The organism is Aerococcus sp. 150760013-2, from assembly GCF_053627715.1.
The window spans coordinates 1-57671 of the sequence record NZ_JBSEYI010000013.1 but is presented as its reverse complement, the minus strand read 5'-3'; the positions used below and the strand labels follow the sequence as shown (position 1 = coordinate 57671).

Below are 57671 nucleotides of genomic sequence, written 5' to 3'. Positions count from 1 at the left end.
TATTTGGTAGAGGCATACCGACCATTGGACCCATGGATATAATTAGTAAAGGGATTGTAAATATAATGGATATCCCAAAACGATTTGAAAGTTGCTTCATTCTTTTTTCTTTTTTCTCACGCTTCTCTGCTCGTGAATTATCTTGAGTCTCAGTTGTTTCTAATACGGCTGCATAACCACTATTGGATACAGCACCAGTCACATCAGATACTGAAATTGCTGACGGGTTATAAGAAACTTGCATTTTTTCTGTCGCTAAATTGACGGAAGCTTTATCTACGCCCGACAACTTTCCGACAGCTTTTTCAATTGTCTGTGCACAGGATGCACAGGTCATACCTTCAATTGCAAAGGTTTGCGTCGTTCCTTCTTGGGCAATCAGTTCATACCCTGAATTATCCACTGCTTTTTGTAGATTTTCTACCGAAAAAGTTGGTTCATCGTACTCTATACTTAACTTCTCTGTTGCTAGGTTCACGGAAGCCTGTGTGACCCCACGTACCTTTTTTGCCGCTTTTTCTACTGTCTGCGCACAAGACGCACAGGTCATACCTTCTATGGCAAACGATTTATTCTCCAAATTTTTTCGCTCCTTATTCTCCATGATGATGTAAATGGCAATCGCATTGCCCTTCTATACACTGACAATCCACTTCTTCTACTGCGAAAGATTTTTTCATCTCTAATATTTCTTCTAGTCGCTGGATATCATCGAAGCTTAAGACATGATCTTCAATGATACTCCCTACTACATTCCCGACATTCTTTCGACAAATACGATCGAAAATATCGTTTGTAAAACTTCTTACCGCTTCTTTCTCTTCGATATTTGCCGAATAAATATATTTTCTACCTTCTTGTTCTGTATTCAGTGCGCCTTTTTCCACGAGTCGACCTAAGAGCGTTTTGGTTGTCGCTTGTTTCCAGTCCATTTTTTCTTTCAATATGGAGATGACGTCTTTACTAGTCACTCGACCATTCGCCCAGACTACACGCATAACTTCCCATTCAGCATCTGTGATATGAGGGTTAACTACTATTGTACTCATTCTCTTTCCCTCCTTATTGTCTACATGAGTAAACGTAAATGTTTGAGATAAGTTTACTACTGTAAACTATTCTTGTCAAGTCTTTTTTAAATAAATGTAACCAGCTTGTTAATAAATAAATGTAACCAGCTATTATTGCCTTTGTTTTCCTATCTTTACCCAATACTAATTATAAGGTTACCATTGATTTACTTTTATTGATTTTAGAATTCCTTATTTTTAAAATTATATTTTCTAAATATGATGAACACTATTGAGCAATTTAATTGTTTATCGTATTTAGGAAATCAAGAATTGAGAAAAAGCGGAAAAATAGAAAAAAACCTATACACACGGCAGTTATCATAGACTTCTTGTGTATAGGGATCTTTTTACTTCATAAATTTATTGAATGTTTATTCTTCTCCGTTTTCTTCTATATCTTCAATTAATTGTTCCATCTCAGCAATTTCTTCTTCTTGTGCTTGTATAATTTCTTCGCTTAATTGCTGTACTCGTGAATCTGTGAGATTGGCATTTTCACTAGTCATAATAGCGGTAGAGTGGTGTGGAATCATGGCTCTCATCCAAGCAGTATCGTCTACGCCAACTTGGTTTTGAATAAGCCCAAACGATCCCAGCACGAGTAAGACTGAAAGCCCCATTATAACGGTGTTTAATTTTTTATTGTCATACATTTTCCACATAAAACCCATCATAATGATAGCCATGACTGCGCCCATCAAAATAGCCATATAAACACGGGTTTGACTCAAGTAAATGTGCGCAAATTCATTGACATTCACAAACATTAGAAAGTACATAATGACTGTTGAAGTTAAAATCATGAGGGCAAATTTTAGGTATTTATTCATAAGTATCCGTCCTTTTTTAGTATTTCTTAAACTTTAAGTTTGGTAGGTATTTTAATGTACCACTAGTGATTATTGAGCTAATTCTTCTTCAACAAACCATTTATGATTACGAACAACTGCTCCGCCATCTGTTGGTTGGTAATCCACCATATAAACATTCGTAGTTACAGCGTCATCAATTATTGCAGTTGCTCCTTCCATACCTTCCATATGGTTGGCTTCTAATGTCACTTCTTCTCCAGGTTCAAATGCGCCTTTGGTTGACTCAGAAATTTCTTCGTGGATAACCCAGCGATGATTTTCCTCTCGTTCTCCACCATTGGTTGGATTGAAAGAAACTTCATAAGCCGTCGTAGCAAATACGCCAGAAACAGTTGCTTCGGCACCTTCCATTCCAGGCATATGACCGCGCTGAAGAATAACAGTTTCTCCTACTTCGTACATCGGATTTTCAGCTTCTTCCAAGCCTTCTGTAATTTCTCCCGACTCATCATGCTTCATATCTCCCATATTATCCATATCTCCCATATTATCCATATCTCTTGTTTTTTTGGACTCGCTAATTATCTGGTTCTCATAGCTATCTTCTAATGATGGTTGATTTTCAAGTGTATAGTTAGCAAATATTAAATCAGCGTTTTTAATATTAAATGCTTCAGTTAAATCGTCTACTGAAAAATTAGTACTTTGAGAAATCGCCCAGAGAGTATCTCCCCAAACCACTTCGTAATTTTGAAGTTCTTCTAATGTATCGTATTGGGAAACATCTGCTTGTACTTCTTCTACTGTACGCGCTCTCCAAAATTGGCTTGAGTCTTGTACTTCTTCCCCTAATTCTTCTTCTATTAGCCATTTATGATTTTCAACAGTATCGCCTGTTTCTGTATCCGTGTACGTGACCATATAAACAGTGGTGTCTTCTACCGAATCAATAGTTGCGGTCACCCCTTGCATACCGGGCATATGGGAAGCTTCTAGAACGACTTCGTCACCTGCTTGGTAAGGCTCGTCTTGGGCATTTTCAACTTCCTCGTGTACAACCCATTTGTGATTGGCGACTTCCTCTCCTGTTTTGGTATCGTTATAGGTGATTTCATAGGCAATTGAATCAAAGGCGCCTACAACCTCACCTGTAGCTCCCATCATTCCTGGCATGTGATCGGTTTGAATCGTTACTTCGCTTCCTTCTGGATAAGTTGGATTTTCTGCTTCTGCCAATCCTTCTGGAATTTCCCCAGATTCATCATGTTCCATACCTTCGTGGCCTGTTTGAGATTTATCCGTTGTTTCGCTAGCCACCGTTTTCGAGCCAGTTTGAGCAGCATTATCTGCATCATCAAGTGTATTCGCGCCTACCTTATTCACTAGTGGATAAGAACTTAATAATGCTACAGATAAAAGACTACTTATAATTGTTTTTTTCATACGATTTCTCTCCTTTTGGTGATACCACCTTTGTCTACAAATGTAGTTGAATGAACTTACATATAGTTTATAATTACCCCTTATCATTGTCAAACACTTTGATTTTTATCAATTACAAATGAAGACTTATCGTTGTTTTTATTATCTCATCAATATTTAAAAAGCGATTCCATAATAAACACGTAGATTAATTTAGAAACCAAAGACAACAAATTATCCCTTAGATCACCTATAAATCCCTTATTAATGCCCACTAATTTTAATTGTTTTTAAAGTGCTTCTTTTACAAGTTCAGTCAAGCCCATATCTTTCGTTAAGATTTATGTTGCAACCTATAGTTATAAGAAATGAATATGGCAAAAAGTGATTAGGTAATGTTTATTAATCCATGATCATTAGTCTTAAGTTATGAAACAAAATATGTAAAATATTCTAAAAAATTAAGTTTATTATTAGAAAAATTAAACAGTCAAAAGATTGTTTGTTGGTTGAGCTATTAAAATTTAGTAATTATACAAATAATAAAGAATGTTTTCCAACAAAATACAATATATAGTTTTATTTTTGTTTGTAAACACAACATATAGTACTATAATACATATGTAGGGAATTCCTTCGCCAAAAGTGTTCCTACATATAGAATAAAGAGAGGAGATAATAGTCATGACTAAAATGTATAATCCCGGAGAAGATAACAAACCTGCTGGGAAGTATAAGGAAGTTGGGCCTAGAGGAGGAAACGTAAAAGATCCTCGGGTCGTTAACATTGATAAGGGCGATCGATTGCCGCCAACCTCTGAATCCGGAAATAATTGGAAAAAAATAAATTAATTCAAAGTAGTTAATAAGAACTTTATTTATATATAGTTTGGAGGTTAAAAAATGTGGAATAGAAATCAATATTCCGGTCCAGGTGGTGGATTATACACTGGACCAGGTGGCGGTTTGTATACTGGACCTGGCGGTGGACTATACACTGGGCCAGGTGGCGGTTTGTATACAGGTCCAGGAGGCGGAGCTTACAACGGCCCAACGCCTTACACCAGTAACATTCCACCCTGGCCAATATTTGTAAAAGAATTAGAAAAACGAGGACTTACTAGACAGGCTGAAATGATCAGAAGAAGCATTAAAGTTTAAAAAATCATCATTTTAATAGTAATAAACAAGGTTACTTGCATTATTTTGTAAGTAACCTTGTTTATATTTAAAAATATAAAAATTAGTACAAGGTCACTCTCTTAATTTTCCTTTCCTTGAAGAGCAATTTGCACCCTCAGTCATTGGGATATACTTTTCCGGACATTCTTTTTGTATTTACACTTTTTAAGCCCTTAAGCTATCGGTCGAAATTTTGATTAGTGACAAATATATGAGTGCATATACTACTTTCATCTTTCTTACTCCTTTTCTCAACAGACTTAATAGGCACTTATAATACACAGTGAAGAAATCGAAAAGACAATATGTTACACATGTCTATTGTAGGTACACCCTAAATAGACAAAAAACTCACATTTATATTAAATATGAGTTTAAAAAGCTTTATTATTTTGTTGAATACATTTTTCCTTGTACTCTATCTTTCTCTGTTAACATTTTTTCAGACACTGGTAGCATAAATATATCTTCAATAGTTCTTGTTAACTCATTATATTTATGGTAATCCTTATAAGCGTGGTACCCTACGAATACAATCGCCAATTGTAAAATTAAGCTAGACAAATAAAAAAGAGAAACTGTTGTAAACAAGTACTGAAAGCCTACCGTTAAACTGAACAAATAAGAAAAGAGAGTTACGCTACCCACAAAATATGATCCCGATAAGCTGTCGGGGTCATCTTTTTTAATTTTTTCTGATAGCGACGATTGTTGTAAAATTCAATATAATCTTCAACTGCATACCAAAAATCTTGTAGTGTTTCTGTTCTTTCAGATAATACAACGTCCTTCATATGACCAAAGAATGATTCCATAGGTGCATTGTCCCAACAGTTACCGCGCCTCGACATAGACTGAATTAGCCCCATATTCTCAACTTCTTCCTGGAAAACAGGGTAGGTATAATGAACCCCTTGATCTGAGTGGATATACCTTTCCAAGGCATAGTGGTGACTCCAGTATAGACTGCCGATTTATCTGGAAAAATGACCGTCATCAAGAAAAAGACTTTTTCTTATCTGTCTCACAACCGAAAAAGCGGCACAATAGCCGGGCTATTAGCCCAGTTTGGCAGGATAGGGAGAGCGAAAGGAGTTGAAACCTATTTTGCATTCAATCCGTTTTGCGAGAAAAAAAACGAAAAACTGGCACAATGGAGTAGCCTTTCCACCAGTTTCCTCTCCTACGCTGGACAACAGAAAAAGGACTATCCCCAAGTACGATTTTCACCGACGCTTGAAAAAGTCCTTTCTTTTTTTACTAGCTTTAAATACCCTCGTCTACCTGTCCGAAACGGGAGAGTGGAGTCACCACCCATTGGGCCTCCCCTAAGATAGCCTCTTCTGGAATATAGGGTTGATTCCATTTCCTGCTGTCAAAGGAATGAACACGGAAGTCTCCAAGAAAATAGTAACTGTCTTCGGGTACTAGATATTGCCCTGCTAAGGAGTCCGGGTACTCCACATATTCCTCTGCCAACCTTTCCCCGTTGACAAAGACTTCCCCTGTTTCCTTGATGACAATCCCATCTCCAGGCAGACCGATGACCCTTTTCACGAGCACCTCATCTAGTTCTTCAGATTGAAAAACCAAGATATCACCCCGGGTAATTTCCCCCGTATCATAGAGGCGGGTGGTGAGAATACGGTCTCCCGGCTGAATGGCAGGATACATGGAAGGTGTGGGAACGGAGATAAAGAAAAACAGGAAGCGGGTAATCAGGAAGTAAAGTAGGCCGGACAAAAGCAGGAAAAATCCTGCCTGCTGGCTTCCTCTTCTAATAGATGGCCTATCTTTCAAATTCTTACACTCTTCTCTTGAGGAACCCAGCAATGGTAGTGACGAAGAAGGTTCCGGCTAATCCCCAAGGCAGCCAACTTGCTTTGGGTTCCTCTGTTTCTGGCTCAATATGTTCCCCTGCGGCTTTCGCATTTTCCACTTCATGCAAATCGTCCGTTTGGGCAGTAGGGTGCAGGTCCGCTTCCTCATGCTCCTCCCCTTCCGCCAGATGGGTGAACGTCACATAATTCATGACATACTCTCGGCCTGCGTCGACATTGCTTGTATCAAAATCCTTAGTAGCGAGAACGTCCTCAAAGGCTTCCTCCAATTGCGGCATCATTTCGGGTTCGACAAGCCCTTCAAGAGGAGAGAGGGTGCCCGTGGCGATGCTCCTATCAGCGGCAACAATTGCCTCCTCCATGGGGGTTCCTTCCGGTTTCACGCCTGTGTAGGGGGCCCCTTCCCCTTCCCGATGGATACGGACCAGATTCTCGAAGAGATACTGATCGGCTAATTTCTGAGCCTCAGGGCTATCATCTCTCACTTCCATCACCTGAGCAAAGATACCCTCAATGTCTTCTTCCCGTTCAGGCAATACCCATTTCGCGATGTAGCTAAAGTTTTCCTCCGCGAGCGCTTTTTGCGCATCGCCAATCACTGGTCCGTCCATCGTATCGCAGTGGGCGCTGGCCGTCAGGGGATTTAGGAACAGTGCCCCTGTGGCTGCCAAGACGGCTCCTGTTGTCATCATTATGTTCTTTCTCATATTCAATTCCTCCTTCTTTTTTCAATCATCGATTGATGGTTCTATCATAAGAAAAAAAGGAGGAAAAAAAATTGAGGAATATCAAGTTATTGCTTTTATAGTAGTTTTTCTAATCCGAAAGGCTATACTTTCGGCCATTCGCCGAGATGGTGGCCGGTTTGTAGATAAGGAGCAGGAGGGCGGCGATTACGATGCTCGCAGTAGCAGTGGACCAGCCCGCGAAACCTCCCAAAGTATTAGACAAGGCATGGTAAAGAACCAAGAGAAAGACGCTCCCCTTTGTGGAATTGTAGAGCCAAACATAAATGACTGAGTCCATCATCACGTCGACAAACCAAGGCAGCAGCGGATACGTGGACATGACATTGTCCAAATTAAACAGGAGCGGAGCATGCCAGACTGACCAGAGGACACCGATGATCATGCTCGCGGCAAAGGCGCTATAGCGCTTCTGCAGGTGCGGGAGCGCGAACCCCCGCCAGGCCACTTCCACCGGGATAGCCGCAACGATGTAGGTGGCAAAGGAAAGCATTGAGCTCCCTATTGGTCGAGAGCTCAATGCTTGGGCTAGGCCCCCGTCTTGACGGATAGAGGGAAATGCCAGCAAAAGCACAAGAAAGAGACTGGCAACATACCACTTGAGTGGAAGCTGCCACTTCAAGAGCGGCTGGAAGAGCTGACTATAGGCCTCGTCTGTTCCATGCAATGTCAGCAAAAAAACATTCACTCGCTACCCCCTAACCCTTCCCCTTGTTTTACTTTCTATCTCCCCTTACTCAAGACCAACCTATTCAAAAATTATCCAGCAACCTACTACCCTTTTTAAAATCTAACCCATTCAAAGTCTTAATGGCTGGCTACCTAACCTTCCTTTTTCTGCTCAATCTCTTGCCTCCCTTTTCGATTTGTCCCTTTAATTTCCGCCCATGACCTTTGAAGGATCCCCTATATCAAGATGCCTTTTTACCCGTTTGACCTTGCTAGGCTTTACTAGGTAAGCTAGGCATACTTTGTGAATGGTGAAAAGTGGTGGAAGAGCATAAGGGAAAATGGTGCATTTTTATCATTTTCTTGTTACAAGTTGTATCAAGCTTGTAACAACAGTTAAAACGGAAGTGTGTAAAACCCTTATTTTCACTTGCTTTTTGGGACTTATAAACTTGTAACAAGCTTGTTACAAGTTGTTACACCAATGAACCACTTTTTGCAAGTTCTTGTTACAGGTTAAACCTTGATTTCATAGGCTTTTGGAGCGACTTGTAACAACAAAAAGTTTGTGAAAAAGTGCCTTTTTCCTTTAGGGCTTATACTTTGGTTAGGTAGATTTTTGAAAAAGCCTAGCCATGCCTTTGAAAATTTTTTGAAGAAATTTGGTTAAAGGCTAGCCTACCCTTTGGATTGAATAGAAGAATCCTCTACCACCTTTTTTCGATTGAGAACAAATAAAAATGACGAAGCCTTGATCGACTTTTCGGATTGAGAACAAGAAACCTTGCCCCCTTCTTTTGGATTGAGAACAAAAATAATGGTGAAGGCTTGCTGACCTTTTTTGGATTAATCAAAAGTTTTTTGATGAAGCCTTAGCTACCTTTTTGGAGTGAATGCAAGATTTTTTTTCAAAACCTTGGCTAAGCTTTTGGTATGAATACAAAATTTTTTTTACAAATCTTTGGCTAAGCTTCTGATATAAAAAGAAAATTTTTCGACGAAACCTAGCCTAACCCTTTTAAGATTGAGGACGAAAAAAATGATGAAGCTTAGCCTATCATTTTAAAATCCAGAAGGCATTTTTTTGACGAGTCGCTAGAAATAATTTTGGCGTAACCGAAGGTAATGAACTAGATGAGGTACAAGAAAAATTGGCATGGTGTCACGATAACATCCGCTTGAACTTGCTATCATCCCACCCTGCCCTTCACGATAACAAACAAAAAAATACCAGACAGTCATCGACCATCTGGTATCAAAAACATTATATGAATTTCTCTTTACTGATTAAATTGCCTGACGTTGTTCTGAATTATTTGCGACTGGTTCTTCGTTCTCCACTTCAACTTCTGAAGAAAGATCTAACGTTTTCACTAGACCTTTTTCTAAAGCCATTGCTAAAACTAACTCACGTACTTCGCTATCTGACATCGCAGAATCAATCGCATCGTTACGTTTAGAATTAACGTAGTGGTCAAACTCTTTATCAAGTTGATTAGCAATCTCTCGCATCTCTTTTGCCATCTCTTTAATTGACGTTGCTAACTCGTTTAATGGTTCTTGTTCTGAAGCAGTTAGCTGAAAATCGATCTTACCGAAATCTAAATCGTTCTTACTATCCTTTAAAGTAGTTGCTAAACTTGCCCAACGTTTTTGTAATGGTTCTATTTTTCTTGCCATGATTATACGCTCCTTTTAAATTAAATATCGAATGGACTTAACAAATTATATCTAACAGCTTCACGGCCAATGCTATCTTGTTTGATTAAAACTTCGTCAATATAATCTAACTCTACATCATACAATGCAATTTGATAATTCAAGTCGATGATTGATGCACGTAAACTTTCTAAAGCAACGACTGTTGAAGTATCTTGCGTAATACCTAGTGACTCTTCGTTGACTTCAGCAAGCAATGCGGCTTCACGTTCTTCAGCAGTCATCTCTTCAATTGGTTTTGTTTCTTCAACTGTACCACTTGAGTCTGAATTGGAAATGCTTGTTTCACTTAATAGCTTTTCAATTTGCTTATTTGTTTCACCGTCACCGATTGAGTTTAAAGCGATGTTGTCTGCTTCAATAATTTTCTTCGCATCGTCATCACTTATGTTAGGGTCATCATTCAATCGTTCATGATATTCTTCCATAGATTCTTTAGCAGCTTCCAACTGTGCTACCGCATTCTCTTTGTTCGTCATGATTGCTGAACGGTCAATCGCACCAAACGTTACATCATAAATTTTAGCTAAGGTTGAACCGATTGTTACATCACGATACGTTGCCGTTACATTATCCGCTGAAGGATTTAATCTAGTCACTAGCATATCTAAGCTAATGGGTACTTCAACCCAATTAACTACAATTGAACCAGTAGGTGCTAGGTTGGTTCCTGTCGAAGGTTCTCCGTTAGTATCTTCGTTTGCGGTGTTTGAGTATGCATCTTCTGCACGCTCACTTACTTGTTCGCCGCTTAATTTTAACGTACCATTCTCTGCTTGTGCTGCGATAATCTCTTCACTTGTTACTTCAATTGTTTCACCTGAAGCTAACTTCAATGAGTTCATAGAAGTCACATAGAAGTTCAACGGTTCTCCGTTATACTCCGTCTTAAGATCATCACTTTAATTGTTGATTTCTATAATTCATTAAGACATACAGACATAATTTAAATAAGTTGTCTATATAAATTAATATTATATAGATTTAAAGGTTAAGTAATTTGCGTAAAAATTGAGGTTAGTATATCAATGTCAAAGGGGTTTTAGGAACACCTAAAATGGCAGCTAGCAACGACAAAAGTTGGCACTTATAACGACTGATTGTGGGTGTTGTCGTTATAAGGGGCGGAGGTTTGATATTTTAGCATAGTTATAACGACAAAAGTTGGTACTTATAACGATATAATGATTGGAAATTTTTAAAGCAACTATTTTAAAAAAACATGTTTTAAATTGCAATTTTATTTGTTTTAAATAAAGTTTAAAGCAAATAATTTAAAAATACTTGTTTCAAATTGCTATTTTATTTGTTTTAAATAAAGTTTAAAGCAAATAATTTAAAATTACTGGTTTCAAATCCTGTTTGAAACCAAAATCTAAAATTTACTGGTTTCAAATTGCCATTTTACTGGTTTCAAACTGCCATTCTATTGGTCATGCAAATGGCAACCCCCCTGTTATATCAAGCTTTATTTTTACGCAAAGTACTTAAATCTTTAAATTAAACGTTATTTAACGAATAGAAAGAAGGTTAAGTTACTAATTCACCGTTAAACAAATCGAACGTAAATTGGGAATTCAAACCTTTAATAGTTTATTGATCACCTTTATTTAAAGTCGCCCTAGAACTTGATTCATCCATGTAATGAATTACACGGTTTTCTCAAGGGGCGACTTTAAATAAACCACAATAGGTAAAAAAAGTGGTTATAAATAAATAATTTCAAAACAGCTATAACAAAAGTGGTAAAATGTGGTTTTTACTACGTAAAATGTTGTAATAAACACAAAAACCACTTATTTAAGTTATTGTGGTGATTGATTACGTAAAATGTTGTCAATTACTGCGTAAAATGTGATTTTTTAATGTGCAAAACCCTTGATACATAAGGCTTTTGAATTGCGCAAAGTCTTTAAATATAAATAATAAAGTGTATAAAGTATACTTGTATTACAAACGTAGTAAAACTACATAAATGATAATCTCCTAGTTCATAGCGACAAACTAATTGAACTGGATTAAATAATTACTCTGGTCTGCCAACCGGAGTTTTTTTATTGCTTTTTTTAGTTTAATCCACTTTATTGCATCAATGTAGTACTGGGATACTATGATAATGTAATAGTAAGATACTATATAATGTAATACTGTAATAGTATGATAGTCTATTACTAAGGTAGTGGAATAGTATTATAGTGTAATAGTATATAGTGTAATAATATAATACTGTAATAGTATGGTAGTCTATTACTAAGGTAGTGTAATAGTAAGATAGTGTAATTAATAGCAATAAAAAGAGGCTGGGACAAAACTACTTTTGCGAAAAAAGTAGTCCCACTTTCGTTTATTTTTATAAAGATATAGAAAAATACACTCCCACTACTGAACAAAAAAGTTCATAGTTTTTGGGAGTGTTTTTTTTTGAGAGACCTTTTGTCCCAGCCTCAATGGCGCCAGTTCTTGTCGTCAATGATGCCCACTTTTTTTCGTTAAGGAAGATACTTTTTCTATTGAGAAATCACGAGAAATTTATGTATCGTATATTAAATTTTTTTAGTAAATTATGAAGACTTTTATATATCGTAAATGCTTTATCTTTTAAATCTATTTGGAGAAAATATAACCAGTGATACTAAGGGATACAGCGATTAAAAGACGAGAAAATACTGTGTATTTATGCGGGTAAGACGAGAAAATACTGTGTATTAAACGAACTGCATTAATTTTTTTCGTCCTTTGGTGTATACCAAAAAATAGAGAAATCTCCCCCCCCCCGTCCGAATACCCATTTTATAAAGAGCATACTCTATACGCTTATTTTTTTTTCAAGAACTCAAAAAAGCGGAAAATCCCAGATTTAAAAATCTGAGTTTCCGCTATAGACATATTCATCCATTCGCTGAAGAAGACGCTGGTCAACAAGACCAACACTACGCCAACTGCAATCACGATATTTTGTTTCATATTATTTGCGGTGGCTTTTACTAATCCTAATGCGTGAGGCAAGTTGCTGAAGTTCGAGTTCATTAAAACGACATCAGATGTTTCAATTGCTACGTCCGTTCCGCTTCCCATTGCGATGCCAATGTCTGCTAAAGCTAAGGACGGACTATCGTTAACGCCATCTCCAACAAAGGCTACAATTTGACCACGTTGTTGAAGTTTTCCGATATAAGCCGATTTGTCTTCCGGCAACATGTGGCCACTTTAACTGGGGTGACAAGAGGCGACTGGGTGGTTTGGAGGGTGGCAAGCCCTCCGAGGTCTTTTTTCTATTATTTTCTTAATTATAATTCGAGCTCCATCATAAATCCGTCATTTGATTCTATAAATCCATTTTTTTTATAGAATTTTACTGCTGATTTTCCACCGGTAATTAGAAAAATTCTATGTATTTCATTATTTTTCATTAAATTAGAAACGGAATTTATTAATTGTTTTCCAATACCAGAACCTTGGTGGCTAGGAATGACGTTAAATTCGTCAATACAGAATTGATCCATATTACTAAAATAATAGTCAATTCTGCCTATACACATTGCCAATATTTTATCGTTATTTTCGATAACGTATCCTCTAGAATTGAATCCACTCATTGTTGCTTTAATTCTAAGTAGAGCTTCTTCTTTAGTCCATTTATTATGCCATGGTGCTCCTGCATAAGCTGCGACTAAATTTTCAGCGCAATTATTATAATCTTCACTTGTAATTTCTCTAAATTTCATAGATAAAGGCTCCAATCTTTTTAGCATATTATACACAAGTTTTGGTTTTGAGATTCTTTTAGGGTCTTTTTTATAAAATGTGGAGGAGTGAAAAAAATGGTGTCCACTATAAGTCGAAGGGGGTTTTTATTTTAGTTTGAGGTTTACACGCCTACTATTTTGGTAGGGCAGCAAATCGTCAAACAGGTATCAGCTAATTGACCCGATGGGGTCACTGACACTCGGCTTGAAAAAGCCGAATTGAGCCGTCTGCAAGACCCCTCGGCGAGCCCACCTTTACGAAGTAAAGTATAGTGGGTTATACTTTACATGGAAGTGGTCACCGAATTCCAGTTAGAAATTACTTTGTAACTATGTTTTGAGGAGGAGTAAAATGCTTTCCTACGTTCGACATTACCCATTAGGGATAGCTAAATTAATGTGTCTGTGTTCTCTTAAAATTTGCTGATTTATTACTGACTAATACAGGAGGTTTTTTTATGGGACAGACAATCATATCTGCTATTGGTGTTTATATTTCCACCAGTATCGATTATTTAATTATTTTAATTATTTTATTTGCACAGCTATCACAGAATAAACAGAAATGGCATATTTATGCGGGGCAGTATCTAGGCACTGGCTTACTTGTAGGGGCGAGTTTAGTTGCTGCTTATGTCGTCAATTTCGTGCCTGAACCATGGATGGTTGGATTGCTTGGTTTAATCCCTATCTATTTAGGGATTCGCTTTGCAATTGTTGGAGAAGGTGAGGAAGAAGAAGAGGAAGAAATTATTGAAAGATTAGAACAAAGCAAGGCAAATCAACTGTTTTGGACAGTTACATTGCTGACAATTGCGTCTGGCGGAGATAATTTAGGTATCTATATACCTTATTTTGCTTCGTTAGATTGGTCACAGACCCTCGTGGCGTTGCTTGTGTTTGCAATCGGCATAATTATCTTTTGCGAGCTTAGTCGGGTGCTATCTTCTATTCCGTTAATATCCGAGACAATTGAAAAATACCAGCGAATCATTGTGCCCTTAGTATTCATTCCACTTGGACTATACATCATGTATGAAAGTGGCACGATTGAGACTTTTCTGAACTTTATTTTATAGATAAAAAAGCCCCTTAAATGGGGCTTTTCTTATATTTTTTGAATCCTAACCTCAAACTGTAGAGGCCCCTCTATTACAAGTGCCTTTAATAAACTAAAAGAATACGGCTTTTATCAAGGGACAGAACATCGTACCATTAAATACCTGAATAATTTGATTGAACAAGACCATCGTCCAGTAAAGAGACGCAATAAATTCTATCGAAGTTTACGCACTGCCTCTACTACGATTAAAGGCATGGAAGCCATTCGAGGATTATATAAGAAAACCCGAAAAGAAGGCACTCTCTTCGGGTTTTCGGTCTGTACTAAAATCAAGGTATTATTGGGAATTCCAGCTTAAATCATAGATACCGTAAGGGATTTTATTCTTTATTTAAAACTTTGCAACAGAACCTCATTTTTGACCTAATATGCATTTGATTCAGTTTCAGCAACTAGCACGATTTTTCCTACTGCATGGTGCGTTTCACTGAGTTCATGTGCAGCATAAATCCCCGCTTGGTTCAGCGGAAATTCAGCGCCAATCACGCTTTTTAGTTTCTTTTCAGCCATCAGCTTAACTAAGGATGCTAATTCTTCGCCATTTGGTTTCAGCCAGATAGCCTCAGCATGAATCCCTTTTTTTTGAATCCGTGGATCTTCGTCTATCGAAAGAATACTGATTAAACGTCCTTCAGGCTTCAGTACAGTGATGCTTTTTCGTTGTACCTCTCCTGCCATTGTGTCAAGAACCAAATCAATCTCACTTAAAGTAGTCTCAAAATCAGTCGTATGATAATCAATCACTTCATCAGCACCTAATTCTTTTAATAGCTGATGATTTTTCGGACTAGCCGTAGTAATTACATACGCGCCAGCTTCTTTCGCTAATTGAATCGCATATGTTCCCACGCCACCAGCTCCAGCATGAATGAGCACCTTTTGTCCTGCTTGAAGTTTCCCATGGGTAAATAGTGCTTGATAAGCGGTCAAACCAGCTAAAGGTAGTGCACCTGCATCTTTAAATGATACTTCTTCCGGTAATTTTGCTAGAAGATGATCATCAACAATTGTGTGCTCTGCATACGTACCAAACCGAGTCGTATCTGGTCTAGCGGCAACCCAATCACCAACTTTCCAGTCAGAAACCTGTGAACCTACCTCTTCAATGATACCTGCAACATCCCAGCCTAAAATAATCGGGAATTCCCATGGCATCATTTGTTGCAAATATCCTTCACGTAACTTCCAATCAAGTGGATTTACCGAAGTTGCTTTTACTTTAACCAACACTTGATGAGCGGATAACTCAGGTAACGTCACAGTTGCATCTGTCAGTTGTTCTTTCCCGCCGTATTGATTAATTACGACTGCTTTTGTCGTTGTCATCTTGCTTCATCCTTTCAAATAAAATTAGATTGCTTTTACTGATACTTCAATATTTCCACGAGTTGCACGAGAATAAGGGCATGTTTGGTGTGCGATTTCTAATAATTCTTGGCTTTTTTCTAAAGTAATTCCTTCAATGTGGCCTTCGATTTCAACACCTAATTGAACATCAGGTAATGCAGTTTGGCTCAAATTGTATAGTGAAACAGTTACTTCAATAGTTGATTCACCATCTACTTGTGCTTGTTTTTTCACATAATCCAAAGCACTGTTAAAACAAGCACTATATCCAGCTGCAAATAATTGTTCTGGGTTTGTCGCACCTGCTACTTTGTGTCCTGGAGCAACGATTGTCATTTCAAAAGAATTATCAGGAGAATGAACCTCACCGTTACGTCCGCCTGTATTAATCATTTTTGTTGAAAAAACTTTTTTCATATCTATTCCTACTTTCTGACATTTGTTTGGTTTTACCTTACTGAATACATTGTACACAATTTAATTGTATTTGAGGAATAATTTGTTTCTGTTAAAATAAAAAGAAAGGAGTTGCTTCAAATGAACGCAAATGACAATCCATTACAAAATGAATTATGTTTTCAACTTTATGTTGCTTCAAAAGAAAGCATTCGCATGTACAAACCTTTCTTAGATGAAGTCGACTTGACCTACACAGGCTTTATTACCTTAATGGCTATCGAGGACAACTTATCTGTAAAACAACTCGGTGAGCGGCTATTTCTAGACTCGGGCACGCTAAGCCCTTTATTAAAAAAGATGGAAAAACAAGGACTATTGCATCGCATACGAGCTAGCACCGACGAACGGCAATTGGTTATTCAGCTGACCGAGAAAGGAAAATCACTGCAAGAAAAACTTCCGTGCATTTCACGTGATGTCTACCAATCAATAACCAAATCAAGTGAATCTGGTGTATATGGCAATCTGATTTCACAATTAATTCAGCTAAACCAAAGCTTCCGTGAGGTTTAATCTACAAAAATGAAACTGAATTTGCTAGAATAAAAAATCCATAAACTCCATTAGTTTGCGAAACACCTAATGGAGTTTATAGACTTTTTGTTTTTAGCTGAACAATTCTTTCTCAGGCTCTTTGAGTTAATCAATACTTCTAATAACTGGAATGGCAACCCTTTTTTGACAAAAATTATAAAGTGTAAAAAACAGGTACTTGTTATCTAATCCGATTGTCCTTGACAACGAGCCACCATGGACGTGGAATAACCGTGGCGAAGCAACGATTAAATGTATCGTCCACTACGCAACGCTACCAATTTTTTAAAATGATGTATAAGTGCGCCCTTTTTCTAAATCGGCTTTCGTTTTGTTCAAAGGGATTGGGGCTTGCCCCAAAGTTAAAATAAAATAAGCGAAAAAATTATCCTAATTTTTTCGCTTATTTTATTTTTTGTACGTACAAGTACTGTGCTTGCTGTTACTTTTAATTCCTTTTTGAGTTATTTAAAATTTTATTTTTGATATAATTTTTGGAAAAAGAAAAGGGAGATTTGATATGGATAAAGTAAGGGAATATTTTTTTTGGTTTAGTATTTTTGGATTAATATCTTCTATTTTTTTTGATAGTAGAGAAGTAGAGATATTTTTCTCTATATTGTTAATAATAAGTCTTTTAGAAAGTGTAATTAGGAATAAAAAAAGGAATTAGTATTTTGCTATCTTTCTAAGAATTAACCGAATTAAGAAAAATAAAAATACTAAAACTAATCCAAAAATTTCTAAAGTTCTATTACCTGGGAAAAAAATAACTAAACTAATATATATAATTATAGCTATCCAAAAATAAATATTTAAGTATTTATTTTGTTTTTGTTTATGTTTCATCTTAACACCTCTTTATAAAACTATAACAAAATCCGGAAAACGTAAATTAAGAGGTATTCATGGATTTTTAGATATATTTTCATACAAATACCCTTGAACATTTTTAAAACGCTTCTATCCCCCTCTAATTTGCCTCTGAGCGTATTTTAGGGGTTTGTTAAGGGTGTTAACCCTTGACCATGCGTTAGCATGCTTGTAAATGCAGCAATTTACGCAAAATTACTTAGATTTTCAAACAATCTCATACAATAATTACCCCTTTTTCTTGAAAATAAGGGGTTTAAGGGGCTTTGCCCCTTTTTTTAATGGCTTGCATCAGCAAGGCTTCCCTTTTGTTTTTTTATTCTCTTTTTTTGGTTCTGTTGCAAAGTCTTAAATCTACTATCAAATAAGGTAGAATAATAGAAAAAGATAGCAGGAGGAATGACGATAAATCATTTTAAAGGAAAGCAATTTCAGCAGGATGTGATTATTGTAGCCGTGGGCTACTATCTTCGTTATAACCTTAGCTATCGTGAAGTTCAAGAAATCTTATATGATCGTGGCATTAACGTTTCTCATACGACGATTTATCGTTGGGTGCAAGAATATGGCAAACTACTCTATCAAATTTGGAAAAAGAAAAATAAAAAATCCTTTTATTCATGGAAAATGGATGAAACGTACATCAAAATTAAAGGAAAATGGCATTATTTGTATCGAGCCATCGATGCAGATGGTTTAACATTGGATATTTGGTTACGTAAAAAACGGGACACACAAGCAGCCTATGCTTTTCTTAAGCGGTTAGTGAAGCAGTTTGATGAACCGAAGGTTGTAGTCACAGATAAAGCCCCCTCTGTTACAAGTGCCTTTAAGAAACTAAAAGAATACGGCGGCTTTTATTAAGGGACAGAACATCGTACCATTAAATACCTGAATAATTTGATTGAACAAGACCATCGTCCAGTAAAGAGACGCAATAAATTCTATCGAAGTTTACGCACTGCCTCTACCACGATTAAAGGCATGGAAGCCATTCGAGGATTATATAAGAAAACCCGAAAAGAAGGCACTCTCTTCGGGTTTTCGGTCTGTACTGAAATCAAGGTATTATTGGGAATCCTAGCTTAAATCATAGATACCGTAAGGGATTTTATTCTTTATCTAAAACTTTGCAACAGAACCAATTAAATTGTTTTTGTTCAAATATAGAGATTTATATGTAATTACAATCTGATGTTTTACTTATACCCAATCTTTTCATTTTTAATTAGACTGGATAACTATAATGTGATTACTTTAGAAAAGGGCTTTCCAATCTGTCTGGAGAGCCCTTTTCCCTTTATTCTTTCACTTTCATAAGTCGCAAACTATTTAATGCTACAAGAAGGGTTGCGCCCATATCTGAAAGGATGGCAATCCAGAGCGTTAACCAACCTGGGATAACCAATAATAAGGCAATAAATTTAATAACAATTGCAAAAGTAATGTTTGCTTTGATTATATTTAGAGCTTTTCGGCTTAATTTTACAGTGAATGGAAGTTTTCTTAAATCGTCTCCCATTAAAGCGACGTCTGCCGTTTCCAGGGCTGTATCTGTACCAGCTCCACCCATTGCGATTCCAACTGTAGAAGCTGCTAACGCAGGAGCATCATTGACACCATCTCCAACCATGGCTACGTTTCCATACTCGGACCTTAATTGTTTAATATAGTCTAATTTGTCCTGAGGCATCAGTTCAGCTTGAATATCTGATACTCCGACATGCTGACCGATTGCATTCGCTGTACCTTTGTTATCACCTGTAAGCATAATTGTTTTTTTGATTCCAAGTTGATGTAACTTTTGAATAATTTCCTTACTTGATTCACGAACCTCATCAGCAACTGCAATAACTCCAAGTATTTCTTTTTCGGTTCCAATAATCATGGCTGTTTTACCTTGATTTTGAAGAGTATTAACATTTTGCTCTAAGTCTTTATCGAAGCCAGTAGTCAATAATTCCTTAAAGAGTTTCGGGCTACCGATATAATAATTCATCCCGTTTACAATACCTTTGATACCCTTACCTGTAATAGAAGAGAAATCCTCTACCAGTACATCAGAATATGAAATGTTTTCTTCTTCTGCTTTTTTCATGATAGCTGAAGCAAGAGGATGCTGAGAACGATACTCTAATGCAGTAATGATCGCCAATAATTCTTTTTCATTCATTTGATTATTCAACACTTTAAAATCAGTTACAACTGGAACACCTTTTGTTAAGGTACCCGTTTTATCAAATGCTATGGCCTTTAAGGCACCCATTTCTTCTAAATACACTCCGCCTTTTACAAGAACCCCTTTTTTCGCAGCATTCCCAATTGCCGAAACAATAGAAATCGGAGTCGATATGACCAACGCACATGGACAACCAACAACAAGAACAGCTAATCCTTGATAAACCCATGCTTCCCAACTGCCATCAAAGAATAAAGGAGGGACTATAGCCACTAATACTGCAATGATCATAATGATCGGTGTGTAATATTTTGCGAATTTATCGACAAATGCCTGCGAAGGAGCGCGTTCTCCTTGTGCTTCCTCAACAAGATGAATAATTTTAGAAATGGTTGTATCTTCAACAAGTTTTGTTATTTTTACTTCAAGTAATCCTTCTTCATTTAAGGTACCTGCAAATACTTCATCATCAACCGTTTTCTCAACAGGGACTGATTCGCCTGTAATAGCTGCTTGATTGACGGCAGAGTAGCCACTTACGACTACACCATCCATCGCAATATTTTGACCAGGTTTTACAATCATGATATCGCCAACAGCAATATCATCGACATGAATCATGATTTCTTGTCCATTCCGTCTAACAAGTGCCTCTTTGGGCGCGATATCCATTAATGAACGAATCGATTGTCTTGCTCTATCCATAGAGAATCGCTCAAGTGCTTCACTAATTGCAAAAAGAATAACAACAATGGCAACTTCTGCCCATTCTCCAATAATGGCCCCACCTATAACAGCTATTGTCATAAGGGTTTTCATGTCAAATTCAAAGCGTAATAAGTTTTGTAATCCAACTTTAAAGAGTGATAACCCTCCGATTAACATGGATGCTAAAAATAATAAGGTAGTAACAATGTTCTCTTCTCCATTCACAAACGAAGAAAGTAAACCGAAGGCAATAAATAAGGAAGCATAAAGTAGAGTACTATGCTTTTTATAAAATGGCACTTTATCTTCTTTCGTATCTTCTTTTACCTCTTGTGAAACTTGGCGAGCAGATTTTTCAGGAGCTACTTTAAGATTCTCGAATGCACCTGCTTTTTCAAGTTCTTCAATCGTTGCATCCCCGTAAACGGATATCTTAGATGCACCAAAATTTACTTTTGCATCCTCAACTCCTGGAAGTCTTTTAACATTTTTTTCAAACTTTCCCGCACAGTTTGCGCATGTAAACCCCTGAACACGGTACATATTTTTTTCAGTCTCTAATGCTTTTGCTTCAGACAATTTTAACAACCTCCTTGTGGTGTGCAAATGCAACCTGTATTAGTTTCATTACATGATCATCATCTAATGAATAGTAGACTAACTTACCTTCTTTTCGATATTTAGCTAATCCAAGATTTTTAAGTAACCTCAAATGATGAGATGTTGTGGCAGTTGTAGCACCAACAATATTCGCTACATCACATACACACAATTCATCTTCTAAAGAGAGAGTATACGCAATCTTAATCCTAGTATCATCCGATAAAGCTTTAAAAACTTTGGCTACTTCCAAAGGATTTTGTTTGAGTAGTTCTTTTTTACCTCTTTTGACTTTTTCCTCATCTATACACGTAACTTCACATGCATTATTTTGCAAATTTTTCACCTCTTATCAATCAAATGTATGTTTGATTATCATTATAAATTAACAAAAACCAAATAGTCAAGTATATGTTTGAATGTAATTTACATAAAAAGCAATTTTTCTTTAGTTTGCAGTAAATAATTATTCTGGTTCTGTTGCAAAGTTTTAAATAAAGAATAAAATCCCTTACGGTATCTATGATTTAAGCTGGGATTCCCGATAATACCTTGATTTCAGTACAGACCGAAAACCCGAAGAGAGTGCCTTCTTTTCGGGTTTTCTTATATAATCCTCGAATGGCTTCCATGCCTTTAATCGTGGTAGAGGCAGTGCGTAAACTTCGATAGAATTTATTGCGTCTCTTTACTGGACGATGGTCTTGTTCAATCAAATTATTCAGGTATTTAATGGTATGATGTTCTGTCCCTTGATAAAAGCCGTATTCTTTAAACGGTCAAAGGTTATCCTGATATTTAGGATAACCTTTTATTTATGTGCCCGGCATGGGTGTAATTCATATTAACCATGCTATTTCTTTTTTGTTGTTATTTCCTATCAACAATCGTCATACATAGCTGGTTATTCGTGGGATTGAAATTTGCAAAAAACAAAAAAATCTTTAAGTTTGATTATCCTCTAATTTTGACTCTTTATAAGTACTAATAAGAAATAAGATAGCTCCACTAACTAAAAATACATCCGCAGTATTAAAAATTGGATAATTAATAAATGTAACTTCGAACATATCTGTTACTTCCCCAAAAATTAAACGGTCTATAACATTTCCCATTGCACCTCCTATAAAAAAGCCAAAGGCTATACGCGTTAGCTTATCAGTTACTTTACGAGAATAAATAAGACCAACGACTATAACAATAATGGCAATGCTAATTAAGAATATTTTTTGTCCTGAAAAAATTCCCCAAGCAGCACCTGTATTTCGATGAGATGTTAATTGGAAAAAACCATTGATAATGGGAATGGATTGCCCGTAGTCCATAAAATTTCTAACTAAATATTTAACAAACTGATCAATACTTAGTGTGAGAATAATGATCCAATACAAAGTCGTCACCTCAAAGTTTATTTTCTATAAAGATTTATACTCATTACTTTAAAAGGAAAGGGGATATAACAATAAAATTTTTGAACTATTACGGTTAATTAGGAATTTAAATTTACGAAGTCAGACCACAGGTTAGAAAATATATTATTTTCTGCCATGATATAAAATCCTAATCCTATAAACACAATTGGAATAAGCCATCGGCCGTATTTCTCAAGTGTTTCAGAAACATATCTAAATCTTGCTAGACGATAGCCGATTAAACACCAAACCGCAACCATTATAAAGAAAGTAACAACTGTAATGACCAGTTGGTTGTTATTTAAAGTAGAAAAGAATGGAATATAAATTCCAATATTGTCTCCACCATTGGCAAATGTGATAAATGCTACACTTAAATAGAACTTATTAAATTTATTTAAACTAGAAAGAATAGCACCTTCATCTTCATCTTCACCCTTTATAAACAGTTTAACTCCTAAATAGATCGGGATTAGTCCTAATAAACCCACCCATTGATCAGGAATGAGTGTTACTCCAAATGTAGCTAAAAGACTGATTAAAACTAAAAGTGCAAAACCAAGATATTGACCAATGACTATATCTTTAGGATAAATACGATTTCCCTTCACCGTTCGTCCATTACTTGCTTTAGCTTGTGAACTTGCCTGAGAGAACAGCAACATCAAGACAAAAATGTCATCGATATTGGTTACTATAAAAGACCCTAAAGCAGAGAGAATGGTTAAAATTAAATTCATAAAAAAACTCCTTTTTAAATTGCTCCATAAACGGAATAATAGATATTTAGTTATGTTAGTTTGTTACACATTCTATTATTTCTCCTTCATGTAATGACTTGGAATTTCGCTTAGCACGATCCTAAAATTAATAGATAGTATTTTATGTAAAAATATTGAAGTTATTATTCAAATATTCGTTTGAATATATTGTGCTTTTAGAATAAAATTATTAACGTAAAATGTCAACATTAAAATGTTGGTTTGAGTGAAAATAAAAAGTGAGAGTAAATTGAAAAGCAAAAGAAACAAATCTATTGTACGTATTAGTCTTATTATTTCATAAACGACCGTTTTTGGTTATGAAGAGTGGACTTCTCGGTTCTGTTGCAAAGTTTTAAATCTACTATCAAATAAGGTAGAATAATAGAAAAAGATAGCAGGAGGAATGACGATGAATCATTTTAAAGGAAAGCAATTTCAGCAGGATGTGATTATTGTAGCCGTGGGCTACTATCTTCGTTATAACCTTAGCTATCGTGAAGTTCAAGAAATCTTATATGATCGTGGCATTAACGTTTCTCATACGACGATTTATCGTTGGGTGCAAGAATATGGCAAACTACTCTATCAAATTTGGAAAAAGAAAAATAAAAAATCCTTTTATTCATGGAAAATGGATGAAACGTACATCAAAATTAAAGTAAAATGGCATTATTTGTATCGAGCCATCGATGCAGATGGTTTAACCTTGGATATTTGGTTACGTAAAAAACGGGACACACAAGCAGCCTATGCTTTTCTTAAGCGGTTAGTGAAGCAGTTTGATGAACCGAAGGTTGTAGTCACAGATAAAGCCCCCTCTATTACAAGTGCCTTTAAGAAACTAAAAGAATACGGCTTTTATCAAGGGACAGAACATCGTACCATTAAATACCTGAATAATTTGATTGAACAAGACCATCGTTCAGTAAAGAGACGCAATAAATTCTATCGAAGTTTACGCACTGCCTCTACCACGATTAAAGGGATGGAAGCCATTCGAGGATTATATAAGAAAACCCGAAAAGAAGGCACTCTCTTCGGGTTTTCGGTCTGTACTGAAATCAAGGTATTATTGGGAATCCCAGCTTAAATCATAGATACCGTAAGGGATTTTATTCTTTATTTAAAACTTTGCAACAGAACCTAACAAACTAATAATTAGTAAAACTAATTTTCTTTTTTTCAATGTTTTTCCTCCTATTTATAAAATAAATATTAGTCCAAAAACAGCCAAATTACTTAGCTAATTCTATTATTTTATAAATACATGAATCAATAAAATTCAAGTATTTCGTTAATTATATTCGATTACCTTTTAGATAGGTCTGTTGCGACTAAAGTGAACTAATATGGCGAAGAAAAGGAGATTATACAGATAAACTTCATGGTTTAAGAAATAAATGGATGTAAAGAGACGATAAGAGACCTCCTAGTCTATGAAGTTAGGGGGTCTCTTATCAAATTTGTTGTTGTTGAATACTTACATATATAAGAACTATCTGGGTTATCATATATGTATTAACTAGCTGATTCCAAATCCTCTTTTTCAGTTTCTAAAAGATAAGAATCTGTGGTGTATGTGACATTATTTCTCTCATCTTCATACAATCGATCGCCTTTTATTTTCAACACATATTGTAATTCATTATTGTTATCAGCTTCTATGATAATATTGCCTTCCTCTTGGATTACCGTATACGTAGAATATAACTTTCCTTTCTCAAATGGGAAAATACGAGGATCTTCTTCAGAAATTTGAGTGTAATCTGCGCTCATCCCTTTTTCGGAAAATGAGATAGACTGGCCACTATTTGATCTAAGTATTACACTCTCTTCGTCAGCTTTAGTATGCCATTTTTCATTTAAAGACTCTTTATTACTACATGCAGACAAGAATAACCCTGCTACTATAGAAAGAAAGAATATATAAGTTACTTTTTTTATCATATTAAATATAAATCCTTTCTATACTATATTTATTCCTGTACTGGCAGCACTTTTGAAGGAAAAGGTACCTAATGGAGCTTCATTAGCCAGAACATAACAGTTCGCTCCTTTTTAATCGCTGTAATATTAATCTATTTTGAATGCACTTCGAGCCATGAAGAAATAGATTCCCATGTAAGGTCTTTATCTGTAGCAATCGCTACCGTATAGTCTTCTATTTCTTTATTGCTAACGTTTAACGTCACACCGTTTAAACGTAAAAATGTATGAACCGCAACCAATGCGGTCCGCTTATTGGCATTGTGAAAACAGTGTTTCTGAACTAGTTTTTGGTACAATATGGCTGCTTTATCAAACAGAGTCGGATAAAGTTCTTTATCAAATACATCCTGTTTCGGTAAAGCGACACACATATTCAAAGCGGTTGGCTCCTTTACGCCGATCTGCTCCTCAGGGCTGTAGCGTTGAATCTGCAGCGTATTAATCATAACTAATTCCCGTTCAGTTAAATAACGGATCATCGGCTAACGAGTCCTTCAAGTGCAACATTGTAGTCATCCATCACTGCGTTAACCGTTGCTAAAAAATCGTCTTCTTTTTCGGCAGCTTTACGGATTTCAACGTGACCACCTTTGATAACATATTCAATGGAATCACCCACGTTTAAGTTGAGTTGCTGTAAGACATCGGGTGGGAGTGTCGTAATCACGCTGTGTCCCGATTTACGTGTACTTCTTTGAATCATTTTCATATTTATCACCTCATACATATAGTATATACGTATGTATTAAATGATTCAAGTATATACGTATGTATTTTAATACCTTAATTCTTTTTGACTGGTTCTCTCACGCGTCTCTTTCATAAAATGATTAAATGGCTGTGCTTCTCCCGCTATCGTTTTTTCAAGTGTCGCTATTTTTTCTTGCGGCGAGGTGATTTCAGGATGTTTCTCAACAAATGCGGTAAGGGCATGCTCCTTTAACCAGTCGGTGCCACTTTTTTCTCCCACCCATGTGTGTGCAATTTCATTAGGTTTTTTTGTCGTGAGAATCCGATACTTCTGTGGTCCCGTTGTTTTTGAATGCAGCTTTAAATCATAAACACGATGTCTCCCAATCTGCGTAATGGGTTCAATCGTATGAATAGAAAAGAAAGCCTGTGCTAGCGCGCTATTTTTTAATTTTGACGCGTCTTTTAAGTTTACCTGCACATTTAGTTGTTCATGCTCTAAAAGTGTCTCTAAACGTGAAATAAGGGTATGAGAAACATGCTTTACTTCTTCCAAAGCCGTTTCGAGTTCCGTCACGTGTTCTAAATTCTGCGTCCATTGTGCCGTGTAGTGCAAGGAATTGGTTTTCGTATCTAAGCCAAACGCATGCGCCAGCTCATGTATAAGCGTATGAATGGATTCGCTTTTATTATTACGATTACTTAATACAATCGTATGCGTATCAGGCCGGTAGTATCTTTTAGCAGGACTGTTACTGATTTTCGCTGTTTGAACCCCTATCTGTTCTTCATTGGCATAACGCAATAACGTTTTCTTCAAAATCACCATCTGTTTCCTCGTATACTGAAAGTCTTTTTTTCGATTTGGAAACAAATCGGGATAATCTTCTGGCTGCGCATTTGTTTGCGTCACATCAAAGACCGTCCCCAACTTAAAGCTGACCCGTTTTCGTGTCTCAACTGTTGTTTTATGGGCTGCGAGATTCTCTTTTTCCCCTTTTAAGACAGATAATCCCCAATCTTTAAACGTCTTAAAAGACGCAACGCCAAACGCACCTTTAAATTGAGAATGAATCAATAACTGATTCTTCAACGAATAATCATAAAACTGACTCATAAAAACAAGAAAAGCTTCTAACTCTTTCGGATCTGTCGCATAGTTGCGTAAGTTGACATGCATCTCATCGGTTAGGCTATCAATTTCTAATTTCCGTTCTTCTGCTGTTTTCTTTTTATAGTTGTAGGCCATGACGTTTCCCCTTTCGGATTACTCAGACAACCTGCTTCAATACCGTATCAAGCATGACAAAATAGCTTTCTTCTTCTCCAAGAGCTGCTTCAAATTCCGCTATTAAATCATCTGTTACCGTCACCTGTATGTCTTTTTTTCTTCCAAGAGATAAAACGTCACTGTATTTTCTTCTTCAATATTTACAAGCATCGCTAAGGCCTTCGGCATCCCGATACCCCCCTCTCACATGTTTATTCCTGTGTTATTTTCTTGATTATTATATCTATATTTAACTTAGAATAACGGTATAAAGCAAGAAAAGCTATTGACTTAAGGTCTCACTTAACCTAGCAGAGGAGAGGGAAAGGAGTAAGTGGGCATAGTTGTACCCTAGCCATGCAAAATTAAAAAAATAATTCTGCAAACTAGGGTACAACATGTGTGCTATTTATTTGAATTTCTAGCGTCGGATCGGTCAGTCGCTGCTTCACATCTGTATGCGTCGGTGTTGTTCGTGCAACACACCTAAAACCCTCTTAAAATCCTCCCTAAGAGCGTTGTTTTAGGTTACCGGGCTTTCGGCCCAGGATTACCACCCCCACCGTTCAATCGGCCGTACACCCACTCGTGCAATAGAGGACACAAAAAAGGGGAGTTAAAACCACATATAGTGGAAGAAACGAAAAAAGAAGCCAACAAAACAGAGGTTCCTGATTCTTTCTTCCGAGCAACAAAGACAGCAAAGATTTCTTCAGATGTATTGTTACGATTAAATACTTTAAGGCCGTTTATTGAAGAATTAGAAAATGAAGAAAAATCGACCATTAATGATATGGTTCGGATGTTAGTTGAAAATTATACCAATACACGCCTAACAAATCGTCAACGGGAAGGATATAATCAAATGTTTGAACACCTTTTTGACCTTGCGAAAAAATAAGCTGAATAATTATGTCTATTCGCCGGTATTTATGCAAAGGCCTCTCTAGAGAACTACACGCCAACCCGGAAAGCTTGATTTATAAAAATGTACGCTTTACACTAATATATGTAAATAATTACAGAAAAAATATCATTTTCCAGAAAGGATGTATTGAATTGAAATTACAGCTAGCTATTGACCTTGTTAAAGATATACCAGAAGCCATTGAATTAGTGGAAGAGGTTAAAGAGTATATCGATGTAGTGGAACTTGGTACCCCTGTCATCAACAGAGAAGGACTTCAAGCAGTTAAAGAAGTCAAAGAAGCCTTCCCTGATTTACAAGTGTTGGCGGATGAAAAATTAATTGACGCTACTGATTTTGAAGTTGGCCAAGCAGTTGATTATAAAGCAGACATTATTACAGTTCTGGGTGTTTCGGAAGACGCTTCGATTAAAGGGGCTGTCGAGGAAGCGAAAAAATACGGAAAAGAAATTCTTGTGGATATGATCGCAGTACGAGATGTTGAAACACGTGCAAAAGAACTGGATGAAATGGGAGCAGATTATATTTGTGTACACACAGGGTATGATTTACAGGCGCAAGGGAAGAGCCCATTTGAAGACTTGAAGAAAGTCAAAAAGGTAGTCAAAAAATCAAAAACGGCTATTGCAGGCGGCATTAAATTAGAGACGCTAAAAGATGCTGTAGAACAAAAACCAGACTTGATCATCGTTGGTGGCGGAATTGCAAGCGCGGATAATCCTAAAGAAGCTGCACGCAAGATATCTGAAATTATCAAACAAGGTTAGGTAGTAGTATGAATACAACGGATCATCTAGCAACAATCATTGAAGAGTTAAAGAAAACACCATCTAGAATTTCAGATGAGGAAGCTGAAAAGCTGGTCGATGAAATCATGGATGCTGGAAAAATATTTGTGGCTGGTGCTGGACGTTCCGGTTTGATAGGAAAAAGTTTCGTCATGCGCTTAATGCATATGGGGATTGAAGCCTATGTTGTAGGGGAAACCGTCACCGGTACGTTTGAAGAAAATGATTTGCTGATTATTGGAACAGGATCAGGGGAAACGAAGACATTGATTCCAGTCGCTCAAAAAGCAAAGGACATTGGTGGAAAAATAGCTGCTGTTACCATTTCACCCGCTTCGACTATCGGAGAATTGGCTGACATCATTGTCCAACTCCCTGGTGTGACAAAAGATAACAGTGAAGGAACCATTCAAACTGTTCAGCCGATGGGATCTTTATTCGAACAAACCATGTTGCTGTTTTATGATGCCATCATTTTAAGTTACATGGAGAAAAAAGAACTGGACAGCGATAAAATGTACGGAAAACATGCTAATTTAGAATAAACGGAACACGCAGCACATACTGCTCTCAAATAGAGTAAATAACTAGAATAAAAGCAATAGACAGAAACCTTGATGAAGGTTTCTGTCTATTACTTTTACTTGTACAGACGGACAGGATTTATCTAACTTAATTTGACAAACGAAAATTATCCAGCCATCCAAGACACTCTTTTAAGTATGTTTTCGAATTAATCGCTAATTGATAAAGTACTTCAGTCTCATCCTCATTAAACAATCGCAAAGCAACTTCTTCATCAACTTTATATGTGAGCATATTTTTCTCCCCCTCTCAGTAGTTGAACTTCCCAATAAGTATCTACAGTGATATACAAGAATATTTCTTCATTCTTTTATAAGAATTTCTACTCGATTGTAAAATCAGAAAATGTTCTATTTTTTCTTTTTACTGATGTATCAATAACGATCTATATTGAGCATCCCTTTTACTTTTTTTTCATTATTTAAACTTTTGACCATAACTTTTCTCCTTACTATAACTTCACAAGACTTTTCTCGCTTCATACACCAACAAAAACAATGGTCATAAATTTAGCCAAATAATACTACAGCGCGAATTTAGATTTCAACTATCACTTAACTTAAATATAATATATACCATTTCTTCCAAATCAAGCACCAAATTATAAATTAAATGAAGCAACAATAAAAAAGCTAGGTATCCACTAAGGTTGTAGATACCTAGCTTCCTAATTATTTGAAAGTTTTATCTCAATTATAATATTTCCTTTACTCGGCCAACGGTACCATCTTCTAGCATGACTTTAATACCATGTGGATGGTTTTGAGAGTTTGTCAGGATTTTACTCACAATACCCTCTGTTAATTTTCCAGATCGTTGGTCCTGTTTTTGAACAATTTTTACCTGGCTACCAATTTGAATATTACTTCTTTTATTACCTTCGTTCATGATGGGCTCCTTTTACAGGTCTCGATTTTTTATAGTCGCAACCATTTGTTTAACCCATTTTATCAGAAGTTCATCGAAAAAGGCTAATATTAAAAATAATGGAAAGCCAGTCGCTGTACCTTTACTAATATCACCAGTGATAATCCCAACTATCCCAACAACAAACCAACATAATATACCGTAGTATAATTATTCGCGTTCTATTTCCAAAATTAAACCTCTATAGCAGTCCTCTAGCATCCTAAACTTATCTAACTTTTTATAGTTCATTTTTCTCAAATTATTGAAAGTATGATTGTATGTTTTATATTGTAATATGCATAATTGCGAATACTATTTTTGGGGATAAAAAAGGCTATAATCTATTCAATTATAGCCTGCATAACATATAAAATTGTTCCTACATCAATCTATCTATTACTAAGTCGTTAAATCGCAGCTAATGCTTTATCTAAGTCAGCTATGATATCATCTACATTTTCAATTCCGATAGATAAACGGATTGTTTCAGGTTTAATGCCACCATCTGCTAATTCTTCTTCAGTTAATTGACTATGAGTCATTGAAGCCGGGTGAACCACTAATGATTTAGCATCTCCAACATTCGCTAATAGAGAGAATAATTCTAGATTTTCAATGAATTTGACCCCACCTTCATAGCCACCTTTAACACCAAAGGTAAAGATTGAACCTGCCCCTAGAGGTAAGTATTTTTCTTTTAAGCTATAATATGGGCTACTTTCTAATCCCGCATAATCAACCCATTCTACTTTGTCATGTTGTGCTAAGAATGTAGCCACTTTCTCTGCATTTTCAACATGACGATCCATACGTACATGTAATGATTCTAAGCCTTGAACTAATAACCAAGCATTAAAAGGTGAAATTGAAGCCCCAGTATCACGTAATAGCGTCGCACGAATTTTTGTAGTATATGCTGCTGGGCCAAAGGCATCTGCGAAAACAAGATCATTATAAGTTGGATCTGCTTGACTTAAGCCTGGGAACTTATCATTTTGTTTCCAGTCAAACTGTCCACTTTCTACAATTACCCCACCAATTGAAGTACCGTGACCACCAATAAATTTAGTCGCTGAATGGACAACGATATCTGCACCATGTTCAATAGGTCGCGCTAGATAAGGTGTTGCAAAAGTATTATCAACGATTAATGGAATACCATATTTATGCGCTACTTCAGCTAAGCCACTAATATCTTCAATATTACCAGCCGGATTGCCGATTGTTTCTACAAATACAGCCTTGGTATTGTCTTGAATAGCTTGGTCCACATTCGCTAAATCACTCGTATCTACTATCGTCACATCGATACCGAAGTCCTTGAAAGTATGTTCAAATAAGTTGTGGCTTCCGCCATATAGGTTAGCTGTCGCTACAATGTGGTCTCCTGCTTTAGCTAAAACTTGAATAGCATAAGAAATAGCGGCCATACCCGAAGCGACAGCCAAACCAGCTGAACCACCTTCTAAAGCAGCCACTCTACCTTCAAAGACGCCCTGAGTAGGATTTGTGATTCGCGTATAAATATTGCCACCTTCTGTTAAGGCAAAACGATTAGCTCCTTGCGTTACATCATCAAAAACATAAGCTGTTGTTTGGTGTAGAGGAACAGCACGTGACCCTGTTTCATCAATCGTTTGGGCAGCGTGAATGGCTTGTGTCTCAATTTTATAGGCTTTTGTCATAATAATTTCCCCCGATTTTATCATTTTTTCATCAAAAAAGCTTCCATCCCTTGCTTATGCAAAGGATGAAAGCTACTTCATGGTACCACCTTAATTTATTATATTATTGCTAATATAAACTCACAGAGTACGCTAAAAAATCATTGTACTCTTTCCCTGTAACGGGGGCTCCCGAATAATCCTCACCTATATTAGGCTTAAACTATTATACTCCAAGACCATTTTCTTCTAATCTCCTTGACCTACTTCCACCACACATAGGCTCTCTCAGCAAGGGTCATAAAATACTTATCCCATCATCGCGTATTGCATATATCAATTTAGATATATGATAATGTCATTTTGATGATAAGTCAACCTTTTATATTTAATTGTTTTTTCATTTTAAATTTTTTGTTAAGCGTAATTCACTATATTAATAAGATGTAGCGCATAACTTTTTAAAAATTAATTTTATACCTTCATTAACTTAATTCTTGCTTACAGGTAATCTCTCCGCAACTTTTACTTACTCATTAAATTACTGCTGATACTTTTTCTAAACCTGTGATGATTATATTAACACCTTCGATTCCAAAGAATAAACGGGTTGTTTAAAGCTTTATGAGAAACCTATCATCATAAATACCACCTACAAGTATTATCGACTTAGCTTATTTTTATAAAAATCGTTGAAGTATTTGCTTGGTTTCTTCGTCGTTTAATTCAGATTGATTGGCACTTTGAGAGACGGAATGGATAATATCTCCTAAGTTGATTTGTTGCATCTCCAATTCGACGCTACGTTGCAATTGATCATATTTTTCCGCTAAAACACCCTGGATATTACCGCCTACGATACAGGCAGGTGCTGTTTTCTCATCTACACGGAATATTTGCTGTTCTTCATCGATAGCTTGATAAATATCATAAAAAGAAATATTTTCGGGATCTCTGCCTAACTTTGGATTTGCCTTACCAGATTGGCTAGTAATTAGGTCGGCCTTTTTTAGGCTACTCATAATGCGTCTAACAGAAACGGGATTAGCATTCACACTTTTGGCAATCACTTCACTTGATAAGTCTGTACCTTGAAGCATCTCGATATAAACTAAAATATGAATAGCATCACTAAACTTTACAGAATATTTCATCTGAATATCCCACCCCTTTTCTCTTGACTTATTATAGCACATACACTACGATTAACCTGTAACTTTATTTATTACAGGTTAGAAAAAGGAGTGTTTATTCATGAAATATTTAGTAACTGGCGCAACAGGTGCCTTTGGTGGCCACGCATTAGACAAATTAAATACATTAGTTCCCGTATCAGATATCCACATCTTAGCACGTAGCGAAGAAAAAGCTGCGCCACTTGCTGAAGCTGGCTATACAGTACACATCGGCGATTACTTAGATAAAGCATCTTTAAAAGCTGCCTTCACAGGTATTGACCGCTTATTACTAGTTTCATCAGCACCTGGCACTCGTCAAGAAGAACATCAAAATGCAATTGATGCAGCCAAAGAAGCTGGCGTTAGCTTTATCACCTATACTAGCTTCGCCAATGCAGACCAATCTTCTGCTGATCTAGCAACTGACCACCGTTATACCGAAAAAGCCATCAAAGCATCCGGCATTCCTTTTACAATTTTAAGAAATAACTGGTACTTGGAAAATGAACTACCGCTAGTAGGTGCAGCTTTAAACAGTGGTGAACTATTATACACCGCTGAAAATGGTAAAGCTGGTTGGGCATTACGTCGCGAATATGCTGAAGCAGCTGCGATCGTTTTAGCTGGCGAAAAAACGTTCCCTGAAATCCTAGAATTATCTGGTAAACCAGTAGACTACGCGACTTTAACTAAAGCACTAGCAGAAGCAACAGGTAAAGAAATTGCCCCTCTAGAAACTAACGACGGAGCATTCGTTAAAAATCTAACTGACAATCAATTACCAGAACCAGTAGCAGGCTTCTTCCTAGCGATTCAAGGAGACATCAAAAATGGTGTATTAGATGTACAATCAGACGACTTTGAAAAAGTATTAGGCAAACCGCTAACACCGCTTGTGGACGCCTTTAAAGAATTACTTCAATAATTCATATCATTCAATAAACCCTTCTTCAAAAAAAATCAAAAGACCCTACTAGCTAGCCATAACGGTCACTAGTAGGGGTTCTTTATTGAAAATAATCTTCATTTGTCTAAAATGCTTACATAAAGTTTAAGACAGTAGTCCTGAGTAAGGTGGTATAATAACGAGATAATATAATTGAATGATAAGGAGATCATGACTATGTTTACTGAAAAATTTTATGATGTATTAAATTATGAAGGTGCCGTTTCTATCACCTCTTGGGGAAACACTGACCCACATGTTACATGCACGTGGAACTCCTACTTAGTCACTAAAGAAGAGGATATTATTCTAATCCCAGCAGCAGGTATGACATCAACTGAAGAAGACCTTGCAGTAAATGATCAGTTAATTTTAACCTTAGCAGCCCGCCAAGTAGAAGGCTTTAACAACTACCAAGGAACCGGCTTCCGCATTAATGGTAAAGGCGAATTTCTAACAGAAGGCCCATACTTTGACGAAATGAAAGAAAAATATCCTTTCATCCGTAAAGTATTACAAGTCACCGTATCAGACCTAAAACAATTGCTTTAATACCTACCTTTAATGAGCTTTTCGTCAAATCAGGCTGATGAGAAAATTTCCAAGTAATCATTTGATTGCTTAGTTTTTTATATCTTTAATTTTTACTATTTATTGAATTTAATATTTATTTTCCTTATCCAATCAGCCCTAAAGTTGCCTGCGTGCTAGAGAGTTCATGAAAAATATACATTTGTTGTTAAACTATACGGGCCCCCTGAAGCTAGCAGACAAAACTAACTTTAGGAGGCCCTTATCTATTATTTATTTTTTAATTCCGTACTGTTCATTTTTGTTTAAGGAACAGTCAAGATAAATCCATTTTATCCATCGATCATTGAAACGCTAGGAATATCATGTCAAATCTATAAGCTATCGTAGCTTATATTGTAGGTATCCCATTGTGACAAGTCGCCTGCTTCTAACCCTTTCTTAAACCATTTTTGCCGTTGCTCAGCAGTACCATGGGTGAAAGAGTCGGGCATCGTACGGCCATAAGCTTTTTCTTGCAAGACGTCATCACCAATGTGATAAGCTGCGTTTAATCCTTCTTCAAGGTCCCCTGCTTCCATCCAATCATTCTCAACGACGTTATGTGCCCATACACCAGCAAGATAATCAGCTTGTAATTCCATCCGTACAGTCCATTGATTTTGTTCAGTTTGACCTACTTCAGACTGAATTTGTCTAACCTGGTTGGAAAGGCCAAGTTGCTGTTGGACATGGTGACCTACTTCATGGGCGATTACATAGGCCATAGCAAAATCACCACCGCCTCCATAATTTTTAACAAGTTGATTATAGAAATCTAAGTCGATATAAATAGTTTCATCCGTTGGACAATAGAAAGGTCCAACTTCAGATGTATTATACCCACAAGATGAATTCACAGCATCCTCAAAGATGACCAAATCTGGCGCCTTATATGTATATCCAGCTTCAGAAAATGCTTGTGTCCAATATTCTTCGGTATCATAAAGGATAACAGAAACAAATTCAGCCAACTCATCTTCAGTAACTGTGTCACTATCTGTGGATCCAGTCTTTGGTAAACTGACTTGACTATTAGGATTTGCTTGAATTTGCGTATTCGATTCCATTTGTCCTGGTAATTGTACATCTACCTGACTGGTTTGATCGCTCGATTGATTATTACTTGAACTAGACTGGTTGCCACCTAATAAAGATGTCCCACCAAATACAAAGAATATAATCAGCATTAAGATAATCGAACCGCAACCTAAGCTTCTGCCTCCAGTTGAAGACCCGCGACCACCTGGAAGCTGAATAGGTATTCTACCTCCGGATCGCCCTTGTCCCAAACCACCTAACCCACCACTTCCGGTGTTTCGACCACGCAAGTCTTTTACATTACCACTACGTTTGCGCCCTTGCCATTTCATGGAAATACCTCCTGTCAGTTTTCTCCATTATATCATATGTGATATATTCCATAAACAAATGTAATGTAAACGTTCCCCACAATTAAACATAAAATAATCGTCAAAACTAGTGTCACCCGTAAAAATACTGAAGCATCTTTTATTGAACTATTACGAAAAAAGTCAATTAAGCAGTAAAAGCTTCGAATATCATATACACGTTCAACACTTTTATCATTTCCATTAACAGCCTTATATTATCAAGTTTTTAATCAACCATCTTTGTCAACAACACCATCGCTTCAACATATTTTGAGATGAATTCATAGCTGTCAAAGGACAATCTCCATTTTCTTTTTTTACTAAATTCTCTTTGAGGGGACATATCTACTGTGGACTTTCGTATGTTGGAAGATATCAGTTCCTTTATCCGATTTGAAAAATTGCCTCCGACAGTTGGAATCATGTTTGTCCCGAAAAAACTTGTCTACTCAGTTTTTATTCTAGCAAAGAATGTATTACTTTAACAATGGTCAATCCGTAATCAACAAAGAAGCTTTTTTGTTCTTCCGAATAGGTTTTTCTTTCCGATATTGCATCATCTGTGGCATGCCTAAAACAATGCATTTTATTTCTATAGCTTTTTACTTCATCGTTAGAAATATAATCAAAACAAATCGTAGAATAATCAAGTTCAAGAAACTTACCGTTCTTCTTTAATAAACTTTCTATTAAATTTGCTATCTCTGCAAGTTTTTCATCTGTACTCATATTATTGAATGATGCTTGTCGGTTTGATATCTCAATAAACTTTTGATTGATTGAATCATCTATATCAACATAGGTTGATTTCTGTTCAAATGTCAACCTTGCAACAAATGTTCTTCTGACAGCATATCGAACAGTCCCATTATCATCATGTCCCTCTGCAATAATTCTGTTCCTAATTTCTCCATAAGTAAAGTCCCTAGGTGCAACAGGTGGTCGTGCCAATAATCTAGGAAATTCTTTTATCACATATCCTACTTTGTATAAATAATACGACATAAGATAAAACCAACATTTATTTTCACTGCCAGAAAAATCTACATCTGGCTGGCATAATTCCCTAAACTTTGTTATCGCTTCCTCTGCATCATACACCTCAAATTCATAATCTTCTACTTCCGTATACCCACTAAATTTATTGTAAACATTATTAACGTTCTCAATCGAATCGTAAAAACGATAATGATATTCATTCTTTTGTATATTTTGGAAGTAAAAATCTTTTAAATGCATACTGTCACTCCAATTCTTTTGCTCAATTTCGTAGTGCACCTTCAGATAATCATCACTATAAATTCTAATTTATAACGTTACTCGGACTCATTACCGCTCTTTATCTCATCACCATCTGGTAAAGTTCAAAGCTCGATGATACAAGCATTATCCTTAATCAAGGTATTGTATTGCTAAAGCAATTAGGCCAAGCGTATCGCTTAAAAAACTGGAAACGATTCGAAACCACCCTGATTCAAGCGAATCAGCTGAAGATCTCATCAGGATTAAAGCGTGTCTTAAGAACCTTTAGAAAGTATCAGAAACCTATCCACAATTGTTTTGTTTACACAGGTTTGACTAATGGTCCCTTAGAGGGCATCAACAATAAGATTAAAGTACTAAAACGGAATGCCTATGGCTATCGAAACTATAGCCATTTTAGAGACAGAATCTTACTCATGACTCGTCTTTATGAACCCGAATCAAAGAAAAAAGATCAAGCAACGTTATTCGTCGCTTGATCTTAGCATGATCCTTCATCAACCTTATTTGACAAAGAGCCAATTTTTATGCTAGAAAGTTAATTTTAGAATTCACATCATAACGTGTTGATTCAAGTGGTTCTTCGCCTGGTTTACCAATTGAAATTGCCATAATAGGCACGAAACGCTCATTATCAAGGTTTAAAGTTGCAACTAAGTCTTTTGAATTATAGCCTGCCCATGCATTCGCTTCATATCCGTGTGCTCTAGCAACCAATAATAATTGCATTGCTAACATTGAACTGTCTAAGGTAGCATCTTTAATTAAAAAGTCGCGATCAGCTTTCTCATACATTGGTAAAAATGAATTGAAGATGGCGTCTAATTTTTCTTTGGTAATTTTGCCCTCTTCATACACTTTGGTCCAAACTTCGCGATAAACTTTATGTGAGTGAGTATCGCCTAATATAAAGATTGTAACTGGTGCTGTTTCTAATTGGGGATAGTTAAACGGCATCGTGACTGCTTTGACTTTGTTACGAGCTTCTTCATTATCAACGACGACAAAGTGCCATGATTGTAAGTTACATGCGGATGGTGTAATTGTCGCTTCATCTAACATTTCGACGATTTCATCACGACTGATATTTTGACTAGGGTCAAATCGACGGCATGAACGACGATTGAATACGATATCTTTATAGTCATTATTAACATAATCTTTTACTAAAAATTTTTCTCTCATGAAAACACTCTCCTTTTCTTATAAATTAATTTTATCGCAAAGCTGGTGGGTTTACAATGAATTTGTGAAAAGTTTAACAATCTATTAAAATAAATATGAGACCAAGCAAGAAGATTTATACTGTGATTAAAATAAAGATTTTTAATGAACCTTTTTGCTTTTATTGAGCGTTTATATTTAGATACAGCAGAGTGGTATTAAGTAACTCCTCGATAACCCCCCACGGAAGAAGAGTTTCAAGACGGCCTAGGACAAAATAAAAAAGTCAGTAGAACAATCCCACTGACTTTTGAACCCCTTGTTTTTAATGGTTAACGGTTAGACATGATGACTTTAATTTCGTCTTCATTAATACCTACCATCGCTTCGCCTAAATCAGTTGAGATTTCGACTAATTTGGCAGCATTTTTGTAATTGGCTACTGCTTCAACTACGGATTTGGCACGTTTTTCTGGATTACCTGATTTGAAAATACCTGAACCAACGAAAACGCCTTCAGCACCTAATTGCACCATTAAAGCTGCATCAGCAGGTGTTGCCACCCCACCAGCTGAAAAGTTCAACACTGGTAATTTACCAGTATCATGGACTTGCTTTAATAAATCATAAGAGACGCCTAATTCCTTAGCTTGGTTAAAGAGCTCATCATCTTGTAACGAAGCCACATAGCGGATTTGTTCATGGATTTTTCTTAAGTGGGTAACCGCTTGACTGACATCCCCCGTTCCTGCTTCACCTTTAGTACGAATCATTTTAGCCCCTTCTTGAATACGGCGTAAAGCTTCACCTAAATCTCTAGCGCCACAAACGAAAGGAGTTTCAAATTGTTGTTTATCAATATGATAAACATGATCAGCTACTGATAAGACTTCTGACTCATCAATATAGTCAATTTGTAAACTTTCTAAGATTTGAGCTTCGACAAAGTGACCAATTCTTACTTTCGCCATGACTGGTATAGAAACTGCTGCTTGAATTTCTTTTATCATTTGAGGGTCACTCATCCGACTAACACCACCAGCAGCTCGAATGTCTGCAGGAACTCTTTCTAAAGCCATGATCGCTACGGCACCAGCTGCTTCAGCAATTTTAGCTTGCTCCACATTTACCACGTCCATGATTACGCCACCAGCTAATTGTTTATGTACTTCTTCAATTGATCGTTTCATTTTGATTGCTCCTTTATAAATAATGTCTTCACTTTAACAGTCTTTTGGATGTTTCTTAAGATGCAAAAATGGATATTTTTATGGGTCCAGATAGTTTTTTATGTATAATGAATAAAATGAATAATACGAGGGGAGAGAAAACATGTTTACGGTGAACTTTAACGAAGACCAACACCTCTACTTACAAATAGTTGATGAAGTCATCCGGCAAATTGCCCAAGGACATTTAAAAAGTGGTGACCAATTACCCTCACGGCGGGCCTTGGCAGATCATTTAAAAGTCAGTCTTAATACGGTCATTAACGCTTATGACCAACTGACTGATGAAGGCTATATAGTGCCGAGGGAAAGATCTGGCTATTTTGTGGATTTACTTGCAATTGATATGTTGCCCTCTGAGGAAATTGAGACAAAGCCACTAAAACATGAGCATGCTAAAATAAGTGAAGCCAGCCAATATACTTATGATTTTCACTTTGCCAACCGTGATATGACTACTTTAAAACCCAAACAATTATTGCAGTATGCACCCGACGCTCTAGCAAGAAGCATGGTTAATTGTAATTTAAAAGAAGACTTGGGTGCGCTCCCTTTACGATTGGCTATTGCTAATTATTTACGTAAATACCGGGGAGTGATGACTTCAGCTGACAATATCATCATTACAGGTGGTCATAAGGCTAGCTTACAGACGCTATTTGCCTTATTAGGCGATTCAATCTATGCCTTAGAAGATCCTGGCTATTATAAAAATTTAGATGTCTTTACAGACTATCAGCAAAAGACGATTCGAATTCCAATTGATAAATATGGTTTCTCAGTTAAAGATTTGGAGACTACATCAGCTAACATCGTGATTACTACTCCTAACCATCAGTTTCCCACCGGCATTATCATGGGGATGCGTCGACGTCAGCGTTTATTAAAATGGGCCTATCAGGCAGAAAACCGTTATATTATTGAAAATGACTACTATAATGAGTTCCGCCTTAAGGGCCGTCCTGTTCCTGCTTTGACTAGTCTAGACGACCAAGAGCGTGTCATTTTATTAGGGGCCTTTCGTCAAAGTATGGGGTCAATTTTTAAGATGTCTTATTTAGTTTTACCCGATCAATTAATGAATAAATTCCATCAAGCTAAATTAAAAACCAGTGGTATTTCCAGCTTTGAGCAATATTTAATGACTGATTTTCTCAATTCTGCCCATTTCCCTAAATATATTAATAGCCTGCGGACTAATTACCGTCGTAAGGAAAAAGCGGTTCTAGCAGCGCTTCACCAAAGCCAACTCCCCCTAACCATTAAGGAAGCAGGGGCTGGACTTTTCTTTATTATTAACATTGAGGGTGAGATTCCACCGACTGACGTGATTCAAGCTAGGCTAGCTGAAAATAAGATCCGCTTACAACCGGTCAACCACTACGCTAAATTAAAGAACAGCTTCGACCAAAGTTACATTTTAGGTTATGCTGGGCTAGAGCTTGATGAAATTGACCAAGCTATTCAAGCTTTAGTCACTATTTTTAAATAAAGCAAAAGACTCAGTAAGTCAGCGAAAAGCTGACATACTGAGTCTTTTAATTTAGGATAAAAGAAATTCAACTAGGTAAACAACGATTACCGATACCGTCATAACTGCTAAAGTCACATAAGGAATATAAAATAAACATAAGCCTACATGTTCAAAACTATCAATGTAGGCTATGAATTCAAGCTTATATAAAAGCTCTAAAAGTAATGGTAAGTGCACCTATACTCAAGCGCTGACTACTTCCTTCATAAGTTTGATAATTTCCCTATCCAACCTAACAGCCTTACTCTAATTGACCAGTTCCCACAAACATACCCCTGTTTGCATAATAAAAAGGAGTCACTTAATCTTAAAATTAAGTTTACTCCTTTTAATATTAGTGGAAGTTTTTATGTTGAAATGGCAACAGTTTTTTTGACAAATTTTATAATGTGCAGAACTTCTTTCCGTATACTATTCCGATTGTCCTTGACAATGAGCCTCCTCGGATGTGACGATCTTCGGCAGGAGCTAACAGTTAAAGTTAGACTGCCTCGCTAGCGTTCGCACATCCGAGCTCATTATCAAGGATTCGCTGCGCCAATTTCTGGTTACGGTAACCAACCGGTGTCTCGTAGCCAAGTGTACCGTGCAACCGAAGCAGTAACAGAAGAAATAAGGGCGTCCAGTTCTATCAAATCTAGCGTTGAGGTGGCTTCTGTGGTTACCGATACGAAAGAAAGTAAAGAAAATGAAGAAGTATATTCAGAGTCGGTAGTTCCTTCAGATGCTTCTGAAAGTGCCGAACCCCAACCGTCGGTATCTTTTGATGGCTATGCATTAATCGAAGTATATGGAGGGGAATTGTCAGGATATCGGTTTTGGTGACAGGGAATATTGGGCCTACACAAATGAATTTGGGCAATTGGTTCGGGTTGTTGCAGCAGAAATCATTTTGCAAGATGATGCCACTGAACCGGTTAATTCCAACGGACGCTATTACGATGACGAAGCAAACGTTTCGGGTACAGAGAATTCAAATCTTGATCAAGGGCACGTCATCGCCGACTCCTTAGGAGGTGTGTCCAATGCCTATAATATTACTCCACAAGACAGTGTGCTGAACCGTCACGGGGATCAGGCTTATATGGAACGAAACATTGTGCAAGCAGGTGGGGCTACTAATTTTGAGGCTATCATTACCTATCCAGATACAACTACACAGGTTCCAAGTTCTTATAAATACGCATAAACGATTAATGGGTACCAAGTAGTAGATGAATTCCAAAATATTAACCCAGATGAATACAACGCAGCACAAGGGCTAACAAGAGAAGACAGCTCACCTTCTGGCAGTTCCGGAATAGCAACATTCGCTGCACCCACCGAGACTGCTGGAGGAGATGTATCTGCTGTAGATACGAACGGCAATGGCCAAGTCACGATCCAAGAAGCAAAAAATGCAGGGTACGCTATGCCCATTTATAGTGATCATTGGTTGTATCCGTACATGGATGACCGAGATGGGGATAGACAAGTCGGCGAATAGCTGTTAGAAATCTCATAAAATAACTCATGCGTAGTCGGTAAAAATCAGTGCATTGCGAGTCAGTTTCTAAAAATTATAATCCGCTAAGTATAACCTTATTTTTTTTAGCTATACTATCGCCCTTGCAAAGGTTATCTTTTGACTTTTTCTGAGAGGTTTCATAAAGTTAGAGAAAAGTAATTCATGTGAATAACTGCGATGTTTGTTCTATTAAAAACAAGGAGGTTACACCATGGACAAGATTATGATCACCGGCGCAAGCGGTAACATAGGCAAAGTCTTAGTAAACCATCTTAAAAAGAGTTACGAGTTGACTTTGGTGGATAACAATTTCTATGACGTTAGACCGGAGCTTTTGAAGGGCACTATCGTCAAAGAGCTCGACTTGACCGTTAGCGAAAATTGGGAGGGTCTATTAGAAGGAATCGACTATGTTATCCACTTAGCGGGTAATCCTTCCCCCAATGCTGCGTTTGATGATTCATTGATTGAAATGAATTACAAGATGCCTTACTATTTATTCAAAGAAGCCTCAAAGAACGAGAACTTCGTTAAGCGGATTATCTTTGCAAGCTCTATTCATGCTGTAAATGCCTATCCGAAAAATGTGCAAGTGTCTGTCGATGATCCAGTCCGGCCAGGAGATCTGTACGGTGTCTCAAAAGTCTACCAAGAAAGCCTTGCCAGCTATTTCGCCTTTATAGAAGGGCAAGAATCAATTGGCATTCGTATTGGTAATTTCAATGAAAACCTTCATGACCCGATTGTTGATGAATCCGGGCTGTCCGAATACCTTTCCCCGCGAGACCTTTGCCACCTAGTTGAATGCGCTATCAGGGTTACGCTGACTGAACCGTTTTTATTGGTTAATGGGTTGTCGAATAATAGATTCCCGCGTCTAGACATTTCACAGGCAGGGACAGCCATCAGTTACCAGCCACGTGATGATGCCTTTGCACTGCAGGGCTTCTTTACTGACGAAAATAGAAATTAATTCTATCAAATTCTCCAAAAAAGAGCGCTGCTGTATATAAGAATCCATATTTCACTTGTTAAGTTTACTACGTATTGAGGGGGACCTTATGGGAGAAGTTATAGAAGGACTTTATGCAACGTCGGAAGATGCTAGCCTTGTTATTGAGCGGCTTAAGAATCAAGGTTTTTCCTCTTCTGATATAACGGTTATAGCAAACGCAGTTATATATGGTAATTTTAGTGACATAGTAGATGCAGATGTAACTATACACTCTCGTACAAAGAAAGATATTGAAGATTCTATATGGGAAAAAGTTAAAGGGATTTTTGTAAAAATGGATCAAAAGAAAGAAGCATGTGACTTCACAGGTTCCACACAGACGGAAACAAAGCCACTATTCTCTTTTAATAAAGAAATTAATGCGGGAGCTGTAGTAATCTTAGTAAACGAGGAGGCTGACAATACTATAAATAAATGACAACTTAAATAATGAAATGGCAACAGTTTTTTTGAAAAATTTTATAAGGTGCAGAACTTCTTTCCGTATGCTATTCCGATTGTCCTTGACAATGAGCCTCCTCGGATGTGACGATCTTCGGCAGGAGCTAACAGTTAAAGTTAGACTGCCTCGCTAGCGTTCGCACATCCGAGCTCATTATCAAGGATTCGCTGCGCCAATTTCTGGTTACGGTAACCAACCGGTGTCTCGTAGCCAAGTGTACCGTGCAACCGAAGGTGGTTCCACCAATTGACATAGTCTAATAACTTATAACTTGAAGACGGAAACCACTCTGAGTATATTCTACCCCATACATTTTGAAGTGTCTCTGGGAATGGTCCAATCGATTCAAATACTGCCCAGGTACAAGCATCAATTTTTAATACATCAAATTCTGCTATTTCATCACCTGAAATTGCTACCCCGATGTAATGATCCAACTCGCCCTTTTCTTCCATTCTTCCTTCTGAAAAATTAGTGGAAGCACTAATAATACCCATTGGTTCTACATTTGAGATTGCTTTTAATTGTTTAATAACCTCCGGTGTTAAAAATTCGGTCATTTGTGCAATCTCTTGATTGACACCTTCAAAAATAATTGGGACTCTCTTCTTAAATCCTACTAACTTAAACGACTCTTTCTCAACAATACGATAGTTCATTTCGCATCCTCCTTTAATTGATAATTGAAAGGTCATTCGTGGATAAGCTTTTAATTGTGTATTCTCACTCCTTGCCTCAGAAGGGAGAATACCATGCAGGGAATGAAAAGCACGGGAAAATGAATCAGCCGAATTATAGCCATATTTGACGGCTACATCAATTATTCTCAAATTTGTATCTTTCAAATCAAGAGCAGCCAGCGTTAATCTTCTTCTTCGAATATATTCTGATAAACCTATGCCTGATAAAAATGAAAACATCCGCTTAAAATGATACTCTGAACAGTAAGCAATTTTAGATACTTCACTATAGTCAATTTCCTCTGTTAAGTGCTCTTCAATATATGCCAATGCATTATTCATACTTCTTAAAGAATCCATTGAACAACCTCCTTTCATCATCAACATTATCAAAGGGTGCGTTTTTCTATCCGACAATCTGTGCACAATATAGTCGAGTCTGTTTCATAGTAGGATAAATATTTACATTATTGCAGACAGGAAACATATCGACTAAATCACAAAAATAAATTGATTTTTGGTGCTTGCTCATAAGCCTTACCAGATTTGTCTCTTGCAGCATTCTTTAATCCAAATCCGATACCCATTTCAATCTAATTTAGAACAAAGATACATTCTTATTAAAGAATGAAAGAGACATTTAGTTTTGCAGCACCCAGCATAACAAAATGTCTCTCTTAATTTTGAGTCTTAACTACGTTTCCAAGTTTCTGCTCTATCTCAAAACTCACGAATTGTGTAATTATTACTTCAAGCAATTTTTATATATTTATTAACATCAAAACTTCACGACTTTAGCCACTCAGCTCACTCCAATATGCTTAGCTTCTTCGGATTCGTTTATTGGCAGAACTAATTGTTAATTGCGCCGCTGAAAATTTTTGTTAATAAACATACTGCTTCACTGTATTTAAGGTGAAAAATATCGAATTAAATTAATATTTCGACTATATAACATTAGTTAATTTCATCATTCATTAATAGGAATCATTATATCTAAAATATTCTTAGATTTATAGTGTTCTATCATTGGAAGTGACCAATTAATATGACCCCCATATTGACTGAAAAGAAAATCATATGCAGGGCTAATCTTCTCATAAAGTTCGGGCACATCATATTTAAGTCTTAACCTTAAATAATTTCCGCCCTCAAACTCAAATTGGTTTAAACCATATGTATCATCTCGATCACTTTCAAGGACTACGGAACAAACTCTATATACTTTATTTTCATCATAATCTAAACCAAACATTTTTCTGCCGGTTAAGGAAAGGAAATGTGCTTCAAATAATGGCCAGGCTTTTTTTTGGCTCTCAGGGTTATTTGGTACCTCCATATAAAATAAGTTCATTTTATCTATGACGACTCTTTGTAAAGTCCCTATATCAATTTTCATGTTATTATCCATACTAATCTTCTCCTTCAATTTGTAAACATAATGCCTTAAATTCTTCATCAAGTTGAGCAATTTCTTCAAGTGTATGTGCTAAATTAAAATAATCTTCTTTAAGTGTAGATAAGTGTGCTTGTCCAAATAATTCAGCCAATTGTTCTTTAATTTTTGATTTATTTGAATCGTGACTTTTCAAGAACTTACTTATATACAAATTTCTGGCAGAAGCCAATCGAAAACTAAAAAACTGAAGAATTTGTTTTTGTTCTTGATTCAGTCCATTATCTCTTACTGCATGGGCGAATTTTTCTATAACATTGTTTTCACCTTTTTGGTATCGCTTTTTCATTATTAAGGATACTTCATGAAATATTTTTTCAGAGTTGGGAGTTTTAACTTTTTTGAACTTACCCCACATTGAAAACGAACCGCGTTTGTAATCTATCAAATTAGCTTTCCAAGCTTCAATAAATTCTTTGAATACTATTTTCATACATGGATAACCGGCAGGATCATGTAAATAAACGAACTCTTCGTCCACATCATAAATTGATACAAAATGGTCAACACCACTTAGATTAATTGAGTTAGGGTTATACGTTAAATATCCCATATCTATTGGGCCAGCAACAACTGATCCATAAGTTAAAAGGTACTTTAGTTTTTCCTTTATTTCATTCACCTGGATATTATTCAGGCTATTTGTGAAAAACTCCTTGTAAGTAAAACCCAAGATTCTTAAACTATTACTTATTGACACATCTGGCAATCCATTATCAAAGAATACCAGAGGGTGTTTAGAATCGTTGCTAACGATACTCGCACCATTGCCCATGACCATTTACTTTATTTGTTAGGTTTCGAGGCGAAAAAATGTTAAATAAATTTATTAAAGTGTTTTCGCTCGCGAACGCTTCTCGTTCTGATAACCAGTAATTTAAAATTACTTTGTTAATCGTAAATCCTTCTGCCTTAATAGCTCTGATTTTGTTAATTTTTAAGTCTTCAGTTTTATCTTCACTTTCTAATAGCAGTTCTAATTTTTTATTAAAGGCAGCTTTCTCATGATTAAAGACTCGTTGGCCTTTCCCTTTACCGATGTAGAATATCTCATCCTTATCGTTCCTAATATCAACTAAACAATAAATATAGAACTCTTTACCTTTGTTTTTATTTAAATATGATAATACTTTATCTGAAAATTTTTCCATAAAATATTCCTCTTTATCATCTTTTTCAATTCTGAAGCTATCTAGTAATCAACAAATCAATTAAATAGGCTTCAACATCTTCGTTAGCTCATCTAATTTTTTCGGTGGGTTAACAAGAATTTCACGGGCCTTATCCATATCAACTTTCACATTATATGTTAAAATTCCAGATGGTTTGCCTTTAAAAAGATAATATACAATATAACCTCCGGCAACTTCTTCAATAATCGCATCATCACGGTTGCGACTCATTTCACCGACACCTTCAATTGAAATATCTAAGACATTCGTATAAGAGAGTGGTGCACCATGATTATAAACTTCTTCAGCGCCCGTCATGTTTCGTCCCGCTACTTTCCCAGAATACTCCGCTTGCTCTTCATGTTCAAAACGATTACGTCCTATGATTACATCTGGATAATTCAACACATCTCCTGCTGCATAGATATGTTTGTTGGAAGTTTGCAAATACTTGTCAGCAATGACGCCATTACCCACTTCTAACCCAGCTGCTTCTGCTAATTCAACATTTGGCTTTAATCCAATTCCTAAAACAAGAATATCCGCTTCCAATACAGCGCCATTCTCTAATGTAAGACTCACCTGATCGTCTGCTACACTGTAACTATTAGCATAAGTATTGTTTATCAAAGAAACGCCAATATCTACAAAGCACTGTTGAAATTCTTTAGCAAGCATTCTTGGTAGTCGTTTTTCATTTAATACTTCATTAGGAAAAACAAGCGTCACATCCATATCATTCAGCTTTAGACCTGCTGCAAGTTCTGCCCCAACCCAGCCTCCTCCAACGATAATGACCTTGCTCCCAGGTTTGGCTAATTTTCGGAGGTTTCGGTAATCTTTTAAGTTTCTTAAAGCTAGGACACGCTCGCTCTCCAGCCCATCAATCCACTTTGGAGCGCCACCCAGTGAATAAAGCAATTTTTCGTATTGATAGATTTCTCCACTCTCAATCTCAATCGTTTGTTGATCGGCATTAATTTGCTTCACAGTTGTCCCAGTTAGGATATCAATCGATTCATCATCCGAAATATTATAATATATCGTTTCTTTTGGATAGTCTGGCTCTGTCCAAAATTCTTTACTTAATGGAGGACGATAGTAGGGTTTGTCAGTTTCTTGCGTGACTATCAACAATGTCCCTTTACGGTCATACTTACGAATTTCCATTGCGGCATTGGCACCAGCCATCCCGCCACCTAATATTATATATTTATATGAATATTGCATAAATCATGCCTCCCTTTTTCTCTTCCTACATATATTACCAAAATTCTTCTTAAATGTTTTTGTATACGCTATATTTCTTATTCTCTCTCGAATTAGATCTACGATTGTCTCAGTTATTCAAGTACAACCCATTAATAAAATATCAGCTTATTTATTTCCCATTTAGAGAATAAGAAAGCTGTGATCCATAATTGTTAAAAAATATACATAAAAATGAGACACAAAACGATGCTAATTATATTGCATCGTTCTATGCCTCTTTCATATTCCGGTTGTGTTATATGTATCTAAGCTCAACCTTATATACTTTAATGGTATATTCTACTTTCCGTGAAGCTGCTTAAAATTCTATGCAATCAGTGACCAAAGATGTTGAATCGTACCATTCTCTAACAGAATAAAAATACCCAAGCCGATGAAAACGACTGGTACGATGACTTTTTCGTAACGCTCAACTACTTCACCAATCATAGGAACCGAAGCTAATCGTTTGGATAAATAACACAAGGTAAAAATCCCAATGATAAAAACAAGGATCACAACCATGACTTCCTGGAAGGACATTCCAGTAAAGTAAGGAATATAAATCCCCAAATTATCTCCGCCAAGGGCAATGGTCAGAGCAATCACACTCGCAACTTCTGACTGTCTATGCGACATCTTTTCTTCTAAGTCCTTTTCATCTACATCTTCATCGATGAAGATAGCCCGAATCCCCAGAATCAAAGGAAGTAAACCAAGTAATCCGATCACCCAATCTTGTGGAATAAAGTTCAGGAAGTACGCTGCAATGAGACTAAAGCCAACGAGCAACCCCGTTCCAATATATTGGCCAATATAAATTGATCGTTGTTTACCCGTATTCATGGTAGAGAAAAGAATCGTTAAAACAACCAAATAATCGATGGACGTAGAGATAAAAACTAACATTGAAGATATAATTATTTCCATAAGCCTCCCCTTTCAATATGTTTATTAGAATTGGTGGTTTTCACACAAACACATCAACTTGGCCAAAGCCAAGGGAGAATGTTTAATAAATTGCTTCATATAAAACATCCAACTTTCATATTTTTTTCACGTGACTCATATGCTTTCTAAACCAACGTTTCTGAAGTCGCTTTGTTCCCTCATGAATTATACCGTTAAACATACAATGTTTCGGCCACTCAGTTTGCTCATTTTGCTTGCCTTCTTGGAAAATACGTGCATGGGTAGGAGATCTACTTCTGCGAAACTAACGTTTCTTCTCAAGTAGTGTCACTGTCTCAACATGCCAAGTTTGTGGGAACATATCTAATGGTTGAACTTGCTCGAAGTCATAGCCTGCTTCTACGAATTTTGCGATGTCTCGTGCCATAGTTGTTGGATTGCACGAAACATAGACAATCTTTTCTGGGTTAGCTTCAATTGTTGATTCGATGAAAGTATCATCTAAGCCTTTACGTGGTGGGTCTACAACAACGACGTCCGGTTGAACGCCCGCTTTGACCCATTCACCCATTACCGTTTCAGCTTGTCCTGTTTCAAAATGGACGTTATCAATATAGTTTAAAGCTGCATTATTCTTGGCCATTTTAACCGCATCAGACACAGCTTCTACCCCATATACTTGTTTGGCTTTTTTAGCTAATGCCATGGTAATTGTACCAATACCACAGTAGGCGTCTACTACTGTTTCTTCACCTGTTAGATCAGCCGCATCAATCGCTAATTGATATAACTTTTCAGCTTGAGGTGTATTAATTTGGAAGAATGACCGACTTGAAATATCGAAGGTGAAATCAAACATCTTATCCTCGTATTTATCCACACCATATAGCACACGTTGTTTACCTGACATTACGACATTTGTTTGTTTAGTATTCGAACTCAAGACAATAGACACAACTTCTGGTACTTTTTCAACAATTTCATTTACAATTTGGTCTTCATTCGGTAGATCTTTTCCGTTAATTACAATAATGACCATCATCTGGTTTGTATAGTAACCCTTACGGATCACAATATTACGTACTAATCCTGAATGTTTAACTTCGTCGTAGCCTTTCAACTCATGTTTATTAAAGATATCTACAATTTTTGCGATAGCTTCATCAATGCCTGGCAATTGGACTTTAAAATCTTCCACAGGGATAATCTCATGTGTATTTTTCCGGTAAAAGCCTGAATACAATTTCCCTTCATTATCAGTACCGATAGGAATTTGTGCTTTATTACGGTATTTAAATGTATTTTCAGAACTTATAGTAGGCAGTACTTTACGCCCTTTAGCTAGACCAAAACGACTAAAAGCATTCTCTACTTGTTTTTGTTTAAAAGCAAGTTGGGATTCATAAGTCATATGTTGCAGTGGCATTGTACCCACTTGGCTTGATACCTTATCCACAATGTCTACCCGGTCCGGTGAATCCACTGTTCGCTCCATCATTTTTCCATAGCCAAACTTTTTACCCACAGAAATGGCCTTAATTGTCCCCACTTCACCTGGTAAAGCATCCTCTACGAATAGTGGATAACCATCCACTTTAACCACACCTAATCCTTGGAAAGTAAGGTCTTCAATTGTCCCCTCAAAAGATTCGTTCTTTTGAATCGGCGTTGTATATTTTTGTTTCATATTTATCATCATCCTTTTTCATTGTCTCCACCATTTTACCATGTATACCCTTGAAATACTTGAGAAAACAACAAAACGCCAACACCCAAGTGCCAGCGTTACTAATCAAATATTTTTTATAATGTTTTTCTTAACCCATCAAATAAATGAGTGTATCAATCTTATCGCCAAAACAGGTGTCATTATGCTTACCCATTCTGTTACCAAATTCAATTTTCTTGGTTCATAATCTAAGTGAATTTTAGACTTAAAGCCAAAGGATTACTTCAAGTATCCTTTATATATGTTCACATACTTATCGATGAAGTCCAAGTATTGGTCCACTTCAATAGATTCGTCTAAGGTATGAGCGCTATCAATCCTACCTGGTCCATAAATAACAAAGTCAAATTTGTTATCTACATTGGTAAAGTTAGACCCGTCAGTTGCACCACTTAACCCGCGGTTTTCCGCTTGTGGATCTTCTACCTTAATTAAATCTACTAATCCAGAATCATTATCTCCATCTGCATATTGGTTGTTTTGTAACAAGTTCAATTCTAACATACCTTGACCGTTAGCGTTAATATCTTCAATCACGTCATTGAAAATGCCAACCACAACGTCATTGCCTACTTCAGGAATTGTCCGTGCATTTCCTGATAGGACTGTATATTCAGGGACTGAGTTGATTTGGTTGCCCCCTTCAATCATGGTGAAGACATTCAACATTTTACCTAACATGTCGTTTTCAGCTGTCGTAGCCGCTTCATCAATCTTGACATTGGTCTTGTTGATAAAATCGTTAATCAGCTGAATGGTGTTAACCCCTTTTTCCGGTGTAGAGGAATGGGCAGCACGTCCGTGGGCGATGACTTGATATTGGATTGATCCCTTGTGTTTGGTGTTGTAGTAAGGAGTAGATGGTTCGGCGATAATCATGCCGTCAATATCCTCTGTATAACCTAGGTCAGTTAATTGTTTAGACCCAAGCATACCGATTTCTTCTCCAACACAAGCTAGTAAACGAACTGTCCCACTAAAGACTTGGCCTGATTCTTTTAATTCGATCATGGCGATAATTAAAGCCGTTAAACCAGCTTTCATATCAGTTGTCCCACGACCGTACATTACACCATCATGAATTTCAGCACCATATGGTGGGTATGTCCATAAGTCAGGATTTCCAGCATCTACCACATCCATATGGCCTGATACGGCTAAAATCTTCCCATCTTCTTGACCTTTTAATTCTGCTACCAAGTTAACACGACCATCCGCATATTGAATCAATTCCGATTCGATACCATGTGCTTCAAGTAAGTTCTTGTAATATAGGGCGACAATTTCTTCATTACCGTTTGGTGTTTCTAATTGGATGACATCTTGTAGAATTTTAATTTTCTCTTGTTTATCCATAGAAACCTCCCTAATTAAAGACTTTACGCTCGAATGGATCTACTGAGAACCCTGCTTCTAAAACGTCTTTTGCATACTGTTGCGCACCCCATAGTGAATGATCACGGAAGTTACCACATTCAACGCGTTCTGTCCCTTGCACATCTGACCATTTAGCCGCTAAGACATCATTCAATACTTTTGTCATGGCTGTTGCCACTTCCTCAACTGATGGTGTTCCCCAAACAATCATGTAGAAGCCAGTACGACAACCCATTGGTGAGATATCGATAACCCCTTCTAAATAATCGCGCGTATAAGCCGCCAATAAGTGCTCTAAAGTATGAATGGCACTTGTTGGAATGGAATCTTGGTTTGGTTGCACAAAGCGGATATCAAACTTGCTTAATTTGTCCCCCAACGCACCTGTCTCAGCACCTGCAACACGCACATACGGTGCTTTTACTGCATCATGATCTAATGTAAAACTTTCTACTTTTGCCATAATAATAATCTCCCTTATCTATCTCTATATTGGTCTCGGTAAATTCTCCTTATCATTTTATCATTAATTTCCCGGCTTTCAAAGGTATCGAGATTATCCCTTACCGGAAGAGTGCGTAACTCCAGCTTGTTAGTAGCCAGATGAAAACCTATGCTATAATCAACGAAAGATCTAAAGGAGGCCCCACCATGAAAGCAACCCAACGACGAGACTTACTGATTCAAACCTTGAACCAAGCCACAACGCCCCTGAAAGCGACTAGCCTTGCCAAAGAATTTGGTGTAAGCCGCCAAATCATTGTCGGGGATGTCGCTATTTTGCGGGCGAGTCACCATGACATCATTGCCAGTAACCAAGGTTATCTCTTAGCCGATAAGGCAACAAGCGTGGATGAAAGTCGCTACCGAGGCAAAATCGTCTGCCAACATTTAGCTGACCAAGCTATTGAGGAATTAACTATAATCGTCAACCATGGCGGTTACGTTGAAAATGTCGAGGTAGACCACCCTTATTACGGGTTAATTAAAGCCAGACTACAAATTAAGCATGCAAGCGATATTCAAGACTTCCATGCAGCCATGGATAAATCAGCCGGCACAATGCTGTCTTCTTTAACCAACGGCATCCACCTGCACACTATTACAACGTCTGATGAAGCCACATTTGAAGCCATTAAAGCCGACTTAAAAGCTGTTGGCATTTTATTAGACGAAAGTATTTAGTTTACACTTTCAAAGTTTGGATTATCTTCCTCGTCAGTCTTTACACCTGTCTTGACACCTAAAGATATTTTGCGTATGATTAACTCAACAAATTTGGGAGGAAATTATCATGCAAAGGAATCAAGTGTCTAAGCGCACACAAAATTTAACTATCACTGGTTTACTTACCGCTATTGGGATCTTTATCCCATTAATTATGCCCTTTAAAGTCGTCATTGGACCTGCCTCTTTTACCTTAGGTTCTCATGTCCCTGTTGACATGTCCATGTTTAGAAAGCCTTCAACAGCAGCTATTGTCGCAGTCGGCACTACTATCGGTTTTCTAATGGCAGGTTTCCCAATCATTATCGTGGCTCGTGCCCTTACCCACTTAATTTTCGCAACTTTAGGCGCTTATTACCTAAAAAAAGCACCAAATACCCTGGTAAAAATTGGCTCAAGAACAGCCTTTAACTGCGTGATCAACACCATCCACGGTCTTGGCGAAGTGGCGATTGTATATGCTTTGACTACGGCTGGCGTAGTCCCACCATCAGATGGTTTCATGTATACTTTAATTGTTTTAGTCGGTATCGGTACCTTGATCCATGGAATGATTGACTTTGAAATTGCCTATCAAATTACCAAAGCCATCGAAAAAAGAGCACACCTTGGTTTTGCTCAGGTAGCTTTATAAAATTGACACAAAAAAGAGAGCAGCCGCTCTCTTTTTTCTTGCTATTTTCCAAATATCAATAGCTGCCATTATAGTAATTCGCCATGTCGTTTCACATAGATATGTTTCACGATTTGTACTAATATCAAATACAAAACGACTGTTACGGCTAATAACCCCCAGAAATGGCTTGGTAATGCAGCTAAGCCAAGTGCGTGACCTAAACCTGTATAAGGTGCAAATGAACCGATTAAGATACCAATACCTGTAATTGAAAGTACTACTTTTGATGGTCGACTTTGAATAAATGGGATTTTTGGTGTGCGTAAAGTATACAAAACAAGCGTTTGTGTCCATAAGGAAAGCACAAACCAACTAGATTGAAAGATCGCGATAAATAAATCTTGTTGACCTTCGTTTAAGTTTACAAATTGTCCACCAGCAATACTTGGTGCTATAAGGAAAAATGTAACGATAAATGTCGTGACATCAAAAATGGAACTTGTTGGACCAAACCATACCATAAATTTTTGAATGGAAGAAGCTGCCCACTTTTTAGGTAGGTATAAATATTCTTTATCTATATCGTCCCATGGTAATGACATTGACGCAATTTCATAAATTAAACCTAAGAACAGCAATTGAATAGGTAGCATTGGTAAGAATGGTAAGAAGATACTAGCAATCAGTACTGAGAATACATTCCCAAAGTTAGATGAAGTAGTCGCTTTGATATACTTCATGGTATTACCAAATACTTTTCGTCCTGCTAGAATCCCTTTTTCAAGAATCATTAAGTCTTTTTCTAGCAAAATGATATCTGCTGATTCTTTAGCAATATCCACTGCGTTATCCACAGAAATGCCCACATCAGCTGCTCTTAGTGCTGGCGAATCATTAATCCCGTCACCTAGGAAGCCTACCACATGACCATTTTCTCTTAGAATCGTCACTAAAGTTGATTTTTGCGTTGGATTTAATTTTACAAATAAGCTGTGTTTTTCAGCAATTTCTCCTAGCTCTTGATCTGTTTTATCCACTAATTGATCACCTGAAATAATGTGATCTGTAGGAATACCTACTTGCTCAGCTACAGATACCGTCACTAGTTCGTTATCACCTGTCATAATTTTCACATTAACTGCATGATCATTTAAAGCTTTAATAGCTGCCTTAGTCGATGGTTTTGGTGGATCTAGGAAGGCTAAATACCCAATAAGCACCATTTCACTTTCATTTTTTACTGAGAAAGCATCTACAGGACTAGGGTTTGTTTTTTGGGCAACGCCTAGTACACGTAATCCTTGGCTATTTAATTTAGCAACTTGAGCTAATACTTTTTCTCGCACTTGGTCTGTCAACTCAAGTATTTCACTCGCATAGTCCACGTAAGATGATACAGCCAACATTTCTTCGATCGCACCCTTAGTGATCATTTGCGTTTTACCCGCTTGGTCTTCAACCACTACACTCAGTCTTCTACGCTCGAAGTCAAAAGGAATTTCATCTACTTTTGTATAAGCGAGTTTTTCACATGCTAATTCATCTTCACCTGCTTGAATAATCGCTTTATCCATAAGGTTACCTAAACCAGTTTGATAATAGCTATTTAAATAAGCATGGCGTAATACACGTTCACTTTCTTCCCCATCAATATTTAGATGGTGTTGCAGCACAATATTATCTTGTGTTAAGGTACCCGTTTTATCTGTCACTAATACGTCAATAGCACCAAAGTTTTGTATACCTTGAAGGTTCCGTACAATCGTACCCTCTTTTTTCATATCTTTAGCACCCTTAACTAGGTTTGTTGTCACAATCATTGGTAACATTTCAGGCGTTAAACCTACCGCAATGGAAATACCAAATAGTAAAGCTTGTAACCAATCACCTTTTGTTAAACCGTTAATGAGGATCACAATCACTGCCATCAAACCCATAAAGCGAATTAATAATAGTGACGTCTTTTCAATACCTTCATCAAAACTTGTTTTGATAGGTTCATTGGCAAAGGCATCCGCAATACCACCGAATAATGTATTATTCCCGGTTCTTACCACCACACCTTCACCGACACCGCTCACTACTTCACTTCCAGTAAATACTAGGGTAGCATAATCTGTTTCAGTAGTAGGTTCCTCTATTTCATCCAGTGCGCGTTTCTCAACAGGGTGACTTTCACCTGTTAATGAAGTCTGAGATACGAATAAATCTTTACTGTTTAGTAAACGAATATCCGCTGGAATCATATCCCCAGCTTTTAACCGAACTGAGTCACCGATTACGATATCTTCCGTTCTAATTTCTTGGTACTGACCTTCCCTCTTAACTGCCGATGTCACTTCGACCATAGATTCTAATGCTTCTACAGATTGATTTGAACGGATAGTTTGAATCAAAGACATGGTACCACTTAAGATAATTAACACCACAATAATAATTGGTCCTAGAATTTCCCGTTCAGCAGCTTCTACAAATACATAGTCTGTTAAAAATGAAATCAAAGCTAAACTTAATAATACGAGTGTAAATGGCGTGAAATAAGCCTCAAAGATATAGCGCCATAAACTTTTCTCTGTACCATAATCTATTCCATTATCGCCGTATTCAGTTCTAATTTGATTTGCTTCGTTTTCTTTAAAACCGTCTGCTTTTACTTTAAACACTTCTTTTATTTCTAAAATAGGTTTACTAGCTAGTTCAAAGTAACCTAATTTATCTCTGTTATTCATCATTGTATTCAATCCTTTCTTTCACACGATGCTACTTCCTCACATTAGTCTAAACTGTAATCAGCCACCTAATGTTCTGGAAAGGATGCAAAGAAAGTCTTTAACCATTGAATGAATGATAAAAACAACTAAGAAACGATACACCTTTTTACCCTTAATTTGTCAAATTAAGTGCAACACAGTTTTATAAAAGATTTCATAAGGTGTTTTCCAATTCAAACATTTTTTGGGACGTGTATTTAATTTCG

56 protein-coding genes, 7 pseudogenes and 1 other annotated feature (1 of these 64 running past the window's edge) are annotated in these 57671 nt (G+C 36.8%); of the genes and pseudogenes, 20 read left to right on the top strand and 43 right to left on the bottom strand.

Annotated features, from left to right (window positions below; translation table 11 throughout):
- From ACUW85_RS07985 to ACUW85_RS07970, 4 genes are all read right to left on the bottom strand, one after another.
- On the bottom strand, nucleotides 1–580 hold the 5' end (the start) of the coding sequence (locus ACUW85_RS07985) for a heavy metal translocating P-type ATPase (RefSeq protein ID WP_182023097.1). Its footprint begins 1886 nt before the window's first position; the window shows 580 of its 2466 coding nt (coding positions 1–580); the start codon lies at nucleotides 578–580; the stop codon falls past the left edge of the window.
- Nucleotides 581–593: 13 nt separating this feature from the next.
- The gene (gene tcrY / locus ACUW85_RS07980) at nucleotides 594–1049 is read right to left on the bottom strand and encodes a copper-responsive transcriptional repressor TcrY (RefSeq protein WP_182023096.1); all 456 of its coding nucleotides are present in this window, start codon (nucleotides 1047–1049) and stop codon (nucleotides 594–596) included.
- Between the two features lie 395 nt (nucleotides 1050–1444).
- A complete protein-coding gene (locus ACUW85_RS07975) occupies nucleotides 1445–1903 on the bottom strand; it encodes a DUF305 domain-containing protein (RefSeq protein WP_069286684.1) in 459 nt (152 codons plus the stop codon).
- Nucleotides 1904–1972: 69 nt separating this feature from the next.
- Complete coding sequence (locus ACUW85_RS07970; protein ID WP_149315222.1) at nucleotides 1973–3328, bottom strand: DUF1541 domain-containing protein; 1356 nt, start codon at nucleotides 3326–3328, stop codon at nucleotides 1973–1975.
- A 663-nt stretch (nucleotides 3329–3991) separates the two neighbouring features.
- Between ACUW85_RS07970 and ACUW85_RS07965 the strand changes: the two genes are divergently transcribed.
- Nucleotides 3992–4159 carry a YjzC family protein gene (locus tag ACUW85_RS07965; RefSeq protein WP_149256366.1) on the top strand — a complete coding sequence of 56 codons (168 nt, stop codon included), beginning with the start codon at nucleotides 3992–3994 and terminating at the stop codon, nucleotides 4157–4159.
- 51 nt (nucleotides 4160–4210) lie between these two features.
- The gene (locus ACUW85_RS07960) at nucleotides 4211–4468 is read left to right on the top strand and encodes a hypothetical protein (protein WP_149256367.1); all 258 of its coding nucleotides are present in this window, start codon (nucleotides 4211–4213) and stop codon (nucleotides 4466–4468) included.
- A 656-nt stretch (nucleotides 4469–5124) separates the two neighbouring features.
- Here ACUW85_RS07960 and ACUW85_RS07955 read toward each other — a convergent pair.
- The 8 genes and pseudogenes from ACUW85_RS07955 to ACUW85_RS07920 form a co-directional block, all read right to left on the bottom strand.
- A pseudogene (locus ACUW85_RS07955) lies at nucleotides 5125–5421 on the bottom strand (IS3 family transposase); the annotation flags it as partial.
- A gap of 334 nt (nucleotides 5422–5755) precedes the next feature.
- The gene (gene lepB, locus ACUW85_RS07950) at nucleotides 5756–6289 is read right to left on the bottom strand and encodes a signal peptidase I (RefSeq protein WP_259345344.1); all 534 of its coding nucleotides are present in this window, start codon (nucleotides 6287–6289) and stop codon (nucleotides 5756–5758) included.
- Between the two features lie 4 nt (nucleotides 6290–6293).
- The gene (locus ACUW85_RS07945) at nucleotides 6294–7037 is read right to left on the bottom strand and encodes a DUF6448 family protein (RefSeq protein WP_259345342.1); all 744 of its coding nucleotides are present in this window, start codon (nucleotides 7035–7037) and stop codon (nucleotides 6294–6296) included.
- A 109-nt stretch (nucleotides 7038–7146) separates the two neighbouring features.
- Nucleotides 7147–7764: a CPBP family intramembrane glutamic endopeptidase gene (locus tag ACUW85_RS07940; RefSeq protein WP_182023095.1), complete on the bottom strand. Its 618-nt coding sequence runs from the start codon at nucleotides 7762–7764 to the stop codon at nucleotides 7147–7149.
- Nucleotides 7765–9032: 1268 nt separating this feature from the next.
- Nucleotides 9033–9425, bottom strand: coding sequence for a hypothetical protein (locus ACUW85_RS07935; RefSeq protein ID WP_048729024.1), 393 nt, complete (start codon nucleotides 9423–9425; stop codon nucleotides 9033–9035).
- A 20-nt stretch (nucleotides 9426–9445) separates the two neighbouring features.
- Nucleotides 9446–10309: a hypothetical protein gene (locus ACUW85_RS07930; protein WP_149256370.1), complete on the bottom strand. Its 864-nt coding sequence runs from the start codon at nucleotides 10307–10309 to the stop codon at nucleotides 9446–9448.
- A 1969-nt stretch (nucleotides 10310–12278) separates the two neighbouring features.
- Nucleotides 12279–12668 (bottom strand): annotated as a pseudogene (locus ACUW85_RS07925) (HAD-IC family P-type ATPase); the annotation flags it as partial.
- Nucleotides 12669–12751: 83 nt separating this feature from the next.
- A complete protein-coding gene (locus ACUW85_RS07920) occupies nucleotides 12752–13189 on the bottom strand; it encodes a GNAT family N-acetyltransferase (protein WP_048728320.1) in 438 nt (145 codons plus the stop codon).
- 479 nt (nucleotides 13190–13668) lie between these two features.
- Here ACUW85_RS07920 and ACUW85_RS07915 point away from each other — a divergent pair, with 479 nt between their 5' ends.
- Together ACUW85_RS07915 and ACUW85_RS07910 are read left to right on the top strand one after the other, a co-directional pair.
- Nucleotides 13669–14289 carry a CadD family cadmium resistance transporter gene (locus ACUW85_RS07915; RefSeq protein ID WP_048725925.1) on the top strand — a complete coding sequence of 207 codons (621 nt, stop codon included), beginning with the start codon at nucleotides 13669–13671 and terminating at the stop codon, nucleotides 14287–14289.
- A 60-nt stretch (nucleotides 14290–14349) separates the two neighbouring features.
- Nucleotides 14350–14631, top strand: a pseudogene (locus ACUW85_RS07910) (DDE-type integrase/transposase/recombinase); the annotation flags it as partial.
- Between the two features lie 65 nt (nucleotides 14632–14696).
- Here ACUW85_RS07910 and ACUW85_RS07905 read toward each other — a convergent pair.
- Nucleotides 14697–15659: an NADP-dependent oxidoreductase gene (locus ACUW85_RS07905; RefSeq protein ID WP_048727031.1), complete on the bottom strand. Its 963-nt coding sequence runs from the start codon at nucleotides 15657–15659 to the stop codon at nucleotides 14697–14699.
- A 24-nt stretch (nucleotides 15660–15683) separates the two neighbouring features.
- On the bottom strand, nucleotides 15684–16097 hold the full coding sequence (locus ACUW85_RS07900; RefSeq protein WP_048727033.1) for an Ohr family peroxiredoxin: 414 nt from the start codon (nucleotides 16095–16097) through the stop codon (nucleotides 15684–15686).
- 120 nt (nucleotides 16098–16217) lie between these two features.
- Between ACUW85_RS07900 and ACUW85_RS07895 the strand changes: the two genes are divergently transcribed.
- Nucleotides 16218–16652, top strand: coding sequence for a MarR family winged helix-turn-helix transcriptional regulator (locus tag ACUW85_RS07895; protein WP_048727036.1), 435 nt, complete (start codon nucleotides 16218–16220; stop codon nucleotides 16650–16652).
- A 690-nt stretch (nucleotides 16653–17342) separates the two neighbouring features.
- Here ACUW85_RS07895 and ACUW85_RS07890 read toward each other — a convergent pair.
- The gene (locus tag ACUW85_RS07890) at nucleotides 17343–17522 is read right to left on the bottom strand and encodes a hypothetical protein (RefSeq protein ID WP_048727043.1); all 180 of its coding nucleotides are present in this window, start codon (nucleotides 17520–17522) and stop codon (nucleotides 17343–17345) included.
- Nucleotides 17523–17951: 429 nt separating this feature from the next.
- Between ACUW85_RS07890 and ACUW85_RS07885 the strand changes: the two are divergent.
- Nucleotides 17952–18635 (top strand): annotated as a pseudogene (locus ACUW85_RS07885) (IS6-like element IS1216 family transposase).
- A gap of 211 nt (nucleotides 18636–18846) precedes the next feature.
- Here the strand turns inward: ACUW85_RS07885 and ACUW85_RS07880 are convergent.
- The 5 genes and pseudogenes from ACUW85_RS07880 to ACUW85_RS07860 all read right to left on the bottom strand — a co-directional run bounded on the left by ACUW85_RS07880 (nucleotide 18847) and on the right by ACUW85_RS07860 (nucleotide 23185).
- Nucleotides 18847–21012, bottom strand: coding sequence for a heavy metal translocating P-type ATPase (locus ACUW85_RS07880; protein WP_396027399.1), 2166 nt, complete (start codon nucleotides 21010–21012; stop codon nucleotides 18847–18849).
- The gene (locus ACUW85_RS07875; RefSeq protein WP_048726876.1) at nucleotides 21005–21370 is read right to left on the bottom strand and encodes an ArsR/SmtB family transcription factor; all 366 of its coding nucleotides are present in this window, start codon (nucleotides 21368–21370) and stop codon (nucleotides 21005–21007) included. The genes ACUW85_RS07880 and ACUW85_RS07875 overlap by 8 nt, the downstream gene beginning before the upstream one ends.
- Nucleotides 21371–21560: 190 nt before the next feature.
- Nucleotides 21561–21797: pseudogene (locus tag ACUW85_RS07870) on the bottom strand (DDE-type integrase/transposase/recombinase); the annotation flags it as partial.
- 180 nt (nucleotides 21798–21977) lie between these two features.
- The gene (gene lspA / locus ACUW85_RS07865) at nucleotides 21978–22424 is read right to left on the bottom strand and encodes a signal peptidase II (RefSeq protein ID WP_149256661.1); all 447 of its coding nucleotides are present in this window, start codon (nucleotides 22422–22424) and stop codon (nucleotides 21978–21980) included.
- 98 nt (nucleotides 22425–22522) lie between these two features.
- Nucleotides 22523–23185 (bottom strand): CadD family cadmium resistance transporter, encoded by a 663-nt coding sequence (locus ACUW85_RS07860; RefSeq protein ID WP_149256660.1) that lies wholly within the window; start codon nucleotides 23183–23185, stop codon nucleotides 22523–22525.
- 433 nt (nucleotides 23186–23618) lie between these two features.
- On the opposite strand from ACUW85_RS07860, the gene ACUW85_RS07855 reads away from it, so the two are divergent.
- Nucleotides 23619–24299, top strand: a complete 681-nt coding sequence (locus ACUW85_RS07855; protein ID WP_165703027.1) for an IS6-like element IS1216 family transposase — start codon at nucleotides 23619–23621, stop codon at nucleotides 24297–24299.
- A gap of 428 nt (nucleotides 24300–24727) precedes the next feature.
- Here ACUW85_RS07855 and ACUW85_RS07850 read toward each other — a convergent pair whose 3' ends face one another.
- The 4 genes from ACUW85_RS07850 to ACUW85_RS07835 form a co-directional block, all read right to left on the bottom strand.
- A complete protein-coding gene (locus ACUW85_RS07850) occupies nucleotides 24728–25156 on the bottom strand; it encodes a hypothetical protein (RefSeq protein ID WP_149256558.1) in 429 nt (142 codons plus the stop codon).
- 131 nt (nucleotides 25157–25287) lie between these two features.
- Nucleotides 25288–25677, bottom strand: a complete 390-nt coding sequence (locus ACUW85_RS07845) for a type II toxin-antitoxin system death-on-curing family toxin (RefSeq protein ID WP_149256559.1) — start codon at nucleotides 25675–25677, stop codon at nucleotides 25288–25290.
- Nucleotides 25674–25907 (bottom strand): AbrB/MazE/SpoVT family DNA-binding domain-containing protein, encoded by a 234-nt coding sequence (locus tag ACUW85_RS07840; RefSeq protein ID WP_111857746.1) that lies wholly within the window; start codon nucleotides 25905–25907, stop codon nucleotides 25674–25676. The genes ACUW85_RS07845 and ACUW85_RS07840 overlap by 4 nt, the downstream gene beginning before the upstream one ends.
- A 66-nt stretch (nucleotides 25908–25973) precedes the next feature.
- On the bottom strand, nucleotides 25974–27137 hold the full coding sequence (locus tag ACUW85_RS07835; protein ID WP_182023093.1) for an ArdC-like ssDNA-binding domain-containing protein: 1164 nt from the start codon (nucleotides 27135–27137) through the stop codon (nucleotides 25974–25976).
- 652 nt (nucleotides 27138–27789) lie between these two features.
- Between ACUW85_RS07835 and ACUW85_RS07830 the strand changes: the two genes are divergently transcribed.
- The 3 genes from ACUW85_RS07830 (at nucleotide 27790) to hxlB (ending at nucleotide 29419) form a co-directional block, all read left to right on the top strand.
- Complete coding sequence (locus ACUW85_RS07830) at nucleotides 27790–28059, top strand: hypothetical protein (RefSeq protein ID WP_149256561.1); 270 nt, start codon at nucleotides 27790–27792, stop codon at nucleotides 28057–28059.
- A 158-nt stretch (nucleotides 28060–28217) separates the two neighbouring features.
- Nucleotides 28218–28853, top strand: coding sequence for a 3-hexulose-6-phosphate synthase (gene hxlA / locus ACUW85_RS07825; protein ID WP_149256562.1), 636 nt, complete (start codon nucleotides 28218–28220; stop codon nucleotides 28851–28853).
- Nucleotides 28854–28861: 8 nt separating this feature from the next.
- Nucleotides 28862–29419 (top strand): 6-phospho-3-hexuloisomerase, encoded by a 558-nt coding sequence (gene hxlB / locus ACUW85_RS07820; RefSeq protein ID WP_149256563.1) that lies wholly within the window; start codon nucleotides 28862–28864, stop codon nucleotides 29417–29419.
- 127 nt (nucleotides 29420–29546) lie between these two features.
- On the opposite strand, the gene ACUW85_RS07815 is transcribed toward hxlB, so the two are convergent.
- From ACUW85_RS07815 to ACUW85_RS07800, 4 genes are all read right to left on the bottom strand, one after another.
- Entirely contained in the window at nucleotides 29547–29693 is a 147-nt protein-coding gene (locus tag ACUW85_RS07815) for a hypothetical protein (RefSeq protein ID WP_157850755.1), read from the bottom strand.
- A 459-nt stretch (nucleotides 29694–30152) separates the two neighbouring features.
- Nucleotides 30153–30347 carry a YwbE family protein gene (locus ACUW85_RS07810; RefSeq protein WP_026465311.1) on the bottom strand — a complete coding sequence of 65 codons (195 nt, stop codon included), beginning with the start codon at nucleotides 30345–30347 and terminating at the stop codon, nucleotides 30153–30155.
- Between the two features lie 428 nt (nucleotides 30348–30775).
- Nucleotides 30776–32053, bottom strand: coding sequence for an O-acetylhomoserine aminocarboxypropyltransferase/cysteine synthase family protein (locus ACUW85_RS07805; protein ID WP_182023092.1), 1278 nt, complete (start codon nucleotides 32051–32053; stop codon nucleotides 30776–30778).
- Nucleotides 32054–32111: 58 nt separating this feature from the next.
- Nucleotides 32112–32362, bottom strand: a binding site (T-box leader).
- 350 nt (nucleotides 32363–32712) lie between these two features.
- Nucleotides 32713–33186, bottom strand: a complete 474-nt coding sequence (locus tag ACUW85_RS07800) for an Rrf2 family transcriptional regulator (RefSeq protein ID WP_069286530.1) — start codon at nucleotides 33184–33186, stop codon at nucleotides 32713–32715.
- A 100-nt stretch (nucleotides 33187–33286) separates the two neighbouring features.
- On the opposite strand from ACUW85_RS07800, the gene ACUW85_RS07795 reads away from it, so the two are divergent.
- On the top strand, nucleotides 33287–34135 hold the full coding sequence (locus ACUW85_RS07795) for an SDR family oxidoreductase (protein WP_182023091.1): 849 nt from the start codon (nucleotides 33287–33289) through the stop codon (nucleotides 34133–34135).
- 198 nt (nucleotides 34136–34333) lie between these two features.
- The gene (locus tag ACUW85_RS07790; protein WP_048728285.1) at nucleotides 34334–34708 is read left to right on the top strand and encodes a pyridoxamine 5'-phosphate oxidase family protein; all 375 of its coding nucleotides are present in this window, start codon (nucleotides 34334–34336) and stop codon (nucleotides 34706–34708) included.
- A 353-nt stretch (nucleotides 34709–35061) separates the two neighbouring features.
- On the opposite strand, the gene ypfJ is transcribed toward ACUW85_RS07790, so the two are convergent.
- Together ypfJ and ACUW85_RS07780 are read right to left on the bottom strand one after the other, a co-directional pair.
- Complete coding sequence (gene ypfJ / locus ACUW85_RS07785) at nucleotides 35062–36099, bottom strand: KPN_02809 family neutral zinc metallopeptidase (protein WP_182023090.1); 1038 nt, start codon at nucleotides 36097–36099, stop codon at nucleotides 35062–35064.
- A gap of 477 nt (nucleotides 36100–36576) precedes the next feature.
- Nucleotides 36577–37359 (bottom strand): hypothetical protein, encoded by a 783-nt coding sequence (locus ACUW85_RS07780; RefSeq protein ID WP_182023089.1) that lies wholly within the window; start codon nucleotides 37357–37359, stop codon nucleotides 36577–36579.
- A 170-nt stretch (nucleotides 37360–37529) separates the two neighbouring features.
- On the opposite strand from ACUW85_RS07780, the gene ACUW85_RS07775 reads away from it, so the two are divergent.
- Nucleotides 37530–37862 carry a transposase gene (locus tag ACUW85_RS07775; protein ID WP_149256567.1) on the top strand — a complete coding sequence of 111 codons (333 nt, stop codon included), beginning with the start codon at nucleotides 37530–37532 and terminating at the stop codon, nucleotides 37860–37862.
- Between the two features lie 46 nt (nucleotides 37863–37908).
- Here ACUW85_RS07775 and ACUW85_RS07770 read toward each other — a convergent pair whose 3' ends face one another.
- Both ACUW85_RS07770 and pdxS read right to left on the bottom strand, forming a co-directional pair.
- Nucleotides 37909–38568, bottom strand: coding sequence for a nitroreductase family protein (locus ACUW85_RS07770; RefSeq protein ID WP_149256568.1), 660 nt, complete (start codon nucleotides 38566–38568; stop codon nucleotides 37909–37911).
- Between the two features lie 311 nt (nucleotides 38569–38879).
- Entirely contained in the window at nucleotides 38880–39737 is an 858-nt protein-coding gene (gene pdxS, locus ACUW85_RS07765) for a pyridoxal 5'-phosphate synthase lyase subunit PdxS (protein WP_149256569.1), read from the bottom strand.
- A gap of 142 nt (nucleotides 39738–39879) precedes the next feature.
- Here pdxS and pdxR point away from each other — a divergent pair, with 142 nt between their 5' ends.
- The 5 genes from pdxR (at nucleotide 39880) to ACUW85_RS07740 (ending at nucleotide 44250) form a co-directional block, all read left to right on the top strand.
- On the top strand, nucleotides 39880–41268 hold the full coding sequence (pdxR, locus tag ACUW85_RS07760; RefSeq protein ID WP_182023088.1) for a MocR-like pyridoxine biosynthesis transcription factor PdxR: 1389 nt from the start codon (nucleotides 39880–39882) through the stop codon (nucleotides 41266–41268).
- Nucleotides 41269–41874: 606 nt separating this feature from the next.
- Nucleotides 41875–42135 (top strand): hypothetical protein, encoded by a 261-nt coding sequence (locus ACUW85_RS07755; protein ID WP_205713578.1) that lies wholly within the window; start codon nucleotides 41875–41877, stop codon nucleotides 42133–42135.
- Nucleotides 42101–42499, top strand: a complete 399-nt coding sequence (locus ACUW85_RS07750) for a DNA/RNA non-specific endonuclease (RefSeq protein WP_259345341.1) — start codon at nucleotides 42101–42103, stop codon at nucleotides 42497–42499. Before ACUW85_RS07755 ends, ACUW85_RS07750 begins: the two co-directional genes overlap by 35 nt.
- A 529-nt stretch (nucleotides 42500–43028) precedes the next feature.
- The gene (locus tag ACUW85_RS07745; protein WP_182023087.1) at nucleotides 43029–43790 is read left to right on the top strand and encodes an NAD-dependent epimerase/dehydratase family protein; all 762 of its coding nucleotides are present in this window, start codon (nucleotides 43029–43031) and stop codon (nucleotides 43788–43790) included.
- Between the two features lie 88 nt (nucleotides 43791–43878).
- Nucleotides 43879–44250: a general stress protein gene (locus tag ACUW85_RS07740; protein WP_182023086.1), complete on the top strand. Its 372-nt coding sequence runs from the start codon at nucleotides 43879–43881 to the stop codon at nucleotides 44248–44250.
- A gap of 140 nt (nucleotides 44251–44390) precedes the next feature.
- On the opposite strand, the pseudogene ACUW85_RS07735 reads toward ACUW85_RS07740, so the two are convergent.
- The 10 genes and pseudogenes from ACUW85_RS07735 to ACUW85_RS07690 all read right to left on the bottom strand — a co-directional run.
- Nucleotides 44391–44540 (bottom strand): annotated as a pseudogene (locus tag ACUW85_RS07735) (IS3 family transposase); the annotation flags it as partial.
- Nucleotides 44541–44546: 6 nt separating this feature from the next.
- Nucleotides 44547–45296: pseudogene (locus tag ACUW85_RS07730) on the bottom strand (AraC family transcriptional regulator); the annotation flags it as partial.
- Between the two features lie 628 nt (nucleotides 45297–45924).
- Nucleotides 45925–46365 (bottom strand): hypothetical protein, encoded by a 441-nt coding sequence (locus tag ACUW85_RS07725; RefSeq protein WP_149315367.1) that lies wholly within the window; start codon nucleotides 46363–46365, stop codon nucleotides 45925–45927.
- Between the two features lies 1 nt (nucleotide 46366).
- The gene (locus tag ACUW85_RS07720; RefSeq protein WP_149315368.1) at nucleotides 46367–47185 is read right to left on the bottom strand and encodes a cysteine peptidase family C39 domain-containing protein; all 819 of its coding nucleotides are present in this window, start codon (nucleotides 47183–47185) and stop codon (nucleotides 46367–46369) included.
- A complete protein-coding gene (locus ACUW85_RS07715; RefSeq protein WP_149315369.1) occupies nucleotides 47160–47561 on the bottom strand; it encodes a GIY-YIG nuclease family protein in 402 nt (133 codons plus the stop codon). The genes ACUW85_RS07720 and ACUW85_RS07715 overlap by 26 nt, the downstream gene beginning before the upstream one ends.
- 60 nt (nucleotides 47562–47621) lie before the next feature.
- Nucleotides 47622–48812 carry an NAD(P)/FAD-dependent oxidoreductase gene (locus tag ACUW85_RS07710; protein ID WP_149315370.1) on the bottom strand — a complete coding sequence of 397 codons (1191 nt, stop codon included), beginning with the start codon at nucleotides 48810–48812 and terminating at the stop codon, nucleotides 47622–47624.
- Nucleotides 48813–49160: 348 nt separating this feature from the next.
- Nucleotides 49161–49763, bottom strand: a complete 603-nt coding sequence (locus ACUW85_RS07705; RefSeq protein WP_149315371.1) for a CadD family cadmium resistance transporter — start codon at nucleotides 49761–49763, stop codon at nucleotides 49161–49163.
- A 286-nt stretch (nucleotides 49764–50049) separates the two neighbouring features.
- Nucleotides 50050–51432, bottom strand: a complete 1383-nt coding sequence (gene rlmD / locus ACUW85_RS07700) for a 23S rRNA (uracil(1939)-C(5))-methyltransferase RlmD (protein ID WP_220456889.1) — start codon at nucleotides 51430–51432, stop codon at nucleotides 50050–50052.
- Nucleotides 51433–51693: 261 nt separating this feature from the next.
- Nucleotides 51694–52830, bottom strand: a complete 1137-nt coding sequence (locus tag ACUW85_RS07695; RefSeq protein ID WP_149314826.1) for an ArgE/DapE family deacylase — start codon at nucleotides 52828–52830, stop codon at nucleotides 51694–51696.
- Between the two features lie 10 nt (nucleotides 52831–52840).
- Nucleotides 52841–53314, bottom strand: a complete 474-nt coding sequence (locus ACUW85_RS07690; protein ID WP_048728807.1) for an S-ribosylhomocysteine lyase — start codon at nucleotides 53312–53314, stop codon at nucleotides 52841–52843.
- A 188-nt stretch (nucleotides 53315–53502) separates the two neighbouring features.
- Here ACUW85_RS07690 and ACUW85_RS07685 point away from each other — a divergent pair, with 188 nt between their 5' ends.
- Together ACUW85_RS07685 and ACUW85_RS07680 are read left to right on the top strand one after the other, a co-directional pair.
- Complete coding sequence (locus tag ACUW85_RS07685; protein WP_259345339.1) at nucleotides 53503–54036, top strand: transcription repressor NadR; 534 nt, start codon at nucleotides 53503–53505, stop codon at nucleotides 54034–54036.
- Between the two features lie 109 nt (nucleotides 54037–54145).
- The gene (locus ACUW85_RS07680; protein ID WP_149314824.1) at nucleotides 54146–54712 is read left to right on the top strand and encodes a hypothetical protein; all 567 of its coding nucleotides are present in this window, start codon (nucleotides 54146–54148) and stop codon (nucleotides 54710–54712) included.
- 68 nt (nucleotides 54713–54780) lie between these two features.
- On the opposite strand, the gene mgtA is transcribed toward ACUW85_RS07680, so the two are convergent.
- The gene (mgtA, locus tag ACUW85_RS07675; RefSeq protein WP_149314823.1) at nucleotides 54781–57426 is read right to left on the bottom strand and encodes a magnesium-translocating P-type ATPase; all 2646 of its coding nucleotides are present in this window, start codon (nucleotides 57424–57426) and stop codon (nucleotides 54781–54783) included.
- Nucleotides 57427–57671 lie beyond the last annotated feature (245 nt).

Bases quoted from the DNA above. Each gene is read 5' to 3' on its own strand.
- tcrY (WP_182023096.1), bottom strand. From the start codon at position 1,049: ATGAGTACAATAGTAGTTAACCCTCATATCACAGATGCTGAATGGGAA.
- ACUW85_RS07975 (WP_069286684.1), bottom strand. From the start codon at position 1,903: ATGAATAAATACCTAAAATTTGCCCTCATGATTTTAACTTCAACAGTC.
- ACUW85_RS07970 (WP_149315222.1), bottom strand. From the start codon at position 3,328: ATGAAAAAAACAATTATAAGTAGTCTTTTATCTGTAGCATTATTAAGT.
- ACUW85_RS07965 (WP_149256366.1), top strand. From the start codon at position 3,992: ATGACTAAAATGTATAATCCCGGAGAAGATAACAAACCTGCTGGGAAG.
- ACUW85_RS07960 (WP_149256367.1), top strand. From the start codon at position 4,211: ATGTGGAATAGAAATCAATATTCCGGTCCAGGTGGTGGATTATACACT.
- ACUW85_RS07945 (WP_259345342.1), bottom strand. From the start codon at position 7,037: ATGAGAAAGAACATAATGATGACAACAGGAGCCGTCTTGGCAGCCACA.
- ACUW85_RS07935 (WP_048729024.1), bottom strand. From the start codon at position 9,425: ATGGCAAGAAAAATAGAACCATTACAAAAACGTTGGGCAAGTTTAGCA.
- ACUW85_RS07930 (WP_149256370.1), bottom strand. From the start codon at position 10,309: ATGAACTCATTGAAGTTAGCTTCAGGTGAAACAATTGAAGTAACAAGT.
- ACUW85_RS07920 (WP_048728320.1), bottom strand. From the start codon at position 13,189: ATGAAATTTAGAGAAATTACAAGTGAAGATTATAATAATTGCGCTGAA.
- ACUW85_RS07915 (WP_048725925.1), top strand. From the start codon at position 13,669: ATGGGACAGACAATCATATCTGCTATTGGTGTTTATATTTCCACCAGT.
- ACUW85_RS07905 (WP_048727031.1), bottom strand. From the start codon at position 15,659: ATGACAACGACAAAAGCAGTCGTAATTAATCAATACGGCGGGAAAGAA.
- ACUW85_RS07900 (WP_048727033.1), bottom strand. From the start codon at position 16,097: ATGAAAAAAGTTTTTTCAACAAAAATGATTAATACAGGCGGACGTAAC.
- ACUW85_RS07895 (WP_048727036.1), top strand. From the start codon at position 16,218: ATGAACGCAAATGACAATCCATTACAAAATGAATTATGTTTTCAACTT.
- ACUW85_RS07890 (WP_048727043.1), bottom strand. From the start codon at position 17,522: ATGAAACATAAACAAAAACAAAATAAATACTTAAATATTTATTTTTGG.
- ACUW85_RS07860 (WP_149256660.1), bottom strand. From the start codon at position 23,185: ATGAATTTAATTTTAACCATTCTCTCTGCTTTAGGGTCTTTTATAGTA.
- ACUW85_RS07855 (WP_165703027.1), top strand. From the start codon at position 23,619: ATGAATCATTTTAAAGGAAAGCAATTTCAGCAGGATGTGATTATTGTA.
- ACUW85_RS07850 (WP_149256558.1), bottom strand. From the start codon at position 25,156: ATGATAAAAAAAGTAACTTATATATTCTTTCTTTCTATAGTAGCAGGG.
- ACUW85_RS07845 (WP_149256559.1), bottom strand. From the start codon at position 25,677: ATGATCCGTTATTTAACTGAACGGGAATTAGTTATGATTAATACGCTG.
- ACUW85_RS07840 (WP_111857746.1), bottom strand. From the start codon at position 25,907: ATGAAAATGATTCAAAGAAGTACACGTAAATCGGGACACAGCGTGATT.
- ACUW85_RS07835 (WP_182023093.1), bottom strand. From the start codon at position 27,137: ATGGCCTACAACTATAAAAAGAAAACAGCAGAAGAACGGAAATTAGAA.
- hxlB (WP_149256563.1), top strand. From the start codon at position 28,862: ATGAATACAACGGATCATCTAGCAACAATCATTGAAGAGTTAAAGAAA.
- ACUW85_RS07815 (WP_157850755.1), bottom strand. From the start codon at position 29,693: ATGCTCACATATAAAGTTGATGAAGAAGTTGCTTTGCGATTGTTTAAT.
- ACUW85_RS07810 (WP_026465311.1), bottom strand. From the start codon at position 30,347: ATGAACGAAGGTAATAAAAGAAGTAATATTCAAATTGGTAGCCAGGTA.
- ACUW85_RS07805 (WP_182023092.1), bottom strand. From the start codon at position 32,053: ATGACAAAAGCCTATAAAATTGAGACACAAGCCATTCACGCTGCCCAA.
- ACUW85_RS07800 (WP_069286530.1), bottom strand. From the start codon at position 33,186: ATGAAATATTCTGTAAAGTTTAGTGATGCTATTCATATTTTAGTTTAT.
- ACUW85_RS07795 (WP_182023091.1), top strand. From the start codon at position 33,287: ATGAAATATTTAGTAACTGGCGCAACAGGTGCCTTTGGTGGCCACGCA.
- ACUW85_RS07790 (WP_048728285.1), top strand. From the start codon at position 34,334: ATGTTTACTGAAAAATTTTATGATGTATTAAATTATGAAGGTGCCGTT.
- ypfJ (WP_182023090.1), bottom strand. From the start codon at position 36,099: ATGAAATGGCAAGGGCGCAAACGTAGTGGTAATGTAAAAGACTTGCGT.
- ACUW85_RS07780 (WP_182023089.1), bottom strand. From the start codon at position 37,359: ATGCATTTAAAAGATTTTTACTTCCAAAATATACAAAAGAATGAATAT.
- ACUW85_RS07770 (WP_149256568.1), bottom strand. From the start codon at position 38,568: ATGAGAGAAAAATTTTTAGTAAAAGATTATGTTAATAATGACTATAAA.
- pdxS (WP_149256569.1), bottom strand. From the start codon at position 39,737: ATGAAACGATCAATTGAAGAAGTACATAAACAATTAGCTGGTGGCGTA.
- pdxR (WP_182023088.1), top strand. From the start codon at position 39,880: ATGTTTACGGTGAACTTTAACGAAGACCAACACCTCTACTTACAAATA.
- ACUW85_RS07750 (WP_259345341.1), top strand. From the start codon at position 42,101: ATGGAGGGGAATTGTCAGGATATCGGTTTTGGTGACAGGGAATATTGG.
- ACUW85_RS07745 (WP_182023087.1), top strand. From the start codon at position 43,029: ATGGACAAGATTATGATCACCGGCGCAAGCGGTAACATAGGCAAAGTC.
- ACUW85_RS07740 (WP_182023086.1), top strand. From the start codon at position 43,879: ATGGGAGAAGTTATAGAAGGACTTTATGCAACGTCGGAAGATGCTAGC.
- ACUW85_RS07725 (WP_149315367.1), bottom strand. From the start codon at position 46,365: ATGGATAATAACATGAAAATTGATATAGGGACTTTACAAAGAGTCGTC.
- ACUW85_RS07720 (WP_149315368.1), bottom strand. From the start codon at position 47,185: ATGGGCAATGGTGCGAGTATCGTTAGCAACGATTCTAAACACCCTCTG.
- ACUW85_RS07715 (WP_149315369.1), bottom strand. From the start codon at position 47,561: ATGGAAAAATTTTCAGATAAAGTATTATCATATTTAAATAAAAACAAA.
- ACUW85_RS07710 (WP_149315370.1), bottom strand. From the start codon at position 48,812: ATGCAATATTCATATAAATATATAATATTAGGTGGCGGGATGGCTGGT.
- ACUW85_RS07705 (WP_149315371.1), bottom strand. From the start codon at position 49,763: ATGGAAATAATTATATCTTCAATGTTAGTTTTTATCTCTACGTCCATC.
- rlmD (WP_220456889.1), bottom strand. From the start codon at position 51,432: ATGAAACAAAAATATACAACGCCGATTCAAAAGAACGAATCTTTTGAG.
- ACUW85_RS07695 (WP_149314826.1), bottom strand. From the start codon at position 52,830: ATGGATAAACAAGAGAAAATTAAAATTCTACAAGATGTCATCCAATTA.
- ACUW85_RS07690 (WP_048728807.1), bottom strand. From the start codon at position 53,314: ATGGCAAAAGTAGAAAGTTTTACATTAGATCATGATGCAGTAAAAGCA.
- ACUW85_RS07685 (WP_259345339.1), top strand. From the start codon at position 53,503: ATGAAAGCAACCCAACGACGAGACTTACTGATTCAAACCTTGAACCAA.
- ACUW85_RS07680 (WP_149314824.1), top strand. From the start codon at position 54,146: ATGCAAAGGAATCAAGTGTCTAAGCGCACACAAAATTTAACTATCACT.
- mgtA (WP_149314823.1), bottom strand. From the start codon at position 57,426: ATGATGAATAACAGAGATAAATTAGGTTACTTTGAACTAGCTAGTAAA.